This is a genomic window from Mycobacterium sp. SM1 (assembly GCF_018361265.1).
Lineage (GTDB): Bacteria > Actinomycetota > Actinomycetes > Mycobacteriales > Mycobacteriaceae > Mycobacterium.
The window spans coordinates 1,722,237-1,778,877 of the sequence record NZ_JAFLNH010000001.1 but is presented as its reverse complement, the minus strand read 5'-3'; the positions used below and the strand labels follow the sequence as shown (position 1 = coordinate 1,778,877).

The window sequence follows — 56,641 nt, the reverse complement described above, 5'->3', positions numbered from 1 at the left end:
TCTGAGCTGTGAAACCCGTACGCACGCTTGGTCAATGCCCGTAGATGAGTGTTCGTGGCCTCGGAGCGAGCATTCGACAAGCCATGATCGAGGGTATTTAGGATCAGGTGGCGGTAGCGGTCGATGGTGGCCGCGAGCTTGATGAACTCGGGGATGTGGGAGTGCTTGGCCCACGACAGCCACCCGGCGAGCAGCCCGCGTGCGTCGTCGCCTTTGACCCCAAACACCTCGCGAAGTTGCTCTTTGAGCAGATACGCCCGATACAGAGTCTTGTTGGTGGTTTGGATGGCCACCAGGCTGGTGCGCTGCTCGCTCGCCGAACAGGTCGGCGGGGTTCTTACGCACGGCCCACATGGCGTGGCGATCCCGGCTCCCACTCCGGGCCATGGTACGCACCCGGACCTTGTAGAGGGCCTTCATCGACCACATCACGACGTGGAACGGATCGAGGCAGATCACAGCCTGCGGGGCGCTATCGGCGATGACGGTGTGGATCGACTCGGCGCCATCACAGCTCACGTGGGTCAACGCCGCGGCCCGCTCGGCGCCCAGCTCCTCGCAGAACCGGGGCAGGGTGTCTTTGTTGCGGCCTTGGGCAGCCCACACCAATCGGCCTGTAGTATGGTCGATTACGCAGATCAAACACCGGTGGCCTTTACGGTAGGCGATCTCATCGATGCCGATCCTGGTAAGCCCGACCAGCAGGTCGTTGGTGTCGCGGCCATCAGCGACGACCCGGGCCACGATCGCATCGATAGTGCGCCAGGCCACCGGCAAAAACGCTGCCACCAGCTGATCGCGGCGTGCGTGGGCAGCCACGCGCGGGTGTCCCCGAACACCTAGGTGTGCTTGGCTCCCGGACGTGCCCACGGCACATGGGCGACCACCCCGTGCTCGGGGCATCGCACCCGCGGCGCTACGGCCTGCAGATAAGGCTTGGTGGCGCCCACGTCCAATGTTCGCCAACGCCGAGTGCCGTCCCAGCGTCATAGCCTGAGCAGCGCTTCAGGCACCGTGAACACCGACTCGCCTGTGCTGCCTTGGGCCGGACCGAACACACCAGCACCTCGCCAGTCACCGGCTGTTTTCCCCGCGACGTCTCAGTCACGATCGCCACGTCCTGGCCTTCGAGAGCCGTCGCGAATACCCTGAATTTGCGCAACGCCGTACCTCCATGCTCGTCTTGAACCTTTATGCAGTCGAAAACGTAAGCAGGACATGGCGTTGCGCCCCAAATCCCGGGTTATCGACCCACCGTAACGTCACAAGAGCCTCGCGATTGAGGCGCTCCTGGGGATTGTTCGACCAAATCTGGCGCCAGATCTGCGTGGGAAACGCGGTGAAGGCCAGCAAGTCCGCGCGGGCGGCGTCTAGATGCTCGGCTATGTTGGGCAGCTCGTCAGATAGTGCATCGACCACCCGATCATATTGAGCAACAACAGAGTGCGCGTCGGGTTGGTCGAAGACCGAGTGCAGCAAGGTGCGCACCCACTGCCACGAGGATTTCGGTGTGCGGGCCATCAGGTTATCCGCTAACCGGCACCGCTTCCATGAAGAGCCTGTTAATGGTTGAGCCACAGCTGATTTCATTCCCACGTAGGCGTCGGAGATGACCAGAGGCACTCCGGTCAGGCCGCGTGCCTTGAGCGAGGAAAAAAGCTCGCGCCAGAACTCGCTGGACTCGCTGTCGCCGACTGCGGTGCCCAACACCTCGCGGGTGCCGTCGATGGACAGCCCAGTGGCCACCACCAGGGCCCGGGAGACCACCCGCGCCCCAACACGGAGCGTGCCAAAGGTGGCTGTCGCAGAACACGTACGGAAACTGCGTGTGGACAAGGTTGCGGGTGCGAAACGCCTCGACCTCGCTATCCAGGCCGGCGCAGATCCGCATGCACGTGGGCCTCCATGATCACCGCGTGCAACGCCTTGCCGATGCGGCGGCCGCTGCAGCAGGGAGGGGGAGGACGACCTGGAGCGCGGCTTGGGGATCTGCACCTCGACATCGTCGCTCGTGGTCGACACCCTCTTGGGACGGTGCCTGTTACGGGGGCGCCGCGTCCGTCGGTGCGCTCGTAGCGGCCAGCGCCGATCACCCCAGTGGCCTCGGTCTCGATCGGCGCCTGCAGACCGGCGCGGATCAGCTCGGCGAACACCGCCCCGGAATCAGCGGACTTCAACGCGTCGAGCTGGGCGAGCACGGCAGAATGATCCTGGCTCTTCGCAGCACCAGAGCCGTTTACGCCAGCGCACCACGACCGGCCTGCCGCCAAGCGACAGGTCACGCACCCACACCGGGCGGCGATTCTTGGCGCGTGCCAGCGCGCCGCAGCCGAGGCGGGGCAGCACCCGGTCAATGATCCTCACTAGCAACTCCAACTAACCGCGGCATCGGCGGCAGCCAGCACGCGAAACCCGCCCGGCCCGAATAACGCCGCAACAACCGGACCACTACCATCTGCTGGCAACCTGGCAACCTGGGCTCCTAGACAATCCTTGTGATTGTGGTTGTGATCACGGAGTGTTCGAGTCCCAGGCCCACTATCAGCTCGTTTGCGAGTTCGCGGCGTGTCGCCTGGTCTCCCCGCCCCCCGGTTCGCGAAAAAGAGCCCGATATCCACCGGCGTGTTGGGCGTGGTGATCGTGGCCGCGCCTCCACGAACCATCCGTGCGCAGCCCGTAGCACCGCCGATTCCGTGCCATGAAATGCCCGCGCCGAGAGCGCCTCCTGCGCTGTTCAGCGTGTTAAGCGTTGCGGTGCTAGCTGCGCTCTCCCCCTTCCTCTGCCAGGCCGGGCTCCTCGTTCTGCCAGGTGTTAGGCAGCATCGGCATCCTCGGGCCGCCGCCGAACTCATCACCGGCCAGCGTCGCCAACCCGGCCGCCTCGGCGGCCGTCTGCTTGTGCACCGTGCCGGCAAACCCCAGCGGCCCGGCACCCTGATCGGAGGCCTCCGCCGCCGCAACGGGCTGCTCCCCCGGCTGGCCCCAGTCCGGGTCGACCTCGATATTCATGTCCATGAACTCATCCCCATACCCCCGTAGCTTCGCCCGCCGGCGCCGCCGTGCCCGCGCCTGCTCCCGTGTGGCAGCCGCGGCTGCGGCAGCGGTATCGGGTTGCGGTGCTTTCCTTTTCGCGCTGGAGCTGGCGCTTGCACTCATCCCTGAACCCAACCCGATTCCGGGAGGGCCGACCATGTAGGGAGGGGCAAAGCCCACTCCTCCCGCTGCCGGCGGAGGTGACGGCGGCGCAGAACTGGCGACAGTGCTCGCCGCGGGCGCGGTCGTGGGGATTGGGGCCGCCGCCGGTGCCGCGAGGGGCGCGGCGAGGGTCGGGGCCAGCGCGGCGGCCGGCAACACAGCGGGCGCCACGGCGTTGGGTGCCAGCTCCGGCACCACCGCGGGCATCGCGGCAGGCTGAATTGCGGCGGCCAGCCCCGCGAAGCCGCCCACGCCCCCGAAGGGGGCAACCCCCGCGGCGGCCAAGGTCTCCGGCACCTCCGGGGCAGTGATGATTACCTCCTCGATGTGAAGAGGAATGTCGAATAGCTCCCAGCTGAAGAAGTACTGAAAAGCCTCTACCGGATTGCGCACCAGATATGTGAAGAACTGCTGGACGTCCTCAAAAAGTTCGAGTGCTCGAACAACCCAGAACATCGGCGTGGAGGCGTTCCAGTAGGAGTCGTAGGTGAACCCGTTAACGGTGCCCGCGGCGGGGTTCCAATTGATCCCGAAGTTCTGCAGGAGACTCGCGAGCCAGTTGTCGAAGAAGTAGTCGAGCTTCGGGTCATGTGCAACTATGGAGTTTCCGATACCGAACTCGTTCAAGAAGCTCTGGAGCCACTGCGGGATCCCCAGCGGGTTGTCACCGGACAGTGGGAGGGGATTGGGCGAGGGGCCGGATGAGGGGTCGGCCCGGGTTTGCGGGTCGGATTTCTGGATCGTCGGCGCCGGATCGGTCTGCGGCGTCGCCGCCATCGCCGTGGTGGACACCGCTTGGTAGGTGCTCATCGTGGTGGCGGCCTGGATCCACATCCGCGCGTAGTCGGCCTCGTTGAGTGCGATCGGAATCGTGTTGATCCCAAAGAAATTCGTCGCCACCAACACCGCGTGAGTCGCGTGGTTGGCGGCAAGCTCGGCCAGCGTCGGCATGGCCGCCACTGCGCTCGTGTAGGCAGCGGCCGCGGTCTCAAGCTGGGCGGCCGTCGCGGCACTGTTGACGCTGGCCTGCGTCAGCCACGCCAGATACGGCACGTTCGCGGCCACATACGACTCCGCGGCCGGCCCCTCCCACGTCCCGGCCTGCACCGACGCCAACACTGCGCCGAGTTCTTCGGCCACCGACGTGTATTCGGCACTCAGCGAGTTCCATGCCCCCGCCGCCGCCAGCAGCGGCCCCGGTCCCGGGCCGCTGCTCAGCAGCGCCGAATGCACCTCGGGCGGAAAAGCCATCCAGATGGGAGCCGTCATAGCCCGGCGGGCAGTTGGGGCGACGCCGCGGCGGCATCGCGAGCGGCGTCGCTCGCGCGCCTGATCAACCGAACCGCTCCCGCATGCGCAGCTGCCAGGCGCGCGGTCAACGCTGCGACGGCCGCACCGGCACCGGCGGGGCTCGCGGGGACGACGTGCAACGTCATGGGTACAACTCCTCGGCACCGCATTAGCCCTGATCAAGATGAAAATGGTTTTCATTAATATGAATACCACACGGTTGCGGGCTCGCAAACCCCCACGGCCATATTTCTGGCGGGTAAGCTCACCTAGCTTTCAGTCCTGACGGCGACCACCGTGGCAGGGTCGAAACTCCTCGTAGCTACGGCCGCTACACCTTGGTGGCCTCTCCGTCAAATCGATTGCGGGCCAGGCCCACCGCGCTACGCCGGTGATGCGAGCGCACGATAGACCGACTCGGCGAAGCGCCGGGCGGCCTGCCGTATCGCGTCGGTCACCGGACGCCGACCCGGGTCATCGCCGGCAAAGACCCGCCCTGCGGGATCCTTGGCATAGAAGTGCATAGAAATGGGACTCCTCGATCATGCGCCGGATTGCCGCCGGATCGGTTTCGAGCCCGAGATGCGGGGCCACGCGCTGCCAAACCGCGGCGGGCAGAGACGCAGAGGCGCCCCGCGCCGCGAACGGTGAAAGATGATGCCCGCGGCTCGAGCGAGGACTCCATCACCAACCGGTCGCGCCCCGGGGGGCATAGCGCCGCGGCCGTATCAGTCATCGGGCAGCCGGACAAGGAATCCGCTCACGATCAGGGTTCGGGCCAGCTCTATCTGCTGCTCCACGCGCAGCCCCGGCAGCTCGCACACCCGAAACGGCTGGGTACTGTCCGAGAGGAACACCATTGCGGCGTGATGGTCGAGACCGGCGTTTATGGCCAATTGCGCAAAATGGAGGGCCACACCGCCAGCATCCGCCGTCACCCGCGAATACAGCGGCTGGTACTTCCTGACCAGGGTTTGTCCGTCGATGCCGGCCGCGTCGGAGATCTGCCCGATCGGTGGGCATCGGCCGCGGTGGACCAGGACATCCCCCAACTCGCCGAGACCTTCAGCGATGACGCTTGGCTCTTCAAGGGCTCTGACGATGTCGTGCACGAGGTCGCTCACGCTCGCGCGTACGTCCGCGTCATCGAGATGCCGCGGCGGCAGCTGGGTGTGGACGCGGTCATCTTGGAAGCTCAGCGAATAAAGCGCCCGGGTGACGAGCCTGAGCACGGTGGGCGCGTGGACGCCGACGGTCAAGTGGACGGATGGCTGCAAGGTTGTCTCGGCCGCATGAACTTTCCCGCGTGGCAGATAAAGCACGTCACCAGCCTCCAGGCACAGGTCGGTCGGCGGCGGGAGCCGGGCGTGATCAACCGGCACCTGGCGGCGCATCTCGTGCGGTGGTACCTCGGCGCCGTTGTACAAATGCCAGATCTTGGATCCCTGGATCTGCAGGATCAGCACGTCGTGCTCGTCGTAGTGGGGAACGAAGCCTTGTGATTGGGGTGGCGTGATGTAGGCATTGACCTTTGTCGGGAAATTCAGCTCAACCTCGATGGCGTGTGACAGGCAGGCTATGGCGCGTACGTACTGCTCGACACTGTCCAGGACGATTGTGTAGCCATCGGCGAAATCGTTGCGGACGCGGACAAGGTCGAGAGTGCCATCGGCAAGCCGGAAGGTGTCCGAGCCCTTTTTCTCGTTTCCTCTTACCAGGCCCACCGCCAACGGCTCGCGCCGATACAACTCCAAGAGCTGCTCAATCGCCGACGATCCGCGCAGGATACCGTCGAAGTAGCCCGCACGGCCTCGCTTGACGTGGCAGTGCGTCGCCCCCCAAATGTCGTCGAGGAAAGCCGCCACCGGCACAGGGTGAAGCAACCAAGCTAGCGAAAACTCCACACTGGCACCCGAGACGCGTTGCTGCATCAGCCGTGCTCTCCGCTTCTCCTGCCTCGTCGGCCTCGTCCGGATTGCAAGTGCCCGCACCATTGGCATCGTCGGGTCCCCGCAGGTCACAGTGGTGTGGGCCAGCAACCGCCGACACCCACCTTCACGTCGGAGCTTCAGCGCTCGAAGGAACCTGCCGTCTCGAAGATGCCGTCAAGAGCCGAGCCGTCTATAGAGCATCGCATGATCTGCTCCAGAAACTCGAGCTCCTCGGGTAGCAGTTCCGGATGCGGCAGATCCAGGATGAACACGACCCGGCGCCGGTCAGACTGCTGAAAGACCTCGTGCTCGTATGAGTCGTCGATTTTGATGCATCGGTCCTGCTTCCAGGCGATCAGCTGGTCGTGGATACGGAAGTGGACGTCGCGCTCGGGCACTTCGATGCCAAGGTGGTAACGCATGCGCGTATTTAATTGCGAGGTGTGTCGCGGCACATGCGTTTTCGGGTTCATGATCGAAAAGAACGCCATGCAGCCGATCCTGCCGGTGCCGGCGAGGCTGCCGAGGAACTCCGCGATCCTTGGACACCTGCGCGCGTTATCGACCTGCAGCTTCCCCAACCCATCGTAGAAAGGGAAAACCGTCCAGTTGCGGCCGTCTGTCAGGCCACTTCTTTTGTCCCGTGTGTCGACTTGGTACAGCTTCGGGTCGATACCGCCGAATTCGTCTCGAAACAGGGCGGCGTTCCGCTCAAGGAGTTCGCAGATCTCGTCAGAAGGCCACACCGCGTGACTCGTTAGGTGGGAGCAAAACAGGGCGGGAATCTCGTTGTCCCAGCGGTCACCGCGCGGGACCTCCTCGCGGCCGATAGGGCCGTGCGCGAGGCCGCCAGGCGTGATGTGAGAGCGAACACGCCGACGGGAGAGCCACAGGTTGTCCAAGAGGTGCTGTAGACGCGCATTGTCTCGGTGCCGCCACAGCAGCGCCAACAGCGCGACACTTCTCAGCTGGGCGGCCTGGTAACACTCCGAGGCGTCGCCGCGCCGCACTTCCGTGCGGGTGGCCAGTGAACGCTTCCAATCGTCCGGAATTCCCCGGCCGCTCTGGGTTGCCGCCTGGATCGTGGTTGCTCCGGATTCGGAGCTGGCGAAGCTCCATTGCTGTTCAGTCAAGGTTTTCCCCATGTCATCTGGCCGTGCCTAGCCGCACTACTTGTGTATACCAAACAGTTGCGCCACTCAAGGTTCTCATGCTGCGTGGCACTGCGGCAGAGTCCGGGGAAGAACCGCGACCTGGGGAACTGGCCGAGCGTTTAGGGAATCGGTGAGATACGTTGCACGACAAGCGTGGATAAGGTTCCTGCCCTGCGCAGGATAATGAAGAAACTTATCGACGGCCCACCATGCCGGCGGGGAGGCAGTTTCTAAGTGAAAAGTAGTGCAGTGGTTTACCGGGTGAAAGTGTCGGCGGACGGCCGGGGCGCCGTGGTGCACACCGGGGTGGGTATGTTGCGCGAGCCGGCCGACCTGACCGGACTGTCGACGCAAGGCGGCAAACGTGTTCGCGCCAGTGGGCTTGGCGACCACACTGTGGCGGCGGTTGATGAACACGTCGACGCCGCTCACCCGTGGGCGGTCCAGACGACGGCGCAGCGAGGCTCACGGCCTGCACGTGCACGTCGCCTTCCATGTGAGCATGAGAAAGCGGGCCTTTGGCGGCAGGCGTTGCAGGTGGTGGACACCAGCGGCATCGGAGCAGGCCCGCCTTCGTCGGCGGAGCCACTGGGGTAAGGAGATTCGATGCGCGTCAGTGGGGAATTTCAGTGGGGGCGATCAGGGTTGCGCAATTGGAAGGCTGGGCCATGCCTGAATAACCTGGGTGTCGTTGACTCGTGATGGGTTCACTGCGATGCTGACAACGCTAAGTCGCTGTGCGCAACCGGTGGCCCCCTGACGTCGTCACTGAATTTTGAGGAGGGATCATCGTCGGGCTCTCGTTAGCATGGCTGCTTCAACCTGTCACGGTGCAGACCTTTCTCGACGAGATATGGGGTGTGGCGCCCTATCATGTCAAGCGACGCTGCGCGGGCTACTTCGATGGCCTTCTGCGCTCGCCATCCGCGGCCGAAGAACTCTTGGGGAATGTTCAGTCAGACCCATCGACCATGCGGCTGGTGCGCGGACAGGAGAAAAAGGACGGTGACACCTACCGACGTGCTGATGGCAGTCTCGATCTTGTCCGCGTCCGTACCGACTTTGCCGCCGGTTACACGATCGTCCTGGATAGGGTCGAGCAGTACGTGCGCGCGATTGCCTTGTTGTCGCACGCCATCGAGGTTGAGCTGAACTTCCCGACACAGGTCAACGCATACGTCACGCCACCTGACTCACAAGGCTTCCTCCCCCACTACGATCAGCACGACGTGCTGGTGTTGCAGATCCAAGGATCCAAGATCTGGCATCTGTACGGCGATGTGGTAGCACCACATGTGGTGCGGCGCTACGACAAGGTGGTCACCGCCAACCTCCCGGCGCCGACCGACCTGCTGCTGGAAGCCGGCGACGTGCTCTACCTGCCACGCGGCCAGGTTCATTCGGCTGAAACGAGTTCAGAGCCGTCCGTACACCTGACTCTGGGAATTCGCGCGCCCACCGTGCTCACGCTGGTAACCCACATGCTCTACCTGTTGAGTGTGCGGGATGACCGCGTGCACACCCGCCTGCCACCGCGGCATCTCGAGGACGCCGACGCCAGGGCGAGCCTTGACGTTCTGGTGCACGGCATGGCCAAAATGCTCGAGGATCCGAACGTGATCGCGGAAGGCTGCGGCGCCATGGCGGAGATCCTGGCCCGGCGCGGCCGATGCCCACCGGTTGGACAGATCTCCAACGCCGCCGGAATCGATGAGCGCACCCTGGTGGTGAAGTACCAGCCGCTCTTTTCGCGGGTGGTGGCTCTACCCGGCGGTGTTGCCCTGCAGTTTGCCCAATTGTCGATAACCGCCAGTCCCGACCACCACGCCGCGATGCTGTTCGTATCCAGTGCTACCAAGCCCTTTCGGATTGGCGATCTACCCGGGCTAAGCGCAAAGCAGCAGACCGAGCTGGCCCGAAAACTGATCGCAAGCGGATTCCTGATTCGCCTGCCTGACGACTGACACCGACGGCCGGATGCGTAGCGCGAGACACTGGCTAAACGTCTCAAGCCAACGTCGGATGTGCTTCGTGCTATCAGCGGTTATCGCCGTGTTTCGGCCCGCCGTCGAGCTGCCAGGTGCCTGGCATCAACGGCATCGTCGGGCCGCCGCTGAACTCGTCGCCGGCCAGGGTGGCCAGACCGGCAGCCTGTCCGGCCGTCTCCGTTCCTGCCGTGCCAGCGAAGCCCAGCGGACCGGCGCCCTGGTCGGAGGCCGCCGTTGACGCCAGGTGCTGCTCGTCGAGCGGCGGTGTGCCCCACTCGGGGTCAACCACGACATCCATGTCCATATACCCATCACCGTGCCCGCGCACCCCCGCCCGCCGGTGCCGGCGAGTTCGCGCCTGCTTCCGCGCGGCCGCCGGGGCTGCCGCCGCGGCGACATCGGGCTCTAGCGCCTTCCTTTTAGCGCTGGCGCTGGCGCTCGCACTCGCAAAGTCGAACCCGATTCCAGGAGGGCCCACCGCGTAGGGGGGCACAAAACCCGCCCCGGTCGCGGCCGGCATCGGTGTCGGTGCGGTGCCCGCAAGGGCGCTAGCGGAAGCGGGCGCGGGTGTGGACACCGGGCCCGGGGCGGGCGCGAGCGTTGGCGCCGGGCCCGAGGCGGGGGCGGCGGCCACCGCCTGGAGAGTCGGGCCCGTCCCGGCGGCCGGCAGCACCTCGGGCGCGGCCGGCGCAGCGGGCAGGGGCGCCTCCACGGCGGTCGGGGCAGGATCACCCGCGGCCAGCGCCGCCACACCCGCGACGCTGGCTAAGGAACCGATGGGGGTGATCGCACCGGCGGAGGTCGGGAGAATGGCCTGGCCGAGTGGGAAGAACACCTCGTCGCCGTCGTAGAACAGATAAAGCGGGTTTTCCAGCAGCGACAACGGATCGGTCAAGAGTCGACGGATGGCGTGCGTCATGATGTAGCTGACCGGATGGTCCAGGAAGTTAAATATGTTGTCGATCCCGAACTCGTCGATGATTTGGTCCGACAGTCCTAGCTTGTGCAGTAGGTCAGACAGCAGGTCGCCCAGACCCGTTGACGGCCCGGTTTGGGTGGCCTGAGCCTGCGCCGCAGGGGGATCGGAGTTCTTCTGGATCTGCGGCGCCGGATCGGTTTGCGGTGTCGACGCCACCGCTGTGGTGGCGACCGCGTGATAGGTGCTCATCGTGGTGGCGGCCTGAACCCACATCCGCGCGTAGTCAGCCTCGTTGAGTGCAATCGGAATCGTGTTGATTCCGAAGAAATTCGTCGCCACTAGCACAGCGTGGGTGGCGTGGTTGGCGGCCAGCTCGGCCAGCGTCGGCATGCTCGCCAACGCGGCTGTGTAGGCGCCGGCCACGGTTTCATGCTGGGCGGCCGTAGCGGCGCTGTCGGCGCTGATCTGCATCAGCCACGCCAGGTACGGCACATTTGCGGCCACATACGACTCCGCGCTCGGTCCCTGCCACACGCCGGTCTGCACCGCCCCCAACAAAGCACTGAGTTCGTTTGCCGTGGATGCATATTCGGCACTAAGCGAGTTCCATGCTGCCGCCGCCTCCAGCAAGGAACCGGGTCCCGGACCGCTGCTCAACGACGCCGAATGAACCTCGGGCGGAAAGGCCATCCAGATCGGCATGGTCATCGTGAGCCCCCTGCGCTCATCAGTGACATCGGGTCCACCGCGAGCGGCACCATCGCTGTGATCAACGAGACCACCCCGGTGTCCTCGGTCGCTAACCGGGCAGTCACGGCTTGGAAACCCCCGCCGGTAGCGACCAGACCCTCGCAAGCGACCCGCAATGTCACCAGACACTCCTCCGGTGGGCAAAAAGGCCGTGCGCCAAGCATGAGGCTTAGCTCTTCGACCTCTCCTCCCCTTACTCCATCCCTCGACCCCACTAACATAGACTAGGCTATCCTAAGTTAGCAGGTGCGTACCTGATATTCGCGGGTTGGTTGGGTCAACCGACGTTCGAATACCTCACCGGTATCCCCATCCAACGCGCACCCGACCGCCGACCGCGCGCGCACATCCAAACCAACACTCGTGCGCTGAACCTTCACTGGGGCCTCCCACATCTTGTGGCTCTACCGGCCAGGACCCGTTTCTTGTCGGCAACCCACGTTCACATGTGAGTTCCCTATCCCTTCCGGGGGACGCCTTGCGGGCGTGAAAATGGGGTCGGGTCGCCTGCCGACGCCGATGTTTCCTTGGGCGTGTGAGCCCGCATGTGAGTTTGGTGCCGGGGCCCGACCTGGAAGGGTCACGCACTGTTGCTTCGAGCACGCCGGTCAGAATTTCGGTTCCCTTGACCGAGGCCCCAGGCGACCCACCCGATATGGATGGATTCGATGGGAGGGTAACAGAAGTGGCGGCACGACGCAGGAGCAAGCAGAAGCAGGTAGTGACAGCCACGCCGCAGGAGATTCCCGACGGCGACCATGAGGTGGTGATCAAGCGGGCCGCGGCGGTCGACGTGGCCAAGGTGACCGGCACAGTGTGTGTGCGGCTGCCCGGCAAGTCCGGGAGGCGGTTTTCTCGGGTGTGGGAGGTGTCTGCACGCACCGGCGCGATCGGAGAATTGGCCCAGCAGCTGAGGCAGCAGGGTATCGAGAAGGTGACTGTCGAATCGACTTCGGACTATTGGCGGATCTGGTATTACCTGCTCGAAGACCAGGGTTTGGATGTGCAGCTGGTCAACGCCCGCGATGTCAAGAACGTGCCCGGCCGGCCTAAAACCGACAAACTCGACGCTGTCTGGCTGGCTAAGCTGACCGAGAAAGGCCTGCTGCGGCCAAGTTTCGTGCCGCCGGCGCCGATCCGGCGGCTGCGGGACTACACCCGGCTACGCGAAGACCTGACCCGGGAACGCTCGCGCTACTGGCAGCGGCTGGAAAAGCTGCTCGAGGACGCCGCGATCAAGGTGTCGGCGGTGGCCTCCACGCTGGACACCCTGTCCACTCGGGACATGATCGAGGCGCTCATCGCCGGGCAGCGCGACCCGCGCCGGCTGGCCGACCTGGCGCGGGGGCGGATGAAAACCAAGCGATCGGAGCTGATCGCCGCGCTCGACGGCCGTTTTGATGACCATCACGCCGAACTGGCGCGGATGCTGCTGGGCCAAATCGATGCACTGTGCGCCCAGATCGACACCCTGACCGCGCGCATCGAGGAGCTGATCGCCGAGCTGCCCGACGATGCTGTGGCCATCGATTCCTCCGGCAGCGGCGATGGGCCCGGCACCAGCGCGGGTGCGGGCACCGACGCCGATCCTGACGCCGGCGGCAGCGATTCGGCCCCGCTCGATCCCGCCCCGGCGGCCGATGACCTGCCAGGTGTCATCGGCCGCCTTGATGAGATCCCGGGCATCGGCCAACGCGCCGCGCAGGCGATCATCGCCGAGATCGGACTGGATATGAGCAGATTTCCCACACCTGAGCATCTGGTGTCGTGGGCGCGGCTGTGCCCACGCACCATCCAGTCCGGGCCAATCACCCGCGGCGGCAAGACCGGCAAAGGCAACCCCTACCTCAAAGGCGCGCTCGGTGAGGCCGCGGTCGCGGCCGCCAAAACCGACACCTTCTTGGGCGAACGCTACCGGCGCATCGTTAAACGCCGCGGCAAGCTCAAAGCCCTGGTCGCGGTCGCCCGCTCCATCCTGGTCGTCATCTGGCATCTGCTTTCCAACCCGGCCGCCCGCTTCTGCGACCTCGGCTCCGACTACCACACCAACCGCGTCGCCGTCGAACGCCGGGTACGCAACCACATCGCACAACTGACCGCGATGGGCTACCGAGTCACCCTGCAGGCCGCCGCCTAACCTAAACCGAGACCCTCAATCACATACCGCAGCAGCCGATCTCGCCTCTTAACAGCGGCGTGTCGCCCAATACCGCACTCACCAACTTGTGGTCACCTTGAGTGTTTTCCGGTCAGCGAGGCCCCAGCCTCGTCATACCGTCTAGGCGTGCGACGCGAGCATGCGGTAGCCCGGTTCGGCGAAGCGCTGGGCAGCCTCCCGCATGGCATCGGTGATCGGGCGATGCTCCGGGTCATCATGGGCAAAGACCCGCGGTGTTAGGTCCTTGGCGTAGAAACGAGACTCTTCGATCATGCGTTCAATTGCCGAAAGATCGACCTCGAGTCCGAAATGCGGGGCGACGCGCTGCCAAATCGCGCCGGGCAGGTCGGCATGGTCTATGCAGAGGCGTCGCACCGGATCGCTCGCGGCTGCCTCCAGCATTGCGCCGAGCGCGCGGGCCGCGAACTCAGCGCGGGTCATGACCGGGACGGTGGCAGGATCAAGGCCGAAAAGCCGCGCGACTCCGGCGGGCGCGGCCTGCAGCCCCACCCACCGCGGCGGTGTGGCGAGGAGTGAGGCCAGGATGCGTACCGGGTCCCGCTGCACCCAGACCCAAGGCGTTTCGGGAAAGGCGGCGGCGATGACCGCGCGTCGACGGATGTTCCAGCTCGTGCACTTGAGCACCAGGTGATATTCGTCGTGGTGCCGACATCGGCCGAGCGCTCGGATCAGAAGCCGCACGAGCCGGACCAACTCACCTTCGTCGACCCGACCGGGATCAAGCCCGAGGAGGGAGTTGAGCGGCGACGGCTCGGCGAGGACAACGACGCCGGGAAGTGTGCCCAGGAGCCGGGATACGAGCGTGGATCCGCACCGCGAGAGGTGAAAGATCATGCCCGCCGGCTCGAGCGATGGCTCGTCGTCGAGTGCGACGAGTGCGTCCAGCCCCGTCCTGACGAGCGGCCGGGCGCGCGGGCTGCACGCCCAGAGGGCGACGGTCTGGTCGAAGAACGGTTCGGTGAAACGCTCCCCCGACAGATCAGCCCAGTCGACCGCCGGGGCGGCTCCGGAAAAATCCACCCTGACCGGCGTCCAGCGGGCGAGATTGGCGAAATCCATTAGACCCACCTAGGCCACTTGCACGCAATTGATCCTCGCACCGTCACTAAGGCTCTCACCCGTACTAAGGGTAGGCTCGATAAAATTAGTATTGCTTAACCTAACATGTCGAACTAGGTGCGAGAAGCGAGGCCTTTGATCGAGGTGTCCGGGCAGAATGCGCGGGTGCCCACCCTGGGTCGGGAGTCCGAGTGGGATCGTCAGGCCGCTCGGCATGGAAGCTGGCCCGCTAAGGCAGGCGGACGGTGGTGCGGGTGCGGAGTCGGCGCAGGCCACCAGCGGGCAGTTCTCATGACGCCCTCTGGGCAGTTCCCCACGTCCCTTGACAGCAGCGCGACATCGCGCTCAAGGCTGTGCGCACCGGGTAGATGAAGCTGATCTGGCGGCGCGGCTGCTCACGGGTCTCAGTCACGACAAGGACGCCTGGGGCGACCGGACACGGCACCTGACCGCCGGGCCGACTGCGCGTTGGGCGGGCGCCATCCCGCTGAAAGCCGGGCGTGATCAGTGGAAGCCGGCCCCACGTGCGCGGCATGCCCACGTTCCAATCCCTGCACGCCGTATCGCCACCACCCGCCACCGGCTTTGGCAGGAGCTAAGAGGATCGCAGGGCGCCGACGGTCCGGAATTCAGCGCGGCTGGGTGCCGTCCCTTTGCGAGCCGACCGGAGGTGTCAACGGCGATAGCGCTTCCAGATCGTTCGATTCCGGAGTAGCCAGGCTCGAGTGAGCAGGTGCGATGCGCGTAGTCGCCCGCGCGTGGGGCAGTGCGCCAGCTGTCTCCCGGCCGTCCGCGTTGGGTTCTTTGACCACCACCACCGGGCATGCGGCTCGGGCCGCGCATGCCTGGCTGACGGAGCCGAGTATGACACCTGCGAAGGGTGAGCGTCCGCGGCTGCCCACCACCAACAGCTGCGCGTCGCGTGACGCTTCCACTAAAACGTCGATCGGGTCGCCCAATACCGCGCAGCGGCCTACCGGCAAGCCCGGTGACGGCAGCGCTTCACTGACCGTTTCGGCCAACAACTTTTCGTAGGTACGTTGCAGCGCTTCGCGATCGAATGCTGCCGGGTTGGACACCAGCGGCATCTGCCAAGCAAGTACCGTGATAACCACGGCGTCCTGACGACCGGCGGCGTGCCGCACGGCCCAGCGGAGCGCCGCGGCGCTGTGGGTTGAAGCGTCGATGCCGACGACGATGCGGTAACTCATGCCACTGCCTCCCATATGACCTCGCGGGGTGCGAGCGCGTGCGCTTCGTCTTCCAACTCCTCCAGGCTCCTGCCCTTGGGTTCGGGCAGCAGCGCCACGGTGGCCGCCATGCCGATGATGGCCACGATGCCCGCGATCACGAGCGCCCCTGATACCCATCGGCGCTGCGATGAAGACCGGGAACAAGAACGCACCGATGAACGCACCGAGCTTGCCCGCCGCAGCCGAGATCCCGTGTCCGGTGGTGCGAACCTCGACGGGAAAGATCTCGGCCGGGTAGACAAAGGTCGTGGTGTTAGGTCCGAACTGAGTGAAGAAGTAGCTGACACCGAACAAGAGGACGAAAGGCACCACGGTCACCGTCACTGCCGGGACGAGGCCGATCAGCAGGAACATCAGTCCCATGACGCCAAATCCCAGCGTCTGGATGCTTCTGCGGCCAGTTCGGTCCATGAGCAGGATCGCCAGAATGTATCCGGGCAGCGCGCACACCGCGAAGATCGCCAGCTGGATCAGCACGTTATCCAGCTCGGTGCCGTGCCTGTTGATCAGAGACAGGATCTCCGGCGTGGAGATGCTGTTGCCGTAGTAACAGAAGTCCATCAGCGCCCACGCAGCCGAAGTCCCAATCAGCCACTTCAACAGTCGCGGATTACGAAACAGGATCGCGAATCCGTCCAATGCGCCATGAGGCAGGCGGATCACTGCGTCCCCGACCGCCGGCGTTGCCACCGCCTCACCGGTCGCCGCGGCGATTGCCGCCTTCGCCTCTTGGGTGGCCCCGCTGGCGAGCGCGAAGCGTGGTGTCTCGTGAATCTTGCGGCGCAGGTAGAACACCGCCAGCCCCGGGATCGCACCCAACGCGAGCAGGACGCGCCAGGTGATGCCGGCCGGGATGTGGGCGGCAAGCAGTGCCGCGGCGATCAGCGGGCCGACGATGAGACCGGCACCCTGCATCGCGAACACCAGCCCGATCATCCGCCCACGGTTCTGCTTGCCCGAGTACTCGCTCATGATGGTGGCCGACACCGGGTAGTCGCCGCCGATGCCGATACCTAGGATGGCGCGGAACGCCAGGAGCCAGGTGAAGGTCGGCGCAAGCGCCGAAGCGATGGCTCCGGCGGCCAGGATCAGCACCTCGTACCCGTAGATTCGTTTTCGTCCCAGGATGTCGGCAACGCGACCAAAGATGATCGCTCCCAGCGCCGATGCCAGCAATGTTGCGGAATTGAGCTACGCCACATGAGAAATGGAGAGGTGCCACTCCGGTTTGACCAGATACACCACGATTCCAATGACGAACAGGTCGTAGGCGTCGGTAAAAAAGCCCATACCCGATATGAACATGATCTTCCACTGAAACCGGGAGATGCCGGCGCGGTCGATTGCTTCGAGTCCGGTGTCCCGCTGCAACACCGCCAAATGTTTTGTTGGCATGAATAATTAGTCGCGACACGACCCGAAATCTGCGACCGCGTCACGGTGAACAGGAACAGAAGTTCTCATGTATCAAGGCCGAAGTCGATGCTGCGAAGAGCCGGTTAATAACTCACGAGTAGTGGTCTTTCGGCACTCATTGCGTACCCAGGCAGAAAACCGAAGCGACCGCTGGTATCGCACACTGTTGGGTGCACTCTGCGACGACGGACCAGGTGAGCCGCTACCCGAGCCCGTGTCGCGCGATCGCTATCCCGATCACACCAACGGTCGGCCGGTCCTGATTCGCCGTTCCAGGTCCCACAGCAGCGCGTTGAACGGAAACCGGCGAACAAGCCGGGGCATCAACACATTAACCGTGCGCAGCACTGTCATCAGCCGGTCGAAGCGCCGCTGCTTGGCGGCGTCCCAGGGCAGCCGCATCTCGTCCCGAAATCGCTGCGGCAAAAAGCCGGTGGTGATCAGCAGCGCGACGCTCTCCGACCAGCGTTGCAGCGGACCGGGCAGTGTCACCCCGCGCAGCCGGGCCGCGGCGATCGGATAGAGATAGTCACGCACCGCATCGTCGAGATGCACCTTTTCCAGCGACTCCCGCCAGTACCGGTCGAAGGCGGCCCGATCCGCCGGCCACAACTCCGGTGGCACCTGCAGGGTGGTGCCCAGCGCCATGCCCTCGCGGTAGTGCCGATCGGCGTCCCGGCCGTCCAGCTCACCGATGAGCATCCGGTGCACGTCGACCGCGCCCTTGTACAGGCACGCCGCCACCCACAGCTGCAGCTCGGGATCGAAGGCGTTGTACTCCACGGGGCTCTCCGGCGTGGAGTGCACCTGGGCGTGCACGCGGTTCACGGCCCGGCGGAAGGCCGCCTTCTGCGCGTCACTTCCGGCGATGGCCACCGCGAGGTAGGTGAAGGTGGTGCGCGCCCGCTTGAGCGGGTGCAGGTCCACCCGGCCGCTTTCGACGCGGCTTTCCAGCACGCCGTAGCCGACTGCGGGCCGCGCGAGCTGCATGATCACGTTGGCCGGTCCGGCCAGCAGCGCGAGACCTGTCAAGCCGTCGTCGATGCCAGACCGCCGCGACCTGGGCCGGCGTGCGCGCCGGGGGTCGGGCGGATCGGCAATCGCGCGTTCGACGTGCGGGATCGGCTCGCTGATCGTCATTGCTCTACTGATTCCCTTGATTCTGAGAACGTATGTTTCCCGATATTGTCCGCGACCTTTAGCCACTATCGTCAACCAACCGACCGGTTATTAGATTGAGGCAGGTGGCCGGAACACGAGGGCCGGGCAGCGAGGGCCTGGTACAAACCCGGCAACGGCAACGAAAGGCGAACAATGCCTATTGGGATTACCTCTGAGCACCAGCAGTTAGCCGATTCGGTGCGATCCCTGGTGGCGCGGGTCACACCGTCGGAGGTCCTGCACGCGGCTTTGGAAGCGACACCCGAGACCCCGTTCGACAATCCCCCACCGTACTGGCGGGCCGCCGCCGATCAAGGCCTGCAGGGTGTGCATTTGGCCGAGTCCGTCGGTGGCCAGGGCTTCGGCATCCTCGAGTTGGCCGTGGTGCTGGTCGAGTTCGGCTACGGCGCGGTGCCCGGCCCGTTCGTGCCGTCGGCGATCGCCAGTGCGCTGATCTCGGCGCACGACCCGGACACCAAGGTGCTCGGCGATCTGGCGTCCGGCGCGGTGATCGCCGCCTACGCTCGGGATTCGGGGCTCACCGCCACCTGCCACGGCGAGGCGCTGGTGATCCGCGGCGAAGCCCGAGCCGTCCCCGCGGCCGCACAGGCGTCGCTGCTGGTGCTGCCGGTCGCGATCGACAGGGGTGAAAAGTGGGTGATGTTGCCCTCCGAGCAGCTGGATATCGAACCGGTGAAGAGCATCGATCCGCTGCGGCCGATTGCGCATGTGCGAGCCAACGCGGTCCGGGTCGGCGATGACGCGGTCTTGAGCAATCTGGGCGGTCCCGTCGCGCGGGCACTGATGTCGACGCTGCTGGCCGCGGAGGCCGTGGGGGTGGCGCGGTGGGCGACCGACACCGCGGCGGCCTACGCCAAGATCCGCGAGCAATTCGGCCGGCCAATCGGCCAGTTCCAGGCCGTCAAGCATAAATGCGCGGAGATGATCGCCGACACCGAGCGGGCCACCGCGGCGGTCTGGGATGCCGCTCGCGCGATCGATGAAGCCCGCGAAAATAACTGGGACGCCACCACGGGGGTCGAGTTCGCCGCCTCGGTGGCCGCGACGCTCGCCCCGGCGGCGGCGCAGCGCTGCACCCAGGATTGCATCCAGGTGCATGGCGGCATCGGGTTCACCTGGGAACACGACGCAGGCGTCTACTACCGGCGTGCGCTGCTGCTGGCCGCGTCGTTCGGCCGCGGGGCCGAGCACGCACAGCGGGTGGTGCACACCGCCACCACCACGGGCATTCGTAAGGTCGACATCGGCTTGGACCCCGAAACCGAGAAACTGCGGGCCGAGATCCGCGCCGAGGTCGCCGCGCTCAAAGCGATGCCGCGTGAGCGGCGCACGGTTGCCATCGCCGAGGGCGGGTGGGTGCTGCCATACCTGCCTCGACCGTGGGGCCGCGCGGCCAGCCCCGTCGAGCAGGTCATCATCGCCCAGGAATTCACCACCGGGCGGGTCAGACGTCCGCAGATCGGTATCGCGTCGTGGATCGTTCCGTCTATCGTGGCATTCGGCACCGAGGAGCAAAAACAACGGTTCCTGCCGCCCACCTTCCGCGGCGAAATACTTTGGTGCCAGCTGTTTTCCGAGCCTGCAGCCGGATCCGACCTGGCTGGGCTGACCACCAAGGCCATTCGGGTCGACGGCGGTTGGCGCATCACCGGGCAGAAGATTTGGACGACGGCTGCGCAGTTCTCCCACTGGGGTGCCCTATTGGCGCGCACCGATCCATCAGCCCCGAAGCACAACGGCATCACCTACTTTTTGGTTGACATGAAAAGCGAAGGCGTGCAGGTGAAACCGCTGCGTGAGCTCACCGGGCGCGAGATGTTCAACACCGTTTTCCTCGACGACGTTTTCGTGCCCGACGACTGCGTGCTCGGCGAGGTTAACCGGGGCTGGGAGGTCAGTCGTAACACGCTGACCGCCGAACGGGTTTCGATAGGCAGCAGCGAAGCTCCATTCTTGGCCAACCTCGAGGAGTTCGTGGAGTTCATCCGCGGCGGCCAGTTCGACCCGGTCGCGCAACACCGGGCCGGATGGTTGATCGCCGAGGGCCACGCCGTCAGGCTGCTCAACCTGCGCTCCACGCTGCTGACGCTGTCCGGCGGAGACGCCATGCCCTCGGCGGCGATCTCCAAGCTGCTTTCGATGCGCACCGCTCAGGGTTACGCCGAGTTCGCTTTCTCCACATTTGGCACCGACGGCGCGATCGGCGACCCTGCGGAGCTGCCCGGTAAGTGGGGCGAATACCTGCTGGCCAGCCGGGCCACCACCATTTACGGCGGCACCTCGGAGATACAGCTCAACATCATCGCCGAGCGCCTCCTCGGCCTGCCCCGCGACCCGTAGCCCGGCGACGAAGCGCGCCGCGAAGCGGCGGGCACAGGAGCCGGGCAAGCCGACCCAGCCCGGCGACGAAGCGCGCCGCGAAGCGGCGGGCACAGGAGCCGGGCAAGCCGACCCCGCCGGCGACGAAGCGCGCCGACCCCGGTCCAGCCCTTCAGGTTGCGGCGCGAACGCTGTTAGCGCACATCGAGGGTGCGCAGCTCGCGTTTGAGAATCTTGCCGGTGGGGTTGCGCGGCAGTTCATCGAGAAATATCACGTCGCGGGGAACTTTGTAGCGGGCCAGGTGATCCCGCACGTAGGTTTTGACGTCGTCCTCGGTGAGAGCCGAACCCGGCTTCTTGACCACGAATGCGCGCAGCCGCGCGCCCCATTCCTTGTCCTCGACACCGATGGCGGTGGCCTCCACCACATCCGGGTGCCCGCTGATCAGATCCTCAACTTCGGCGGGGAAAACGTTTTCGCCGCCGGAGACGATCATCTCGTCGTCGCGACCGCTGACGTAAAGCAGACCGTGTTCGTCAAAGTAGCCGACATCACCCGAGGACAGCAGCCCGTCGATGATCTGCTTGCCGCCACCGCCGGTGTAGCCGGCGAACGGAAAAGTGGTGCCGACGAAGATCCGCCCGACCTGCCCTTGGGGTACCTCGTTGCCGTTGTCGTCGAAGATCTTGACCTTCACGCCCGCGACGACCGGCCCGGCGGTTGAGGGGTTGCGCTGCAGGTCTTTTGGTCCGGCAATGGTGGCGAACGAGACCTCGGTCGAGCCGTACATGTTATAGACGACCGGGCCGAGGTCCTGCAGCGCGCGGGTGGCCAGCTCGGCGCCTAACTGCGATCCGGACACGAACACGATCCGCAGGCTCGACAAATCCGGCTTAGTCTCCATCTTTTCCAGCGCGTCGAGCATCCGCGAGAGCATCACCGGCACGACGACCACAGCGGACGCCTTGTGCTTGTCGATGTCTTCCAGCACCGCGGCCGGTTTGAACCGCCGCCGAAGCACCAGCGTCGACCCTAAAAACATCGCGATGGTGGCGTGCAGATAGCCCAGCGCGTGAAACATCGGCGCCGGCAGTAACGTCACCTCGCCGGCCTTGAACGGGACGTGCGCCAAGATGCCGCCGATGGGCGCCAGTGTCGGTGGGGTGCTGCGGTTCGCGCCTTTGGGGGTGCCGGTGGTGCCGCTGGTCAAGATGATGATCGAGGCGTGCCTGGTCGCCTTGGGGGCCGGTTTTGTGCTGTTGCGGGCGATGAGCTCGGCCAGGGTCTCGTCGACGCTGCCCGACGGTTCGTCGCTGTCCGGGTTGACGCCCAGGGCGCGCAGCTTGCCCAACGGCGGGTCGGCCAGGCCGACGGCCTTGGTGTACTCGTCGTCATAGATGATCAGTTTGGCGCCTTCCCGTTCGGCGACCTCTTTGATCTGCGGGCCGGAGAACTCGCTGTTGAGCAGGATGATGCGGGCGCCGACGCGGGCGCAGCCGTAGTTCGCGATGAGAAACCAGCGGTGGTTGCGGGCCAGGATCGCTACGCCGTCACCGCCGCGCACACCCTTGGCGAGCAGGCCGTGAGCCACCGCGTTGGCGGCTTCGTCGAGCTCCTTGTAGGTGAAGGAACCCTCCTCGTCGATGACCGCCACCCGGCTCGGGGCGCGCCGGGCGTTGACCGCCGGCATCATGCCGATTTCACCCCAGCGCCGAATGTCCATGACCATCGCCGCGTAGTTCTGCGGCGGTTGCGGTGCGAACACCCCCGCCTCGATGATTTTGCGCAGGTAATGCAGTTCGGCCGCGCCGCGCTCGGCGTATCCGCGAAGCTTGGCCGTGACGCTGGCGAGCGCCTGTGAGGGCAAGTCGGTGAGATTGGGCATGGCCTCACAATATGTGACTCAGGTCGCGCCGCGGCGGCAATATTGCCCGCAATTACCATGAGGCCCGTGACCGGCCCGCTGTCACTGGAGGTGGACGGACGAAAGGTCAGGATCACGCACCCGGGCAAGGTGATTTTCCCTGGCGGCGACGGCCGGCCAAGCTACACCAAGCTCGACGTGATTCGCTACTACCTGACCGTCGCCGAGAGCGCGCTGCGCGGCGTGGCCGGACGCCCGATGATCCTCAAACGCTTCGTCAAGGGCATCGGGCAAGAGGCGATCTTTCAAAAGCGTGCGCCGGCGAAGCGGCCGGACTGGGTGGATGTGGCCGAACTGCGCTACGCCTCGGGAACCTCGGCCGACGAAGTGGTCATCCACGACGCCGCCGGGCTGGCGTGGGTTATCAATCTTGGCTGCATCGACCTCAATCCGCATCCGGTGCTCGCCGGGGATCTCGATCATCCCGACGAATTGCGGATCGACTTGGATCCGATGCCCGGGGTTGGGTGGCAGCAGGTCATCGATGTCGCGTTTTTGGCGCGCGAGGTCCTACAGGATCACGGTCTTACCGGGTGGCCGAAAACCTCGGGATCGCGGGGCTTCCATATATACGCTCGCATCGACCGCCGCTGGCTGTTTCCTCAGGTACGGCTGGCCGCCCAGGCCATCGCGCGTGAAGTCGAGCGGCGCGCACCTCAATTGGCCACCAGCCGCTGGTGGAAAGAGGAACGGCAGGGCGTGTTCGTCGACTTCAACCAAAACGCCTACGACCGCACCGTCGCCTCGGCGTATTCGGTGCGGGCCACCCCCGATGCCCGGGTGTCCACACCGCTGCAGTGGGACGAGGTCGCAAGCTGCCGCCCGGATGCGTTCACCATGGCCAGCGTGCCACCGCGGCTCGCCACCATCGGCGACCCCTGGGCGGGTATGGACGGCAGCGTTGGCGGTCTCGACGGTCTGCTGGCCCTGGCCGAAGAATTGGGTCCGGCGGAAAAGCCACCACGAGGAACAGGCAGAAATCCTTTGGGCAGGCGGATCCCCTCGAAGCCGCTCATCGAGATTGCCCGCACCAAGACCAGGGCCGAGGCGATGGCCGCGCTGGACGCCTGGCGGGAGCGCTACCCCGCCGCGGCCCGATGGCTGCAGCCCGCCGATGTCCTCGTCGACGCAATGCGGGGCCCAAGCTCCATTTGGTATCGGATCCGCATCAACCTGCAACACGTGCCGGCCGGCCAACGCCCCCCGCAGGAAAAGCTCATCGCCGACTACAGCCCGTGGCCCAAGCCCTGAGGAGCTTGCCCCACAACGCAAAGCCGCACGCCAGTCGGCTGGCCTAAAAAGGGCTTTAAAGATTCCGCCGGCTTAGCCCTGGGCTAACCCTGGGCTAGGCCGGCGGATCGCGGAAACGCAGCCGAGCGGACGTCGCTAATTACGAGCCGACTATCTCGACCTTAGGCACCATGTGAATAGCCTTGGCGAAGTTGGAGAAATTCGGTGACGTCCGCATGACCGCCTCGTGGATCTCTTGGACCTGCTCGGGGGTAGCGTCCGCGTCGATGCGAACCGTGTAGTGGACTTCGTCGTATCCGGGGTTGACGGCCTCATCTAGGCCCAGGAATCCCCGAAGATCGAGTTCGCCCGTCGTCTCAATTTCCAGCGATCGTACGGTAATCCCCTTGGTCGCGGCCACCGCGGCATATCCCACCGACATGCACGCGTTAAGACCAGCCATCAGCAATTCTTGCGGATTGGGCGCACTGCCATTGCCAAGCAATTCCACCGGCTCGTCCGCGGCTATTTCGAAATTACGCGGATAACGCTGACCGCCTAATGAATAGGACTCGATGCTGGTCACCGTCCGGGTCTGTCCCTGCCATTGAGTTTTCACATTGAACTGGACGCGCCCGTTGGCGGGATCCTGCTTCACGCTCTCGGCGAACTCTCCAAGAGCCGTAACATCAAGTCCGTTAACCGTAGTAGCCACTTGTCACCTACCGAGTCGAGTTGGGATGTTTGGCGGTCGACAGATCGCCGGTAACAATAGGAAGCTACCCACTCGCGGACGGCGTCGTCAACCAGTTTTGTGGCCAAATATTTGCCCCGGGGGCCAACGGTGCGGGTACCCGGCAGAACTCGTGGGGCATCGGGCACCGCAGGGCGAGGGCGAAGAGCTCCGGCCAAAGGCGCCGATGGCCGCTGTCGCGATCCGCGCGTTTTCGGGCACCGCCGAACGTGACCGAAGATTTCGTGTTCTGCTTTCTCGCAACTAATTTCGGGTTAGATGCTGTGGCTGACGCCGATCCGGCACAAGTGCGCAAGAGGGCGGACCCACCGGTTGTGCGGCGAGTCCGGCCGCGGACCGCGATGCCATGCAGGCGCGGGTGCGACCACGAGGGCCACCTCCATGGCGACGCCAATGGGATGCGGTAATGAGTTGGATTTTACTGTGATGCAATACTTTTACGATAACACAGGTTCACAACAGCACCGGGTGGCGAGGCTCTTCTGGGTCTTCTGCGCTGTCATGCTCGGCACCGTCGGAGCGCGGGATCATCCCAGCGGGTGAGCAACTCACCGGATCAGCTCTGTGCGAAGGCGGCCCGCCTTACGCTGGGCGCGCAGGGACCTAAGCAGCCACGCTCATCGGGCTCGTAAAAGACGTCACTAGGACCGTTCCGATAGAGTTGACGCCCGGTGAAAGGAAGTCCGGGTGACGGGTACGGGCTGGCAGTTTTGGGTCGACCGGGGCGGCACGTTCACCGACATTGTGGCGCGCCGCCCGGACGGGCGCCTGCTGACACACAAACTGCTCTCGGATAATCCGGCCCGCTACCACGACGCGGCGGTGGCCGGGATCCGGGCACTGCTTAGCACCGCAGATGGGTGTGCTCACATCGACGTGGTGCGGATGGGCACCACCGTGGCGACCAATGCGCTGCTGGAACGCAACGGGGAGCGCACGCTGCTGGTGATCACCCGGGGTTTCGGTGACGCGCTGCGCATCGCATACCAAGATCGGCCGCGGATTTTCGACCGCCACATCGTGCTGCCGGAGCTGCTGTATGAGCGCGTGATCGAGGTCGACGAGCGCGTCATGGCCGACGGCACGGTGCGGCAATCGCCCGACCTGCAGCGGCTGGCCGAGTCGCTGCGTGAGGCCCACGCCGAGGGCATCCGGGCGGTCGCGGTGGTGTGCCTGCACAGCTACCTGTATCCAGCACACGAGCGGCAGATCGGCAAACTAGCCGAACAGGTTGGCTTCACCCAGATCTCGCTGTCCTCTGAGGTCAGCCCGCTGGTGAAAATCGTCCCGCGCGGCGACACCACGGTCATCGACGCCTACTTGTCCCCGATATTGCGCCGCTACATCAATCACGTGGCCGGCCAAATGCGCGGCGTGCGGCTGATGTTCATGCAATCCAACGGGGGATTGGCAGATGCCGAGCATTTCCGCGGCAAAGATGCCGTCCTATCCGGGCCCGCCGGCGGCATCGTCGGCATGGTGCGCATGTCGGCGCTGGCCGGTTTCGATCACGTCATCGGCTTCGATATGGGCGGCACCTCCACCGACGTGTCGCACTACGCCGGCGAATACGAGCGCGTGCTTACCGCCCGGGTGGCCGGGGTGCGGCTGCGTGCCCCAATGTTGGACATCCACACCGTGGCCGCCGGCGGTGGATCGATCTTGCACTTCGACGGCGGCCGCTATCGGGTCGGCCCACACTCGGCCGGCGCCGACCCGGGCCCTGCCTGTTACCGCGGTGGTGGTCCGCTCACCGTCACCGACGCCAACGTGATGCTCGGCCGTATCCAGCCCGCGCATTTTCCGGCGGTGTTCGGTCCGGGGGGCGACCAGCCGCTGGACGACGAGATTGTGCGGCGCCGATTCGGCGAGCTGGCCGCCGAGATCCGTGACCAGACCGGCGACGAGCGCTCCCCCGAGCAGGTCGCCGAGGGATTCTTGCAGATCGCGGTCGCCAACATGGCCAACGCGGTCAAGAAGATCTCGGTCCAAAAAGGGCGCGATGTCACCAGGTACACGCTCACCACGTTCGGCGGCGCCGGCGGGCAGCATGCCTGCGCGGTCGCCGACGCCCTGGGGATTCGCACGGTGCTGGTCCCGCCGATGGCCGGAGTGCTTTCGGCGCTGGGCATCGGCCTGGCCGACACCACAGCGATGCGCGAGCAGGCCGTGCAGACGCCGCTGGAAACCGCCACCCTGGAGCGGTTGACCACCGTCGCCGACTCGCTGGCGCAGGCCGCCCGCGACGAACTGCTCGACGAAGGCGTGCCCGAAGACGCGATCCGGGTGGTTCGCCGGGTGCACCTGCGCTACGAGGGAACCGACACCGTTATCCCGGTCCCGTTGGCGGACGTCGAGGCGATGACGGCGGCGTTCGCGGCCAGCCACCGAGCCATGTACTCGTTTCTGATGGATCGCCCGCTGATCGCCGACGCGGTCGCCGTCGAGGCGATCGGGCTCACCGAGCAGCCGGACCTGTCACACCTCGCCGAGCGGCTGGCCGACGAGGCCGGCGCTCGTGCGGACGAGACCGTCCGGCTCTACTCGGGCGGACGCTGGCGCGACGCGCCGCTGCGACACCGCCACCGGATGCGGCCGGGCGACACCGTCACCGGCCCGGCAATCATTGTGGAGTCGAACGCCACCACCGTGGTCGACGACGGCTGGCGGGCCGCGATGACCACTGCCGGGCATCTGCTCATCGAGCGCACGGCCACGCCCCCGCCACCCGGCGCGGGCACCCATGCAGACCCGGTGCTGCTGGAAATCTTCAACAACCTGTTCATGTCGATCGCCGAGCAGATGGGCACCCGTCTGGAAGCCACCGCTCAGTCAGTGAATATCCGTGAGCGACTGGACTTTTCCTGTGCATTGTTCGATCCGGACGGCAACCTTGTCGCGAACGCACCCCACATTCCGGTGCATCTGGGCTCGATGGGAGCCAGCGTCAAGGAAGTGATCCGCCGGCGTGTCGGCGCTCTGAGACCCGGTGAGGTGTACGCGGTTAACGACCCCTACCACGGCGGCACCCATCTGCCGGACATCACGGTGATCACCCCGGTCTTCGATGCTCGCGGCGAGCGCCGGCTGTTCTTCGTCGCCTCGCGCGGGCATCATGCCGAGATCGGCGGAATCACACCGGGATCCATGCCGGCAAATAGCCACCAAATCCACGAGGAAGGCGTCCTTTTCGACAACTGGTTGCTGGTGGAAAACGGGCAGTTCCGGGAAACCGAAACCCGGCGTCTGCTCACCGAAGCCCCGTTCGGCTCGCGCTCGCCCGACACCAACCTCGCCGATCTTCGTGCGCAGGTCGCCGCGAACCAAAAGGGTGTCGACGAGGTTCGCAAGATGATCGACCATTTCGGCCTCGACGTCGTGACCGCCTACATGCGCCACGTCCAGGACAACGCCGAGGAGGCCGTGCGTCGCGTCGTCGACCGGCTCGGCGACGGCGAGTACCGCTACCAGATGGATTCCGGCGCGACAATCGCGGTCCGTGTCACCGTCGACCGTGCCGCCCGCAGCGCGACGATCGACTTCACCGGGACGTCACCCCAGCTGGACACGAACTTCAACGCGCCGTCCTCGGTGGCTAGGGCCGCGGTGCTGTACGTGTTCCGGACCCTGGTCGCTGACGACATCCCGCTGAACGACGGCTGCTTGCGCCCACTGCGCATCGTCATCCCCGAAAAAACAATGCTGGCGCCGACCTACCCGGCCGCCGTCGTCGCCGGCAATGTCGAAACCTCCCAGGCGATTACCGGAGCGTTGTTCGCCGCCCTGCGGGTGCAGGCCGAGGGGTCCGGGACGATGAACAACGTGACCTTCGGAAACGAGCGCTATCAGTACTACGAAACCGTGGGCTCCGGCTCTGGAGCCGGTGACGGGTTCGACGGGGCCTCGGTGGTGCAGACGCACATGACCAACTCCCGGCTGACCGATCCTGAGGTGCTCGAATCGCGGTACCCGGTGGTGCTGCGGGAGTTCGCCATCCGGCGCGGTAGCGGCGGAGCCGGACGATGGCGCGGCGGTGACGGCGCGGTGCGTCGCATCGAGTTCACCGAGCCGATGACGGTCAGCGTGCTCTCCGGCCATCGGCGGGTCGCGCCCTACGGCATGGCGGGTGGCTCGCCCGGGCAGCTGGGCCATAACCGGGTGGAACGCGCCGACGGCAGCACCGTCGAGTTGGCCGGGTGCGACTCGACCGACGTTGGGCCCGGCGACGTCTTGGTGATCCAAACCCCCGGCGGCGGCGGATACGGCACGCCTTGATCAGCGACTTCGAATTGCGCCCAACGACGAATGCGTCTCGCGCCGCACCAGGCGGCGTAACGAGCCAACATTCTGGTAGCCGACGGCCGCTGCGACCGAATTCACCGATCGGCTGGAGGTCTGCAACAAATAGGTCGCCTGATCCAGCCGAATTCGCTGAACAAATTTCAGCGGTGACATCCCCAGCACCCGCATGGTGGCGCGCTGCAACGTTCGCTCGCTGACACCAACCGCTTGAGCTATGTCGCTTACTCTCACGGCTTCATCCAGATGGTTTCGAACCCATCGCTCGAAAGCGGCGATCATCGGGTCCGACTCGGCGAGCAGGGTGGGCATCGCGCAGGCGAACTGCGATTGGCGCTCTCCCGCCATCAAAAAACGGCTCGTCAATTCGGACAAGGCGGGGCTGTGCTGCCGCACGATCGAAACGGCCAGATCAATATGGGCGAACGCAGCACCGGCGGTAGTGATCGTTCCGTCGACCACAACGGTGCTGGCATCATCGAGGCGAACCGCTGGGTACCGCCGCCGAAAGGCAGGGCCCAGCCACCAGCTCGTGGTGGCGGTGCTCCCGTCGAGGACCCCGGATTCGGCCAGCAAGAAGGTGCCGGTGCAGGCTGCCGCAACGCGGACCCCGGCGGCGCGCACCTGACGAAGCCAACCGAGCAGCGGATGCCCGCGGACCGCGGTGACGATCTGTTCCGCGGACTTCGCCGAGAGCGCCGGGAGGATAACCAGCTCAGGCCGAGCCGTTATTGCCGTTAACTGCACCGTTTCAACTCGCAGTCCATGCCCGGTTCGGGCCTGGGAGGACAGTCCCGCAATGGTGATGTCGAAGGCCGGTGGAGCCACCACCAGGTTCTCGCGCATCGAGTTCGCCGTGCTCAGGACGTCCAGCACGACGCTGAGCCCGGAGTCGAACACGCCGTCGACCGCCACCACCGCGACCCGCATGTCGTAAACGGTATCAAACGCGTCGGATTCGCCACTCCACTTCGACGAGTGCGCCGCGTATGTTGGTCGACGACCGACGACCGAAAAGGCCGACGACCGAAAAGGACAACGAGACCGTGAGCATGACCTGTGGAATCCTCGCCCTGTTAGAAGCCAAGCCCGGTAAAGGCGACAACCTCGGCGCATTCTTGAACGCCGGCCGCGCGATCGCGACCGCCGAACCGCAAACAATGAGCTGGTACGCATTTAAGTTGAGCGACACCACATATGGGATATTCGACACGTTCGCCGACGAGGACGGCCGCCAGGCGCACCTGAACGGTCAAATCCCCGTGGAGCTCGGCAAAATTGCCGACGAGTTGTTGGCGAAAGAACCCGACATCCGGCCAATCGATATTATCGCGGTCAAATAGTGGCCCACCGGCGCCCTGCGCGATTCGGAGTGCGCCGACGAGTGTGCGCGCTCCACCGTGTAGCAGTCGGCATTGTTGCCAATGGTGGCGTTGCGGGAGAATCGAGTGCATTGCGGCGCAAGGCTTCCCAACCGGCTGTTGGTGGCCCCGAGACGGTAAAGAGGGCAAGACGCACGGAGGGCGGCTGCGTGACACGGCGTTGCACCCTAAAATAGAATGCTAAAATAGAATGCGTGGTAAAGGCTGGAGTGGCGAAACGATCCTTTCGAGAACAGCGCATGATCTGCTTAGTATCAAGAGGTTAGTTTGGGATATTTGCCACTGACTTGCGCGGTCTTCGCCCTCGCTATCGGCATAAATTCTGGTAGCGTGCTCGCCCAACGGCGCTTCGGATTTTACAACCGCTGGCGCAACAGTAGCTGGCTACTGCACAGCTTGGCCATACTGCCGTTCTGGTCAAGCTCTATATACCTGCTGGTGAATTTGAACAGGCATTATCTACTCCGCTTTCAAGGCGTGCCCCTCATCGGGTATACATTTTTCAGCCTAGCGATATTGTTGTTTGTTCTGGCAATCCGCGAAATCGGCTGGCAATCTCTATTCAACGGTAATTGGTTTGGCCGAGGTAGGATTTCACATGCCGGTGTGTTCAAATTCGTCAAAAACCCAATATATGACAGCTACTTACTCGCCTTTATCGGCGCAGGCCTGGCAGGTGGCAACACGGCTTACTTCGTTATCGCCCTCGAGAGCTATGTCGGATTAAACATTATTGAGGCGAAAGTGGAGCACATAAAAGAGGGTTGACATCGGTAGGTAAGGCGACACCGGCGCGCGGCGTGCAGCCGCACTATAACGGTAAACCTGCGTGGACGGCGCCAAGGATGGCCGCGCGAGAGGCCGACAAGACGATGGCCCACCGCCGCAGTGTCGGGTTCGCTTCGCGCCAGCGTGTGAAACGCCGTCGCGGCCGCCCCGTCGAACGGTGCATGGGTTTTCCCGCGCACCGCGCCATAGTCGCCCCAGTAGCGCCCCGCGGTATGGGCCCCCGGGTCGCCAGTACGCTTCGGCCACCGGATCAGTCGTCGCCGCGTCGGTTATCATGCCGTCCTTGCTGTCCGTGCTACTCCATGCAGGCCAGGAGTCTTACAGCGTAGGCTCCGACGCAATCGGCGCAGCCGGTATCCATCCGGAGACCCCGGCATCGATGCGCTCTGAAACTTTGTCAGCAAGATGACAATTTGGCGAGGGCAAGACCTCGGACGGCAACTCGCTGAGGCTCACTGAGGCGTGAATCCTGAGGCGTGAATTGTCGCCTGCCCGACAGTCACGGAACTCATCGAGTCGGTCGCGCATTGCAGGGGGTGTTACTACCTGCAAATCGCCTTGAGAATAAGGGAGGCACAGCGATGTCTGTCCTGCTAGGCCGACGAGCCGGCACACCCGAGCACAAGGTGGATGTCGAATCGGTTTCGGTACTTATCGACGCTAAGGCCATGCCGGCTGAGGGTCTTCTTGCGGAACGCATGGCAGGTTCAAGCACCGCGGCCGTCACGGCGCCGCCACGCGCCTCATTGCCGACCGTGGTGATCGCCGCTGATGTGCAGCACGAAGCGCTGGCTGCACCGCTGGATTTTCGCTCTCCGCGATACTATCCACCCAGCCTGCTTTTCCTTGAGCCGTCTCGAATGAAAAGAGAAATGCGTCGGCTCTGAATGCGATCCGAGGTGAGCGGTCTGCTTACGAGCGGCATACGGTTGAACTTTTGGCCGTCCCGCCTCGGGCTCACTTGGCCCCTCTGCAGTTCGTGGCAGCCCTCTTCTGCCACGAATGCTGCTGGTGGTGCGCCGAGGCCCATGCCTGCAACCACGTTGGGCCACAAGCGCACGCCGCTTAAACTCCTGCTGCTCTCGGATCCTCTGGTCGCACCGTGGACGCTGCTGCCCGCCGCGACAACAGAAACGGGTGGTGCATAGCTGCCAGATTCGGTTGAACAACAGCTCACTTCTGCAAATGGTAGCCGCCCATCTAGGAGTGGCGCCTGGTCACGGCGCCATTGGTCACTCCTGCGGCTTCAGGTGGCTTTGGCTTTCAGACCGTACTGGTCGAGGATGTCGATTTTGGCGTAATGGATGACGATGAGTCGCTCCCGTTCAAAATCCTTCAAGATCTTGTTCAGTGAGGATCGTTGCACGCCAAGCATAGCGGCGAGAGTACGCTGCGCCAGCGGGATGCTTCCATCGACGGATTCGTCGAGCAGCAGCCGGGCCGTCTGCGCCGGCAACGGTTGACCCAGCAGTGCCAGGAGCCGCGCCTGACTTGCGGAAACTCGTTGCGCAACAGAGGAAAGCCAGCGTCGCGCGATATTCGGATGAGTAGCCAGCAGAGCATCGAAGGCGGCGCGGTCAAGGAACAAGCAGGTACAGTCGCCGAGCGCTCGAGCGGTGTAGGCCATCGGCATATCCAGCAGCAGCGGTATATCCCCATCGACGTCGCCTGCTCTTAACACATCGACGACAGCGCGGCGACGCCCTGAGCCGACCGCTAGCTCGACCTGGCCCCGACGCACAATCCAAACACCAGATGATTCTTGTCCGGCAGTGAAGAGAACTGCTCCGGAATCGAATTGCCGGTACTTCAGAGTCTTGGCCAGGGCGGTGACATCCTCCTGGCGTAGCGGCGCGGTGGCGCCGCGGCCAACACAGCGCGCCACCCACGCGGCGTGGCGGATAAGTGTGTCGGCCGGGCTCTCACCGCCGGTGAGCGCCAGCATCGCGTGCCGGATCGGTCCCGGGTGGTGATCGGGCATCGACTCCCCTACCCGGTCTGCTCGATGGTGTCATAGCACAGACACCCATCCCCCAGCACCGGCAGATCCGCCTTCGGCTCGACAACTCTTGGCATCAGCAGCCACCCGACCGCGCCGCCGGCCTCGGCGCTGTGATGTTGCCACATTAGTTGGCTAGTGGCCCTCCCGCGGTTCGGCGTCTCAGTCATGTCCGGAGCACGCGGGGTGTCTCGCCGCCATACGGCCGAGATGAGAGGCGCACACCGTATCTGGCGACGCTTTCGTTCATTTGTTCTCGACGCCGTTCTCGACGCCGGCCGTACGTGGGCTGGGTGCCGTGTGGTTGCCGGCGATCCGGTGCAGCACGCCGGGCTCCGGCCGGGAGGGCACAGGCTGGGGTGCTCACGCATACCCACAGGTAACGACCGTAGACCGCGCTCAGTCACGCAGCGGAAAACTGTCTGCTGGACGACACTATTCGCTTCGAAGTAACGGCAGCGGTGGTGACCTAGTCCCGGGGAAAGAAACGTATCAGGAGGTAACGCCATGGCTATCCCTACTGAGCCGATTGGCAGCATTCCCCGGCCTGCATGGCTCATCGAGGCTGGCCGGGATCTGGCCGCCGGGCGGATCGCTGCGGACGCCTATGCCCGGCTCGCAGAGGTTGCTGTGCAAGAGACCATCAGCCAACTCGAGGCCGCGGGTTCGCCGGTGGTCGTTGACGGGGAACAGGCCAAGCCAAGTTTTGCAACCTATCCGCTGGCCGGCCTGGATTCGCTCGCCGCAGATGGGGTCACAATCCCGTTCGCAGATGGGCACACCCGGCAGCTTCCCCGACTGACGGCTGGCCCATTCCGATACGCCCGGCACGCCGATGGGTACTTGGAGCTGGCGCTACGGTACGCACACGTCCCGGTCAAGCAGACGGTGATTGCCGCGTCCATGCTGAGCCTGCTGTATCCCCCCGACGGCATTGACGGCTACCCTCGGGAGGAGTTCCTGGCCGATCTGGTCCGTGAGGCGGTCACAGACATCCGCGGTGCCCTGGAGGCGGGTGCGCACAGCGTGCAGATCGACTTCACCGAGGGCAGACTCGCGCTGAAGCTCGACCCCTCCGGACAGCTGTTGCGGTCGTTCATCGACCTGAACAACCGGGTACTGGCCGACTTCCCGGCAGAGCAGCGAAAGCGGATCGGGGTGCACACCTGCCCGGGCGGTGACCAGAACTCCCCCCACAGCGCCGACGTCGACTACGCCGGCCTGCTGCCGGAGCTGTTCACCCTGAACGCGGGCGCGTTTTACATCCAGTTGGCCAGCGAGCCGGACCGGCCCCGGGTGTTGCGCCTGATCGCCGAGCACGCCAGGCCCGAGCAGCGGATTTTCGTCGGGGTTATCGACCCGATTACCTCGCGGGTCGAGACGGCGGAGGAGGTGCGCGACCGGGTGCTGGAGGCCGCGGCATTCATCGAGCCGGGTCGGCTGGGCACCTGCGATGACTGCGGGTTCGCGCCATTCGGCGACGACACGTCCACCACACGGGAGACCGCGTTCGCGAAGATCCGCGCCCGGGTGGCCGGCACCCGGCTGGCGTCCAGCGAACTCGGCCTGTGAACCTCTGCGAAGAGTCCGCGGGAAAGAATCGCATCTCAGAATCTCATCGCGCACGACGGACGCCGTAGCTCAGCTCTCAATCCTTTCGGTGTCACGGTCTGCCGGCATCACTCAATCACCAATGCCGTTCTCATAGAGCCAAATCAGCACGATATTGCACCACCCCTCGCAGATCGCGATCGACGGCAGGCGTGCTGCGAGCGTCGCCGCCTCAACGCCCTCCTCTGGGAGGGGTTGCGCCACACGCGCAGCTAACACGCGGCAAGCAAGCTAATCGATCTGTACTGCCGAACTGTGACGCGCCGTGTCCGCTCGATAGCTGGTCAGCCGGCTCCCAGAGGTCGCAATCAAGGAGCTTGGATCGCGACACCATTAACGTCGCCCCTTGGGCGGCCGATGGCGAGTGCGCTGTGGGCAATGTGTATGAGGCTTCCGCAGTGTGCGGCCACCGCGCCGCCGCGGGAAACTGTCGGCGCGGCGACACATTCAGTGCGGGCTTCTTGACCCAGTGGTGGACTCGACGAACCATCGGCTCTGCCAGGCACGGGCGGTCGGAGTCAACAGCCGCAGCTGGCGGGGTGTTGTCAAAGCAATGTTCCGGTCGATGGCGGCAGGTACGCCGTGGGTTGGGCGAAGCGACTTTTCGAAAGGAGCACGATGAACAGGAAAACGGTGCTGACGGGCGCGCTGGCCGGCATGATTGGCGGGATGGTGATGGCCATGTGGTCGATGGGCGTGTTGTGGATCACCCACTTGGGATTTTGGGAAGCGCTTAATCTCATCGGCCATACCTTCTGGCGGGGCGCGCCGCTGGGTCCGGAATTCAGTTTCGGTGCCGCCATGCTCGGCTTCATCGTGCACATGATGATGTCGATGGTTCTGGGTGTGGTCTTCGTCCTCGGGGTACACCGCTTCCAGGCCAACGTTGCGTCGCTTGCCGGGCTGGGTATGGCCTTCGGGCTCGTCTGCGCCTGGCTGCGGAAACCCGCAAACGCTCCCGATCGGCTTCGCGTTACTAACACTCCCTGTGACAAGAGCCAGGTCAGGCTTCCTCGATGAGTCTCAGAAACAAGTGGAGGTTCTGATGGGCCTAGCGAGGCAACGAGTAAATGACTGGCCGCCGGTTCGCGACTCCCGTGTGGTGCCGCCGCAACGGGCGCGGTATGCGACGAGGGTGGCTGCGGTTGCCGAGCGTGCAGAGTATCGGCGTGGGTATGCACGGTGCCACCACACTGCCGACATCGCTAGCCGGAAAAACCCGTGAACCGCAGGAGGTTTCTGGCTCTGATGGCGGCGACGGGTGCCGCGGGCGTGCTAGGCAACGCTTCGGTTCCGGCGCATGCCGGCGGCGAAGAGCTTCGGGATCTTCCCGAGATGGCCAGCGAGAACGGCGTCTTGGACACCGCGCTGGACATGGTGACCAAACCGGTAGAGCTCGGTGGTCGTCAGTTGACCTTGGAGACATACAACGGCCAGTTACCGGGACCGATCTTGCGGATACGGCCGGGTGACAACTTACGGATTCGGCTCACGAACCAGATGGTTCCGGTGGGAATCCCGACCAATAACGTGCTGATGATCCCGTATTGCGCCGCCAAGTCCAACGACGCGCGTTATGACACCCGGCGGGCCTGCGTCCACGATCTGTGGAACAAGTGGGAACGGGCGGGCACCATCCTGCAGCAGGATGTGATCACGAACCTCCACACTCACGGGCTGCAAGTGTCGCCCGAGGATCCAGGGGACAACGTTTTCCTTCGATTAGACCCACCATTTTCGCACCAGTACTCCTACGACATTCCCAAAGACCAGCCGGCCGGGCTGTACTGGTACCACCCGCATTACCACACATCGACCGCCCATCAGGGCTGGAACGGGCTGGCCGGCCCGATCATCGTCGAGGGCGACATCGACGCCGTGCCCGAGATCGCCGAAATGCGGGAGCGAACCATCGTGATCAACGAGCTATTGATCGCCGACGACAGCGGCGAGTCCCCGTACACCCCGATCATCCCCATCGTGGGGCCGGTGCCGTTCGATACCATCCCCGCGGTGCCGGCGGCCATGTACTACCCGCTCAACGGCCAGTTGATCCCCGACATCACGGTCCAACCGGGCGAGGCGCAGCGCTGGCGGGTTCTCAACGCGTGCCCGCACCGATCGATCTGGCTGCACATTGAGGGCCACACCCTGCAGCAGATCGGCACGGACGGAATTCCTTACCGCGCACCGAGAACCCGCCAGCACATCATGCTGTCATCAGCCAACCGGGCCGAGTTCATCGTCAAAGCAGGCGAGCCGGGCCGATACCGGGTCTACGCCAAAGCCTACGACCAGGGCCACCCCGGCGGCCCGCGCCCCTATCTGCCGCTGGCCACTTTGGTGGTGCGCGGCAAACGGGTCGACAGCCGGCTGCCCTCGACGCTGGTGCAGCCGCCGCGGATGCCGGACTTGCCGGTGGCCCGACGCCGGAATCTGGTGTTCTCCGGCGACATCACCGGGCGTACCGGCTTTGGGGTGCAGTTCCTCATCGATGGCAAGGAGTTCAACGCGGAGCGCATTGACCAGGAGGTCGAGGCCGGCACGGTCGAGGAGTGGACGATCATCAACGAGGACATCTTTCAGCACCCCATCCATATCCATGTCAACCCGTTCCAGGTCTTCGACGTCCAAGGCATCCCGCCCGGCGACAGTAGTTGGAACACCGAACCGGATATCTGGTGGGATACGTTCCGGATACCCCCGTTCGGCCGGTACACGTTGCGCACCTATTTCCGCCCGGATGTGACCGGCAAGACCGTCTACCACTGCCACATCCTGCCCCACGAAGACCGGTCGATGATGGGCACCCTGCTTATCGATCCCCCCGGGGGCTATCCGCGGGGGGAGTCGTGACGATGCGCCGCCCACTGTTGATCACGGCGGCGGTGCTCAGCGTGTTCGCCGTCGGCCCGGCTACCGCTGACCCGTCTGAGCTGCCGTTGCATAACCAGGGCCGCTACGTTTTCAACCAGCAGCACCGGGACAACCTGAGTTGGTGGAACCGCACCTGGCTTCCGCAGCTGGTCCCCAAAGGGGCCCTGCTGGAAGTGCAGCTGCCCAGTGACCCGATCCGCTGGATTCCCTACGGCGAACCAGATTGTCAGCCCAGCCCGGGCTGGGATTGGGCCGAGATCAGCGGCTCGTGGTACCCGGGCGGGCCCCCGAGGCACCGGCGTGTGACGGTGGAACTGGAAGGCCAGCACACCGTGCCCAACCCGGATCGTTACCGGGAGTCAGCCAACCCTTACGAACTGCCAGGGGTGTATATCCCTGTCGAGAAACGGGTGCTGGGCAGTTCGGCCATCACGGTGTTCGACTATCGACTCGACCCAGGCCCAGCCGATGATTATTGGGCTGGCAGGGGCTTGGCGACTATTTGCCTGCGCCCCGACCCGATCCCCGAGGACGTGCGAGTGCTGGGGTTTCCGCCTGACACGCCGCCCACGTATGTGCTGACCCTCGTCGTCGGCGTGCGACAGGCCTCATACGGGGGCGGGCTGCCGCCGACCCCGCTTCCCCCACCACCGGAAGTGCGTCCCGAGCCGGATGCGCCGCCGGAACCTAATGCACCCGCCACAGGCCGACCCGGCGGGGTATGAGCCAAAGCCGATCACGGGGATGTCCGTGATCCCGGAGAAGGCTTGGTATTTCAGGGGATTCGCGGGTGGAAGGTAGACAAGCCGACGGCGGCCTTGCTAAACAACACTGTCCGGGCGGTGGTGTTCCCCGTTGGGGCAAATTAAGTCCGCGTCAGGTCGTCCCGGCGTCAAAGGGCCGGGTAATTGGGCGAGGCGGTCGGCGGGCTGGCGGCAGGGTCGGAGTCCCGCGTCACGTCGGCGCGGGCATCGCCACGGGCATTCGATGGAAAGGAGGTGTCGGTACACCACCACGCATCGCAGAGTTTCGCCCACCATTGAGGTAGCGGTAGCGGTGCGGCGCCGCAGGCCACCACGCCGTAGGTGTTCGGGTCACCTTGCTCGCCCGGACTCGACGCGACGAATTGATCGACCAGAGCGGCGATATGGTCGTCCACGTCGATCTCACAGTGCACGTTTCCCGAATACGGCCATGGGATGCTCACCCGCATGCCCGCCTTATTCGGCTCGGCCATCATGGTGTTGGCGATGAATTCGCGGCCGGTTGCGCTCAACGGGGCGGTCGCCGCATACGTGTCGTTGACCATGTAGATCGCCCGGGCGCTGGAGATGGGCGAGTCGACGCGCGCAATGTAGGTGATGGTGTGCGGGTTGTGCGGGTCGGCCAGGGCGTTCGCCGACGTTAACTGCGAGCCGACCATGGCGCACGCCACCGCGGCGACCGCGATCCCTCTGTGCGCGATCGCGCTCATGAACGCCAACATTACGCTCCGCCTCCCTTTCTGTTTGCCTTTCTGTTTGCGCCACCGCGATAGCACGCGGTGATCAACGCCGGACGCTGATTTTTTCGTCGTCGTCGGGACGCTCATCGCCGGTGTCGAACTGCTCGGGGGGCTGGCCTTTGCGCAGTGTGTCCAGCAGTTCCCGATAGGGGCCGACGAGGTAAGCGGTGTCGCCGGCTTTAAGCACGGCGTCGGGGCCTGGGTGTAGCTTGACCGGTGCATCCGGGCAGGTGATCGCGATGACGCGGCTATGGGTGGACAGTTCGAACATCCGCAGCCCATCGAGTTCGCTGCCCTCGGCCACATGTATTGCGCCGACCACGAAGCAGCGCTGCCCGACCGAGAAGGTCTCGAGCACCTGTAGGCCCATCGCGGCGCCGATGAACCACGGCGCTGCCAGTTCGACGGTCGAGCGGACATTTTCGAAACCGAACCGATGCGCCACCGCCAGGCCGAGCGCGCGGTCGAAGATGCGCAGCACTATCGGGACGTCACGAAACCGGCTGACCTCGGCTATCCGCCTGGGGCCCAACATCTCGCGCAGCACAATCCCGATCTCAGTGCTGGTCATGTCATCGCGGGTGGTCACCGCCACCGCGCGGGCGCGGTCGAGACGGGCCGCTTCCAGCGTCGCAGCCAGTGTCGCGTCCCCGAAGATCACCGGCACGTCGAGTTCGGCCGCCGACTCCAGGAAGCGGTTGTTCTCGTCGCGCTCGATCACCGCGACGTCGTATCCCGCGGTAGTCAACTCGGTGACGACGCGGATGCCGAGCGGACTCAGCCCGACCACGATGATGTGGTTATGCAGGTGGTGCACGCGGCGGCGTCCGGCCGAACGCACGAAGCGGCGCGACAGCAACAGGTCGGCGACGAATGCGACCAGAAGAGCGGTGGTGGTCACACCGGCGAACATCATCATGGCGGCATAGAGCCGCAGCCAGGTGGGTTGGTGCAGGAAGCTGTAGTCGCCGTAGCCGGTTGTCGTGATCGTTTCGGTGCTGAAGTACAACGCGTCCACCCATGTCATCCCCGGATGACGCTCGTAGGTGAAGCGCAACAGGACTGTTGAGCCGACCAGTAGGATAAGCACGGCAGTCATCGTCGGAAAAAACAGCGGATTCATGTCGTCGCGCAGGATGCGCGCGGCCTCGAGCACTCGCCGCAGCCGAGACCGGGGTGCCCGCGTTCCGGTCGGCCTCGGGACTTCGATGCCGCGGGCGGCCAGCTCGTCGGCGGTGCCGATCATCGCCGTCCAGTCACCGGCGTGTACCTGCAGATCCCGCCCTGGGCAGACCACCACCTCGCCGGGGGTGGAGGATTTATCACCCCGGATGACCGCCACTGGGGCTAGGTTGCCGTGGATCTCGCGCAGTGTTGCGTCACGCGGCGCTGCCGCGCCCCAGACAACGAAATCGATGCCGGCCGCCTCGAACGGGTGCGTGGTGCGCGCCAGACATGCCTCGATGATCGCCGGCGCACCGAGCTCGGGAACATCAAGTATCGCGCCCGGGCCGTTGTCAACCGCCACCGCTGTGCGCAGCACGTCATTGCCCAGTCGCGCCACCACGCGCACATCGGGGTTGGCTTGCCTTGCCAGTAGTGCGTGCCGCGCGGCGATGCGCAGCCGATCCTGGGCGCTAAAAGCATTGGCCTGCCGCCACTCCCACGGCATCGCGACCTGGCAGCGATGCAGCATGACACCGAGATCGGGCGCGGCGGATTTCTGGAGGTCCACGCTGACCGGGCGCGCGCCCACCGCGGCAGCCCAGTCGATCACCTGCGCCAACGGCGCTGAGCCGGCGATGGCCAACACCCGCTCCCCCCGCGCGGCAATCTGACGCGCTTCAGCGTGGCGCACCACTACCTCGAGCGGATTGGCGCCGCCAGCGGCCGCGGTCTTCTCCCAGAGTTCACGTCCCACCACCGGATCAGTGACCGCAAGCCGCACATCCTGTGGGATACGCACACCCAGCGGGATATATGAGGCGCCTTCGCTGGTGGCTAACCACGCGGTCACTGCGCCGGTTCGTTCCCAGATCAGCGACACCGCAAAATGAATTGGGATGTAGCCCCTGATTTGAGCGAGCATCGCCGCGATCACGTCACGGCCAGCATCCATCGCTTGCTCAAAGAGCTCGTCACCGGTGGCGCCGTCCGCCCCGATTGAAGCAAGTCGGTTTTGGGGCATCGCATAGGGGGCCGCCGCCGCACCCGGCGACGAGCCCGCCACCGGCCCGGAGCCACCGACGGGTTGTGCGGCGGCCGGTGTTATCGGCGCCAGGCCCGCGGTCGGCGTACCACCTAGCGGCGCCGCGCCGCCGCCCGCCCCTCCAGGCAGGGGCATCATCGCCATCGGGGCACCACCCGCAGCAGCCGGGCCCGCGGCGGCTGGGGTGGTCATGGCAGCAGGATTCGGCGCAGCCGACGCTGCTGCTTGTGCCGCCGTCGCTTGCGCCGCCCCGGCAGCAACGTTTTGCGCAACCTGGTTACCCGCGTTCGCAACCGCGCCAAGCCCATTCGCCGCGCCGCTGATCGCGCCGGAAGCCATCCGCGCCGACGTCTCCGCAATACCACTACCCAAGCTCGCCAAACCGGGGGCCTGACCGGCCCCACTGGCAGCAGCGCCAGCACCGGGAGCAGCACCGACACCAGGCGCGTCGGCCGCGTTGGGACTAGCCAACGGACTCCCCTGCGCAGCAGCAGGAGTCGCCCCAGGATTACCGAAATTACCCAAACCGCCCGCACCCGAAGACAAAGGCGACCCCGCCGCCGGCGACGAGCCCCCACCCGACGAGATCGGCCGCATCATGTGACCCACCAGCGAACCCGGACTACCCGCCGCCGGCCCAACCGTGGACGGCTCAGACGCTCCCGGCCCCGACTGCGACGAGGGCGCGGGGCGGTCAGCGCTGGGCGGCGCGGACGCCGCAGGGTGCAGCTTCTTCGAGTCAGGTCCTTCGTCAGCTTTGACTGTGCTGTTGTCGGGTGCAAGCTTTTCTGATGCTCGTGTTGTGCCGTCGTTCTGGACAGTGTTGTAGTCGTAGTCGACGGGTTGGATTCCGGGAGGTGCCGCGGGCACAGTGCTGGATGATCCCGTCCCGGTGGACAGGGGGCGGCTGATGCCGGCGTCAGCGGCGGCAGGCCGCGCATCAGGGTCGTGACCTCGCCGGCCGCGCGCGCATCGGTCGCGGCCGCCTCAGCTCTGGCGTCGGCGACAATGATCCGCTCGGTCTCGGCCAGCTCGGCCCTGATCGCGGCGATCTCGGCGGCCGCGGCAGGCCTGGTCGCCGCGTCGGCTTCACGGACGGCGGCCGCGGCGCGGGCTTTGGCGATCTTGCTCTCGGCGTCCATCACGAATGTCCAGCAGAAGATTTTTCGCCGCCATGAGTTGATCGGCCGCGCGTTGGGCCCGATCCGCAATGGCCTGGTACACGTTGTAGCGGTCCCACAAGGCGTCTTCGCGTGAGCGGATCACATGCATAACCGATTCGATGTAGTCGCCTGACGTCGGCGCGACCATTTCCTTAATGTCGGCTGATTTCCCGCCAACTCGGCTCCGAGTTGGCGTGCAGCCGCCTTGAAGGAGGCGGCATACGTCGTCCATGCCGCCTCAGAGGCCGATGGCCAGTGGCCTTCCAAAATGGCCTCGGCGTGCTCAGTTCTGGGCATCTCCAACCAGCCGGCGGCGCTCATCGCGGAGCCAACCGATCACAGAGCACGTCCATGGTGTCCGAGGACTCTTTCATCACGTGGTAGTTATTGCCGTTCGCGGGGTCGAACGTTTTGTAGCCCGTTGCCAGGGCGCGCAAGGCCGCGGCCGCGGCCGCCGCCGACTCAGCGAGAATCGGGGTGGCGCCTGGTGCGATGCCCGCCGCAAGCGTCTCACCGGCCTGGCCGTACAGCTCGGCGGCCCGCTGCACGCCCGCTTTCCACGCCGGATTGGCCTGCACCGCAGGGTCCAAAATTGTGAAGCCCTCCGGGATTATGGCCTGCGCCGCCGACGCCGCCTTGATCTGGTTTCCGGCCGCAACCCAAGCCTGGCAGGTTTGGCGATCGGCCTGGGCGGCGGGCAATGCAGACATGACCGGCGTGGATGGCTGTGCGGTTATGCTGACCGTGGAACCTGTTGTGACGCGGGCTGGGTCGCGGGTCGTGATCGCGGTCGCGGTGACGATGCTGGCGATCGTGGCCGCCAGAGCTGCGCTCACCGTTGCGGCTCCAAGCGTGAGCGGCCATCGCCGCCGCGGCGGCGACGCCAGGGGCGGCGTAGGTGGCCAGCCGGGATGCGCGGGCGGATTAGTGCTCATGCCTTGATCCTTTCTCGCCGCGCTGGCACCGCGTAAAGCCGTTCACCTGGTTGGAGATACGCGCGCTGGCCGCCAGTACTCCGGTAAATGCTCGTGAATGAGGATCATCGGCGCGCCCGTGATAACCGGCTATGCGCTGGCGATCGCCGCAAGCATGCGGGGTGCCGAGTAAAACAGCTTGTATCTCGAATCGTCGTGGGCAGAACCAGGTTTCGGTGATGCGGCTGCGGTACCAACCGCGCCAATCCTCGGCGTCGCCCCCGGCGGCCAACCCGGCCCGGTACGACGCCTCGATGGCGTCGAGGGCGCGGGCTTCCAGCACAGCGTCCAGCCGGGCGGCGTTGGGCCGATCAGCGGCGGGAATTGCCATATCGCTCAGCCACCGTTTGACGCGGAATTGGTGTCGCTGTAGGTCGTTGGCCGCCAGCTGCCAGGCGGTGAGCCAGCGCCGCCAGTTACCGCCCGCTGCGCCCGGCTCCCACGGCGAACGTGGTGCGGTGGCGACCTCGTAGATCGCCAGGGCGTCCGCGTCGAGCAAGGCCGGGTCGGTTGGGCGCGGGAAACCCGCGGCGTAGTGCGCATCAGGGCTCAACGTGTCGCGCCAGGCGGGGTCAAGCAGCCCGGAACGGGCGTTCATCAGCACAAGTCCCCACGCCGAGCCCGTGGTCTGGTAGTGCTGCAAGGACGCTCGCCACTGGCGCTGATTGGCTTTCAGTTCGGCGACCTGCGCGTGGTAACGCCGCCAAAGGTCGTCGAACGTGGCGCGCAACTCGCTGCCGGGATCGTTGTCGCCGAACTCCTCGGGCTGCCCCATAACTGGCACTGGGGGGCCGGTGGCGCTTCGGCGGCCGCCGGCGGGGCGGCCGCCATAGCGGCCAGCGAGGCGACTACGGCGAGCAGCGCCGCGGCTCGTGGTGCGTTCGTCATCATTGGATTGTCTCTCCGGTCTGGGACATCTGCGCTAATCGCGCTTGGGTCTGGGTAAATCTGCTCGGTCGGCTCGTCGTAGAGGTCTTGGCAGGCGGCGCGCAGTATTTTGGACTCATGTGCCGCCGCGAGGCTGCTTTAGCAGCCGTGTTCGCGCAGCCACGTATCGATTGCGGCGTCGGTGATTGAAGCGATGCTGATGGATCGGTCGCCGGTTTCGTAGCGCAGTTTGTCGACGGCTCGGCTGAGCCGGTCCTTAACGGAGGGGCGGATCCGCACGTTGTGCTGTTCGGTGAGCCGTTCTTGTGTCGTCGGCGTGGCCGGCGTGGCTGGGGGGCCTGCCTGCTGCAGGCTGGTGTGGGGGCGGTCTGGGATGGCATCGGCCGGGTGAGTGCGGGTGATGGCGGGTTTGCGGGTGGTGGTCATGCGGGTGGTCCGATGGTGATGCCGAACTCGCCGATCAGGTCGTCGTAGGCGACTTGCAAGCTGAGGGATTTTCCGCCGCGGTATTTGTGGATCGGCACTTCGGCGCTGTGGGCGTCCTGGCGGGCCCCGAGGTCGGGGATGGCGGTTTTGGCTTCCAGATCGCCGTAGGCCGCGCGCAGTTCGCGTTCGCGGTCGATGGGCTCGCCTTTGTTCTGCCGGCGAGAAATGATGATCTTGGCCAGCTCTAAGCGGGGGTTGGGCCGCAGTTTGACTTTCTGCACGGTGGTTTCGAGCCGCGTAACACCCTTGACGGAGTCTTTGGTTGGTTCGGTGATCGCGTAGACGTCATCGACGGTCAGCAGGACCGCAAAGAGCAGTTTTCCCAGGCTTGGCGGGCAGTCGAAAAGGACGGCGTCGTAGGCGGATAAGTCCAGGCCCTCGAAGGCAACGTCGAGGCGGAAAACCAGGTCGGAAGCACCGCTGGATTCGGCATGAGACAGATCAAGGTGTGCGGGGATCAGGTCGATGCCATCCCAGTCTGTCACCACGACAGCCTCGATGGCCGATCCCGGTTGAGTCCGGTCCATGAGATCCGCGGTGGTCAGCTGATCATCGGTGGTGTACACACCGAGGCCTTCGGTGGCGTTGGCTTGCGGGTCCATGTCGACGACGAGCGCTTTGCCGCCCCGATTGCTGATCGCGCTGGCCAAACCCAGCGTTGTCGCGGTCTTGCCGACACCACCCTTCTGGTTCGCGAGCGCATGCCGATTCCGCTGCATCCAACTCCCTCGCCGCCGCTAGGCTAGCGATCCTCAGGCGATGTCGCCCCGCGGCGCCGGTGCGATAGCGGCCGGTCGGATTTAACCGAGCGCGCCGCAAGGGTGCGACTGTTACGCTTCCGGCGTGAGTGCTGGTGTCCGGGTGGTTCCCGCCCAGTTGCGGGTAGTTAGCACCGGCTGGGATGCGCAGCTGGGCGAGCTGTATGCCGCGCCGCCGGGGTTGGCGGCGCCGGTGGTTGCCTGGCCGTCGATGCTGTCCTGCGCGGGGCTTAGCGGCGCCGCGCAGGCCGTCACCGCCAGGCTGCACACCCGCATCACCGCCACCGCCGCCGGCACACGGGCCGCAGCCGGCGGCTATGAAAGCATGGATAGCCAGGCGGCGGGCGAGGTGAAAACCGCGATCACCACGATCAGCGGCACCGACCGGAGAACCACGTGATTCCCTCCCAGTCGGCGCTGCGCGCCTATGGCGTGTCGCATCTGATCGAGCACGCCGCGTATTGGCGGGAGCTGGCCACCCGCCGCCGCGATGTGGTGGGCGCGATCACGGCCCAAGCCGACGCCCTGGATTGGCAAGGCCAGGCCGATGAGGCGATGCGTGCGGCGATGGCCGGGCACCTGCGCGACGCCGAGCGGCAGGCCGGGCAGCTCGATGCCGCCGCCCAGCGCGCCGAAAACGGCGCCAGCGTGCGCCACCAGCAGCAGCAAGCCATCCTCTCGGGGATCGAGCAAGCCCGCCAGCAAGGCTTCGCAGTCGGTGAGGACTGGTCGGTCACCGACGCCATGTATGCGCCCGGCTCCATCGCCTGGTATGCCCGCCAGCCCACCGCGCAGGCCATCGCCACCCAGCTGCGCACCCAGGCCGGTGGTTTCGCCACCCGCGAGTATCAAACCGCCACCGACATCATCACCGCCGCCGGGGACTTCGGCGGCGAAGGCACCATTCACCGGCACATCCAAGCCATCGACAACCACTTCAAAACCGATGGGCCACCGCCCGCGCCACCACCACCGAACCCGCCGCAAACCGGCGAACCAATCAAACGCCAGCTCGTGCACACCCCGCCACAAGTGATCACCATGCCGGCGCCGAATGTGTCGAAGAATACCGACCCGCTCCCCAATTGCAGTGTCGGCGACGAGGCTGCGATTCTCGGCGAAGCAGTCGCTGGAGCTGTCGGAATAGGGATTGGCGTGACTGCCACACCGTTCACCCTGGGGGCCGGCGTCTTACCAATCCTTGCCGGTCTGGCTGGAGTCGCTGACGCAGCAAACGATATTGGCAAATGTGGGGGATGAAGATAATAGTGATGATCGTTGTTCTAGCAGCTGTTGTTGCGCTCGGTCTTATTGGCGGGCTGGCGCTGGCTAAGACTGTCAAGAACCACGCCGGGGCCAATACTGCTGAAGCATCGCGACGTTCACACTTACTGAGTGCCTACGCAATGTTGTTGATGGCGGTCACTTTCGTTATCAAATCGGCTATCGTAAACGATAGTTTTCGATATTTGTTAACCCCACTCGCCGTAATATTGGTCGTCGTCTCACTGGCGATGCTACGCAAGAACAGAGTGAAAAGTAATCCACATGACTAAACAGCGGTTTATAGGCCCCCGCTAGCTAATTTCGGTGCTCCCACATGACCTACGCGCCCAATGGTGAGGCCGGCTCGGCGCTGCCGGAGCTGCCGGAGGGCATGCGCTGGATGGTGTTGGTGGATGGGCGCCAGATCGCGGTGCTGCTGCTGGAGAACGAGATGCCGGTGGCTTCCGCGACGGAGGTCCTGGAGCGAGACACCGAACTCGACTATGCCCACCAACACCTGGACGCGGTGGAGCAGGTGTGTCGCCGCTTGGCGGCCGAGGCGCTGCACCAGTGGGGTTTTCTTCATGGTTTGAAAAACAAGCTCGGGCCCGGTGTCGACGTGCGAATGAGAATCGTCGACTGGAACCGCTAACCACACCCGCGAATCGGGAGCACCCGGTGTGTCGAAAACGGTTGTTTTTGCGACACTTTCGGCTGGGGTGCCCCGACCTGCGCTGCTGCGCTGCCAGCGGTGTGCCGCAATCGTGTACCGGAACTGTCCCAGCCGGTGAAGGGTTTTGGCATCTTGCCCCTCCCCGCGCCTGTGGGCGTCAGCGCACCCGCGTTATACGCCCCTGGCCAGTGTGCGGTAGACGCTGGAGCGGGAGATACCGAGTGCGCGGGCGATGTGCGCGCGGGGCGCGCCGGCGTGGTCGAGCTTGCGGACCGCCTCGAGGATGGCTGTGTCGAGCCGGGGCCTGCCGGGGGTGCGCCCGGCAGCGCGGGCGGCGGCCACCCCGGCCGCCGACCGCTCGGCGGCCAGTGCGCGCTCGAAGTGGGCGACCGCGGCGAACACGTGAAACAGCAGCCGCCCGCCGGCGCTGCTGGTGTCGATGGCCTCGGTCAGCGAGCGCAGCTCGATTCCGCGGGCCTCCAGCTCGCCGACAATTTTCAGCAGGTGCGACAAGGAGCGGCCCAGCCGGTCCAGCCGCCACACCAACACCACATCACCGGGGCGCGCGTAGCCCAGCAGCGCGCCCAACCGCGGGCGGTCGTCTCGGCCGCCCGACATGGTTTCAGTCCAGATACACTCCGCCCCAGCCGCTTTCAACGCCTGAATCTGCATATCGGGGTTTTGGTGCGCGGTGGAGACCCGCGCATAGCCCAAAACGCTCACCGCAGCGCGGCGCTGTGGTCGAAAACCTCCGCCAGGGCCGCCAGGTTGGCTTTAAAGTCGCGGTAGGCGGCCTTGCGCTCGGCGTCAGTCGCGTAATTCGCGCCGTAACGCGCCAGCCACCCCGCATCCGCGCCCACCAGTGTCTCACCGCGGTATGACACCGGACCCAACCGGCCCACCAGGGCCGGGCGGGAGGCGAAAGACCGTAGGTACTGCGCTGCTGCCACCAGGGATGCAATGTGATGAGTTCCCAGCCGCGGGTCGACCAGTGCAGGCCGCGGCCGGGCGGGACGCCGGTGATGTCGGCGACGGACAGCACGGCTTCACGCGACGTGTGATACGTGAGGCCCGCGTCGTGGTTGGCGGTGGTGATGGGGCCCAGCCAGCAGGTTGGGCTGACGCTGCGGCCGGGTTGGCCGACCGACACCGACATCCGGTCGTACTCGCCCGACATTCGGGACAGCATTTCGGCGGTGGCGCGGTCGGCCATCCCGGGCAAAGCCAGCTTCTCGGGAAACAACGTCAAAACCCGTCCGCGGCGTCGCCCCAGCGGGCCCGGGCCTGGGAAAGGTCTTGAAAGGCCACCACGCAGTGCAAGCCTTGCCCACCGGCTTCGCTGATGACATTGGGCAGCGGGATCGGGGCGGTGTTGGCGGCCTCATCCAACACGAAGGTGACTGGCGTGGTTTGGGTTTCGCGGACGAGGTCCACGGCTTGGCGGCGGTGATACTGCGCCAACCGGATCGATTCAAGGAAGCCTGCGATCAGTGGGGCGTAGTCGCGTTGCCGATCAACGGCGGCGGTGATGTACACCGCGTCGGTGCTGCGCACGAAAGCGTACACGTCGAAATTCGGGTCGATCCCGGCGCGCAGCGCCGCCGAGGACGTGTAGATGTTCATGATCCGGCCCAGGGTGGAGGCGATCGATTCGCGTTCTTTGTCGGGCACGCTCAGCAAGCAGTCAAGCAGGCTCGCCGCGATGTCGGCGCCGTCGAGGCCGTCCTGCTGGGCGACGATCAGCACGGCCTCGACCTCCGGGCCGCGGCGGTGGGCGACACGCACCAGCGTGCCAGGGCCGGCAGGTTCCCGCCCAGGTGTGACAGCTTGGCGGCGAACAGCAGCACCGAAAGCCAGGTTTCAGCGCGATCGACCCAATGGTCGCTGGCGTGCGATGCCCCGGCACCACCGCGGGCCGGGCCGGTCAAGCGGGCCGCGACGCTGCGCGCATCGTCTCAACAATGCATGTCGCACAACGGATTCCAGCGCAACCCGATCAGACCGGCCGGCGGTGTGCCCCCAGGGTCGAACAGCCAGCATTTGCCGCGCAGGCTGCGCGTGACATGGGTGGCGGCCAGCACTTCGGCTTTGATGCTCGTTGAGACCACCGCCGCCGGCGCGAACGCCACCGACGGCATGATCACGCCTTGGGTCTTGCCTGATCCCGGCGGCCCGATCACCAGCGCCGCGCCGCGGGGATCGGCGGCGACGATCCCCGCGGGCATTGTGGCCGAAAAACCCGCCCGGCAACGAAGGAAGGTTGCTGGCCACCGAACCGTTACGACGACCGGGTTGGGCGCCCTGGCCGGCGGCGGCCGCGGCGGATTTGCGGCGCTGACGGTGCGCGGCGTGCCACCCGTAGAAGCCGAGCAGGTAGGCCTCCGCAATGCCGGTGATGAGGTAGGAGACGAGCCAGGTTTCTTCGAGGGCGATACGGTCGCCCATTGCGGTCCAACGCTGAAGGGCGAGTTCGCCCGCACCCTGAATCTCACCGATGTGCATATCGGATGGGTGTTCACCCGCACTGTGCGCAACAACGCCAACACCCACATCCTGGGCGCTCTGAAGGCTGGAGCCAGCTGACCCCGATTTCGCGGGCATTCCTACGTGAGACAAGGACCAGATTTCGCCGGCATATTTACATGAGGTATTACGATCTTTCTTGGCATACGGCTCACGCTATCTTCCCCAGTGACCTACGCGACGAGCAGTTGATCATGGGCGGACTGGTCATGACCGGGTGGTGCGTCAAACCAGTTGCATTCAGAGAACCCGGCGTAACGGGAGCGGCGAGAAGTAGCAGTGTGTTGTTGATGGCGAGCTCCTCGACGGCTCCGAAGCTACACCGCCGAGCATCCGACACCGTGGCGTCTAGAAGTGCTGTCGCGCCATCTGTGGCCTCAACAGGTTCCCAGCTGACCCGTCGTCTGATCTGAAACCGATCATCGGAGGCAGCTATTTCCATAGTCGTCCATCATTATGGGTACGAAAAGCATTCGGCCCGTGGTGTTCTTCGACGGCCAGCTAAGTCTGACGATGCCCGAATAGACACTGCCTGCAAGAGTCGTTCACTGAGGCGAATCCCAGATTCCCGCCGGTACCTGCACCAGATGACGGTTGTAGGCAAGCACGTCGGCACAAGCTCTCACCAAGCAGACGTCAAAGCGTCAACCGTCACAATGCCACAACGACAGCGCCGACAACCACTATTCTACCAAGCCGGTTTGGTATCGGCCTCCGGCGAGACCAGACTGCCCCTTGAATTTGTGGAATTTATGCGCCTAACGTCACTGTAGTTTTAATATCTGTTGTTCCGGATCTCTCGTACTGATGGCCTGTGAGTGAGGTGACCGTAGGTGAGCCGACGTAGCGACTCCAGCGTGATGCTTTTGCCCGAGACCGACAGCGGAGTGGAGATGGTAGCCAAGTTCTTCCGGGCCCTGGGCGAGCCAGCGCGGCTTCGGCTACTGGAGTTCCTGCTACGCGACGAGCACACGGTCAGCGAATGCGTGGCGCACCTGGGGATGTCGCAGGGCCGGGTGTCGTCGCACCTGGCATGTTTGGCCGACTGCGGGTATGTGCAGGTCCGCCGCGCCGGGCGGTTCGCGCATTACACGGTGGCCGACCCACGGGTGGCCGAGTTGGTGTTGTTGGCGCGGGCGTTGGCCGCCGACAACGCGGCCGCGTTGGCTGAGTGTGTGCGCATCGGCCTGCCGCCTAGACGTCCATCTGCGCGGCAGCGGTGACCAGCGATAGGTACGGCTCCCTAGGCGCCGGTGGTGTGGTGGCGGTCCTGCGGCCGGTGCTGGCAGCCATCGCGTGTTGCGTGGTATCGGCGTTGCTGGCTGCGGAGGCGCCGGGGGTGCTCGACGCACAGCCGCTCAGCGGCTAGCTGATCGCGGCCGGCGCGCTCGGATTGCTGGCCGAGCTGGGCTAGCGCCACGCCAAGTCAGCCGCGTTGGCGAGCGAGCTGATCCGCCCTGCTGCTTCCAGGTCGTGTCGCAGCGTCCGGCGCAACCGGCAGCCGAAGACCGTGGCTTGCGCGCGAGGGTTTGATCCGACAGCGCGGATCGACCGCCGATACAGGGTGATTCTCAATGATTTTGGTAAGCCGCTGCGGCCTGAGGCCCAGCGGGTTGATGTGCGGTGTGGTCGCGCAGCATGACCTACCGGACGTTGAGGCAGGCCAGGTGGCTTGGGCGTGGATTTTGCGTTGGATGCGTTGCGGTTGTAGCAGCGGGCGATACAGCGTTGGATCGGATGCTGGTTCGTGCCCAGACATCAGGCGCGCAGGCGTCGGTTGTAGCGGCGCGGGATTTAAGATTGTCGCTAATGCGCCGGGAGTCCGCGCACCGGAGCAGATCAGCGACGTTGGCGAGGCTATCGGCGTCGTTGTCGCCAATTTCGGTGTCAAGGGCCAGCACCTGCTGGCTAGCCGGACCACCATGGCGGCAGCTCAAAGCGCCGTTGCCCAAGACGCGAAGGCCGGTGGCCGAAAGCCAATGGGAAACCCGCGGCAGTTGTGATCGACACCTCCGTCGATCGTCGCGGCATAACCGACCGGACACCGACCTGATGTGGCCGGGCCTGTGAGGTTGTTGACGTGGGCAGGCGAGCCGTTGAACAAACTGGGGACCGGTGGTCTTGCAAACCATAGGGGCGAGTTGGACATCGTCGAGGTGAACGGACCCGAGCATGTCAGCGTCGTGGATTGGTTCGCCGTTGACTGGCGCCGGCACGAGGAGAACGTAGCGAGGTTGCGGCGCAGGATTTTCAAGGCGACGCGGGAGGATGACTCGACCTCGGTCCGGTCGCTGCAAAAGTTGATGCTGTGGCCATGGTCGAACACTTTGGTGAGTGTTCGACAGGCGAGCCAGCGCAATGCTGGGCGTCGAACGGCCGGGATCGACGGGAAACCGCCCTGTCGAGCGAGGCCCCCGCGGATGTGGCGGTGCGCGTGCGTCGTTTGCGTTCGTCGTGGGAGCCGGTGCCGGTTCGGCGCGTGTATATTGCGAAGGCCAATGGAGAACAGCGCCCACTTGGTATCCCCGCTTGGATGGATCGGTGCCACCAGGCGCGGGTCGGTAATGCGTTGGAACCCAAGCGGTAATCCTTATTCGAAACCCGTCCTGCGGGTTTCGTCCCGGGCGCGGCTGTGCCGACGCGATCGGCGCCCGTATCCTACGCTCGCCACGAGCCAAACGGGTGTGGATTTTGGATGCCGATCTGTCGGCCGCGTTCGATCGGATCGATCACTCTTGGTTACTCGAGGCGCTCGGCGGGCCCCCCGCGCGAGGGCTGCCAACTGTTGGGGGTTGAGTGGTCGGTAGTTGTCAGCGGTGTGACGTGTGTCTGACTTAATGAGGCATTCGCGGTTCGAAATACCCAGCCAAGAGTGGTCCGTGATCATGGTTGGGTTTCCTTCAGGTGTCGACGGTAGTCGATGCGATCGGCGCGTGCCCGGGCGAGCCCGTCGCGGCGGGCTTGGCGAATGGCGTCACCGCGTCCTTCGTGTTCGTCGCATGGGGTGACGTAGCCGATGGCGGCCGAGAGTCGCACCGTGTTGTAGTGGATCTGGACGCGGGCGAGTTCGGCGTCGAGTTCGGCACCGTCGCGGATCTTCTCCAGGTGTGGCCATTCGCCCTTGAGGTGTCCGAACAGGGTCTCGATCCAGGCTTGGTCTTGGGGCGCTCCGGGTCTTCCGAACTGGCGGGCGATCGCTACGCCGGCCAGGAACTCGCGGGTGGTGTGTGAGCGCATTTGCGGGCCGTTGTCACTGATCGCCAGTAGCAGTGGCCGGTCGCCGTCGGCGATGGCCCGGTCGATGACCTCGGCGTCGCCGTCGACGAGTGCCTTGACGAGCGTGTCAGTGGCGGCCAGGTCGGCGGCGTGCCACAGGTCCTTTTGTTGCAGGGCGCGAAAGAAGGCGATCTCGACTTGGGTGGAGGATTCCTCGGCCGAGCACACCGTGGTGATCCACTTGCGGGAAACGACGTCGATGATCGCGATTGCGGCGCGTTTAGCACGCGGGAAGTGCGTGAAGTCATAGCCCCAGATCCGGTTCGGTTTCCATTCGAGCCAGTCCGGCCACGGCTTGCGCGGCGTGGGTTCGCGAGGCGGATTTCCTGGCAGCACAAGCTGTTTAGCCAGCAACACGCGTTGCAGCGTCGACGGCGACACATGGACCACACCGATCCGTGACCCGCGGTGCGCGAGCTTACGGTGCGACCGGTCGGTCTCAGCCCACTGCTCGAACAGCTCCACGATCGCCTCGGCCTCCCACTCGAGCAGGCCGTGCAGGGGGTTGCCGCTGGCGGGAGGTCGTCCAGCGGTTCGCCGGCGGCGCGGCGCGCGGCCCAGCGGGCCACCCGCGTGTCATCCACGTCCAGCACCCGACACGCCACCCGGGCCGACCAGCCGTGCACCACCGCGTGCTCGACCAGATCACAGATGCCGGCCTTGACGGATGCGTCCACACGGGCCGGGGCTGGGCCGACGGTCAGTCCCAACGCGATTTTCCCCGGTACAGATGAAGCTCCACCGCCTGCTCCGTGATCGTGGCCCGCAACTGCTCCAGCTCCGCTCTGGCCTCCTCCAACTCGACCTGCTCGGCGCTCTTGCCCGGGCGTCCCGGCGTCGTGACAGCGCCGCCAGAGCGCCCTCCTTCGCCGACCGGCAGATCGTCGTCACCGTGGTGCGGTCGATCCGCCACTTCGCAGCAGCCTCCCGCTGGGTGAACTGCCCCGTCAACACCGAGGTGAACAACTCCCACTTCTCGCTCGGCGGCAGCACCCGCCGCGGTTTGCGTCCCTTTCCCATCGGGCCAGCAGACGACATGACAATCCTCCAGACGTGTCCGACACGCCCACATCTGGCTGGGATTTTTTGCCGTTCCTGCCGCATTAACTCAGACGCAAAACAGGACTTGCAAGCTGAGGGATTTTCCGCCGCGGTATTTGTGGATCGGCACTTCGGCGCTGTGGACGTCCTGGCGGGCCCCGAGGTCGGGGATGACGGTTTTGGCTTCCAGATCGCCGTAGGCCGCGCGCAGTTCGCGTTCGCGGTCGATGGGCTCGCCTTTGTTCTGCCGGCGAGAAATGATGATCTTGGCCAGCTCTAAGCGGGGGTTGGGCCGCAGTTTGACTTTCTGCACGGTGGTTTCGAGCCGCGTAACACCCTTGACGGAGTCTTTGGTTGGTTCGGTGATCGCGTAGACGTCATCGACGGTCAGCAGGACCGCAAAGAGCAGTTTTCCCAGGCTTGGCGGGCAGTCGAAAAGGACGGCGTCGTAGGCGGATAAGTCCAGGCCCTCGAAGGCAACGTCGAGGCGGAAAACCAGGTCGGAAGCACCGCTGGATTCGGCATGAGACAGATCAAGGTGTGCGGGGATCAGGTCGATGCCATCCCAGTCTGTCACCACGACAGCCTCGATGGCCGATCCCGGTTGAGTCCGGTCCATGAGATCCGCGGTGGTCAGCTGATCATCGGTGGTGTACACACCGAGGCCTTCGGTGGCGTTGGCTTGCGGGTCCATGTCGACGACGAGCGCTTTGCCGCCCCGATTGCTGATCGCGCTGGCCAAACCCAGCGTTGTCGCGGTCTTGCCGACACCACCCTTCTGGTTCGCGAGCGCATGCCGATTCCGCTGCATCCAACTCCCTCGCCGCCGCTAGGCTAGCGATCCTCAGGCGATGTCGCCCCGCGGCGCCGGTGCGACAGCGGCCGGTCGGATTTAACCGAGCGCGCCGCAAGGGTGCGACTGTTACGCTTCCGGCATGAGTGCTGGTGTCCGGGTGGCTCCCGCCCAGTTGCGGGTAGTTAGCACCGGCTGGGATGCGCAGCTGGGCGAGCTGTATGCCGCGCCGCCGGGGTTGGCGGCGCCGGTGGTTGCCTGGCCGTCGATGCTGTCCTGCGCGGGGCTTAGCGGCGCCGCGCAGGCCGTCACCGCCAGGCTGCACACCCGCATCACCGCCACCGCCGCCGGCACACGGGCCGCAGCCGGCGGCTATGAAAGCATGGATAGCCAGGCGGCGGGCGAGGTGAAAACCGCGATCACCACGATCAGCGGCACCGACCGGAGAACCACGTGATTCCCTCCCAGTCGGCGCTGCGCGCCTATGACGTGTCGCATCTGATCGAGCACGCCGCGTATTGGCGGGAGCTGGCCACCCGCCGCCGCGATGTGGTGGGCGCGATCACGGCCCAAGCCGACGCCCTGGATTGGCAAGGCCAGGCCGATGAGGCGATGCGTGCGGCGATGGCCGGGCACCTGCGCGACGCCGAGCGGCAGGCCGGGCAGCTCGATGCCGCCGCCCAGCGCGCCGAAAACGGCGCCAGCGTGCTCCACCAGCAGCAGCAAGCCATCCTCTCGGGGATCGAGCAAGCCCGCCAGCAAGGCTTCGCAGTCGGTGAGGACTGGTCGGTCACCGACGCCATGTATGCGCCCGGCTCCATCGCCTGGTATGCCCGCCAGCCCACCGCGCAGGCCATCGCCACCCAGCTGCGCACCCAGGCCGGTGGTTTCGCCACCCGCGAGTATCAAACCGCCACCGACATCATCACCGCCGCCGGGGACTTCGGCGGCGAAGGCACCATTCACCGGCACATCCAAGCCATCGACAACCACTTCAAAACCGATGGGCCACCGCCCGCGCCACCACCACCGAACCCGCCGCAAACCGGCGAACCAATCAAACGCCAGCTCGTGCACACCCCGCCACAAGTGATCACCATGCCGGACGCCCCGTCAAGCCACACACAAAAGCCTCCGGGGTTCCCCGGATGCAGCGGCGAGGAACAGTTCAAGGACTTCCTGGAAATCCTCGGCGGCTTAGCGACCATCGGACTCTCTGTACCCGGCGAAACCGTGACCGGCGGCGCCGCCACCATCGGAATCATCAGCGGCGGTGGGATGGTAACGAACGGTATGGTTGGACTGGACCAATGCAGCAAATGATGCCGTTGGTGTTGTCGGCGGCGGCGCTGGGACTGCTGCTCGCGTTCGTGTTGCGGCGGCTTGTTCGGCGTGGCTCCCCGAGCGATGTCCAGCTCAACCGCAGGATGCAAATGCTCTACGCCGGCGCGATGCTCATCTGCGCTGGCTTCCTGACGCTTGACGCGATCACCACCGAGCGGCTGCGCTATGTGAACATCGCGGTTGCGACGATGTCGGTCGTTGCCGCAGTCGTTCAATTGCGCAAACGGCACCAGCAGCGCACA

The 56,641-nt window shown here is 65.2% G+C and carries 55 protein-coding genes and 5 pseudogenes (2 of these 60 only partly in view); 26 read left to right on the top strand and 34 right to left on the bottom strand.

The genetic code is table 11. The features are described from left to right. Together MSM1_RS08150 and MSM1_RS22910 are read right to left on the bottom strand one after the other, a co-directional pair. Positions 1–377 carry the 5' portion of a transposase gene (locus MSM1_RS08150; RefSeq protein ID WP_213440984.1) on the bottom strand. It extends 70 nt beyond the left edge of the window, so only the first 377 of its 447 coding nucleotides appear in the window; it begins with the start codon at positions 375–377; its stop codon lies off the left edge, out of view. Between the two features lie 4 nt (positions 378–381). After that, positions 382–642: pseudogene (locus MSM1_RS22910) on the bottom strand (transposase); the annotation flags it as partial. Positions 643–648: 6 nt separating this feature from the next. Between MSM1_RS22910 and MSM1_RS08145 the strand changes: the two are divergent. Then, positions 649–843, top strand: coding sequence for a hypothetical protein (locus tag MSM1_RS08145; RefSeq protein ID WP_213440983.1), 195 nt, complete (start codon positions 649–651; stop codon positions 841–843). On the opposite strand, the pseudogene MSM1_RS22905 reads toward MSM1_RS08145, so the two are convergent. The 7 genes and pseudogenes from MSM1_RS22905 to MSM1_RS08110 all read right to left on the bottom strand — a co-directional run. Continuing rightward, a pseudogene (locus MSM1_RS22905) lies at positions 840–962 on the bottom strand (hypothetical protein); the annotation flags it as partial. The gene MSM1_RS08145 and the pseudogene MSM1_RS22905 overlap by 4 nt on opposite strands. A gap of 310 nt (positions 963–1,272) precedes the next feature. After that, positions 1,273–2,270: pseudogene (locus tag MSM1_RS08135) on the bottom strand (transposase); the annotation flags it as partial. A gap of 487 nt (positions 2,271–2,757) precedes the next feature. Then, entirely contained in the window at positions 2,758–4,464 is a 1,707-nt protein-coding gene (locus MSM1_RS08130) for a PPE family protein (protein ID WP_213440980.1), read from the bottom strand. Further along, a complete protein-coding gene (locus MSM1_RS22900; protein ID WP_213440979.1) occupies positions 4,461–4,631 on the bottom strand; it encodes a hypothetical protein in 171 nt (56 codons plus the stop codon). Before MSM1_RS22900 ends, MSM1_RS08130 begins: the two co-directional genes overlap by 4 nt. Before the next feature lie 237 nt (positions 4,632–4,868). Beyond that, positions 4,869–5,009, bottom strand: a complete 141-nt coding sequence (locus tag MSM1_RS08120) for a hypothetical protein (protein ID WP_213440978.1) — start codon at positions 5,007–5,009, stop codon at positions 4,869–4,871. A 204-nt stretch (positions 5,010–5,213) separates the two neighbouring features. Beyond that, complete coding sequence (locus MSM1_RS08115; RefSeq protein WP_213440977.1) at positions 5,214–6,416, bottom strand: cupin domain-containing protein; 1,203 nt, start codon at positions 6,414–6,416, stop codon at positions 5,214–5,216. 137 nt (positions 6,417–6,553) lie between these two features. Then, positions 6,554–7,549, bottom strand: a complete 996-nt coding sequence (locus MSM1_RS08110) for an aspartyl/asparaginyl beta-hydroxylase domain-containing protein (protein ID WP_213440976.1) — start codon at positions 7,547–7,549, stop codon at positions 6,554–6,556. Between the two features lie 806 nt (positions 7,550–8,355). Between MSM1_RS08110 and MSM1_RS08105 the strand changes: the two genes are divergently transcribed. After that, complete coding sequence (locus MSM1_RS08105; RefSeq protein ID WP_213441584.1) at positions 8,356–9,534, top strand: JmjC domain-containing protein; 1,179 nt, start codon at positions 8,356–8,358, stop codon at positions 9,532–9,534. 73 nt (positions 9,535–9,607) lie between these two features. Here the strand turns inward: MSM1_RS08105 and MSM1_RS08100 are convergent, their stop codons facing one another. The 3 genes and pseudogenes from MSM1_RS08100 to MSM1_RS21660 all read right to left on the bottom strand — a co-directional run. Next, the gene (locus tag MSM1_RS08100; RefSeq protein WP_213440975.1) at positions 9,608–11,185 is read right to left on the bottom strand and encodes a PPE family protein; all 1,578 of its coding nucleotides are present in this window, start codon (positions 11,183–11,185) and stop codon (positions 9,608–9,610) included. After that, entirely contained in the window at positions 11,182–11,349 is a 168-nt protein-coding gene (locus MSM1_RS08095) for a hypothetical protein (protein ID WP_213440974.1), read from the bottom strand. Before MSM1_RS08095 ends, MSM1_RS08100 begins: the two co-directional genes overlap by 4 nt. Before the next feature lie 153 nt (positions 11,350–11,502). Continuing rightward, positions 11,503–11,622, bottom strand: a pseudogene (locus tag MSM1_RS21660) (IS110 family transposase); the annotation flags it as partial. A gap of 326 nt (positions 11,623–11,948) precedes the next feature. Here MSM1_RS21660 and MSM1_RS08090 point away from each other — a divergent pair. Next, positions 11,949–13,364 carry an IS110 family transposase gene (locus MSM1_RS08090; RefSeq protein ID WP_213440973.1) on the top strand — a complete coding sequence of 472 codons (1,416 nt, stop codon included), beginning with the start codon at positions 11,949–11,951 and terminating at the stop codon, positions 13,362–13,364. A 141-nt stretch (positions 13,365–13,505) separates the two neighbouring features. Here MSM1_RS08090 and MSM1_RS08085 read toward each other — a convergent pair whose 3' ends face one another. From MSM1_RS08085 to MSM1_RS08070, 4 genes are all read right to left on the bottom strand, one after another. Further along, a complete protein-coding gene (locus tag MSM1_RS08085; RefSeq protein WP_213440972.1) occupies positions 13,506–14,465 on the bottom strand; it encodes a hypothetical protein in 960 nt (319 codons plus the stop codon). A 629-nt stretch (positions 14,466–15,094) separates the two neighbouring features. After that, positions 15,095–16,894: an MFS transporter gene (locus MSM1_RS08080; RefSeq protein WP_213440971.1), complete on the bottom strand. Its 1,800-nt coding sequence runs from the start codon at positions 16,892–16,894 to the stop codon at positions 15,095–15,097. Positions 16,895–16,909: 15 nt separating this feature from the next. Further along, positions 16,910–17,113 (bottom strand): hypothetical protein, encoded by a 204-nt coding sequence (locus tag MSM1_RS08075; protein ID WP_213440970.1) that lies wholly within the window; start codon positions 17,111–17,113, stop codon positions 16,910–16,912. A gap of 258 nt (positions 17,114–17,371) precedes the next feature. Then, the gene (locus tag MSM1_RS08070; protein WP_236054799.1) at positions 17,372–18,274 is read right to left on the bottom strand and encodes an oxygenase MpaB family protein; all 903 of its coding nucleotides are present in this window, start codon (positions 18,272–18,274) and stop codon (positions 17,372–17,374) included. A gap of 174 nt (positions 18,275–18,448) precedes the next feature. Between MSM1_RS08070 and MSM1_RS08065 the strand changes: the two genes are divergently transcribed. Continuing rightward, positions 18,449–20,656, top strand: a complete 2,208-nt coding sequence (locus MSM1_RS08065) for an acyl-CoA dehydrogenase (protein WP_213440969.1) — start codon at positions 18,449–18,451, stop codon at positions 20,654–20,656. Positions 20,657–20,829: 173 nt separating this feature from the next. On the opposite strand, the gene fadD2 is transcribed toward MSM1_RS08065, so the two are convergent. After that, positions 20,830–22,521, bottom strand: coding sequence for a long-chain-fatty-acid--CoA ligase FadD2 (gene fadD2 / locus MSM1_RS08060; protein WP_213440968.1), 1,692 nt, complete (start codon positions 22,519–22,521; stop codon positions 20,830–20,832). A 57-nt stretch (positions 22,522–22,578) separates the two neighbouring features. Between fadD2 and MSM1_RS08055 the strand changes: the two genes are divergently transcribed. Further along, positions 22,579–23,811 carry a DNA polymerase domain-containing protein gene (locus MSM1_RS08055; protein WP_213440967.1) on the top strand — a complete coding sequence of 411 codons (1,233 nt, stop codon included), beginning with the start codon at positions 22,579–22,581 and terminating at the stop codon, positions 23,809–23,811. Positions 23,812–23,950: 139 nt separating this feature from the next. Here MSM1_RS08055 and MSM1_RS22670 read toward each other — a convergent pair whose 3' ends face one another. Beyond that, positions 23,951–24,505: an OsmC family protein gene (locus tag MSM1_RS22670; protein ID WP_213440966.1), complete on the bottom strand. Its 555-nt coding sequence runs from the start codon at positions 24,503–24,505 to the stop codon at positions 23,951–23,953. Positions 24,506–25,231: 726 nt separating this feature from the next. Here MSM1_RS22670 and MSM1_RS08045 point away from each other — a divergent pair. Continuing rightward, positions 25,232–28,819 (top strand): hydantoinase B/oxoprolinase family protein, encoded by a 3,588-nt coding sequence (locus tag MSM1_RS08045; protein WP_213440965.1) that lies wholly within the window; start codon positions 25,232–25,234, stop codon positions 28,817–28,819. Here the strand turns inward: MSM1_RS08045 and MSM1_RS08040 are convergent, their stop codons facing one another. After that, a complete protein-coding gene (locus MSM1_RS08040; RefSeq protein WP_213440964.1) occupies positions 28,820–29,773 on the bottom strand; it encodes a GlxA family transcriptional regulator in 954 nt (317 codons plus the stop codon). Between the two features lie 122 nt (positions 29,774–29,895). Here MSM1_RS08040 and MSM1_RS08035 point away from each other — a divergent pair, with 122 nt between their 5' ends. The 3 genes from MSM1_RS08035 (at position 29,896) to MSM1_RS08025 (ending at position 31,901) form a co-directional block, all read left to right on the top strand. Continuing rightward, entirely contained in the window at positions 29,896–30,186 is a 291-nt protein-coding gene (locus MSM1_RS08035; RefSeq protein WP_236055756.1) for a putative quinol monooxygenase, read from the top strand. 369 nt (positions 30,187–30,555) lie between these two features. Next, positions 30,556–30,993, top strand: a complete 438-nt coding sequence (locus MSM1_RS21650; protein ID WP_213440962.1) for a methyltransferase — start codon at positions 30,556–30,558, stop codon at positions 30,991–30,993. A 647-nt stretch (positions 30,994–31,640) separates the two neighbouring features. Beyond that, positions 31,641–31,901 carry a hypothetical protein gene (locus MSM1_RS08025; RefSeq protein ID WP_213440961.1) on the top strand — a complete coding sequence of 87 codons (261 nt, stop codon included), beginning with the start codon at positions 31,641–31,643 and terminating at the stop codon, positions 31,899–31,901. A 359-nt stretch (positions 31,902–32,260) separates the two neighbouring features. On the opposite strand, the gene MSM1_RS08020 is transcribed toward MSM1_RS08025, so the two are convergent. Together MSM1_RS08020 and MSM1_RS08015 are read right to left on the bottom strand one after the other, a co-directional pair. Then, positions 32,261–32,995, bottom strand: a complete 735-nt coding sequence (locus tag MSM1_RS08020) for a Crp/Fnr family transcriptional regulator (protein WP_213440960.1) — start codon at positions 32,993–32,995, stop codon at positions 32,261–32,263. 8 nt (positions 32,996–33,003) lie between these two features. Further along, complete coding sequence (locus tag MSM1_RS08015) at positions 33,004–33,183, bottom strand: hypothetical protein (RefSeq protein WP_213440959.1); 180 nt, start codon at positions 33,181–33,183, stop codon at positions 33,004–33,006. Between the two features lie 337 nt (positions 33,184–33,520). On the opposite strand from MSM1_RS08015, the gene MSM1_RS08010 reads away from it, so the two are divergent. The 4 genes from MSM1_RS08010 to MSM1_RS07995 all read left to right on the top strand — a co-directional run bounded on the left by MSM1_RS08010 (position 33,521) and on the right by MSM1_RS07995 (position 38,226). Continuing rightward, the gene (locus MSM1_RS08010; protein WP_213440958.1) at positions 33,521–34,585 is read left to right on the top strand and encodes a cobalamin-independent methionine synthase II family protein; all 1,065 of its coding nucleotides are present in this window, start codon (positions 33,521–33,523) and stop codon (positions 34,583–34,585) included. Positions 34,586–35,257: 672 nt separating this feature from the next. Then, entirely contained in the window at positions 35,258–35,644 is a 387-nt protein-coding gene (locus MSM1_RS08005) for a hypothetical protein (protein WP_213440957.1), read from the top strand. Between the two features lie 228 nt (positions 35,645–35,872). Next, entirely contained in the window at positions 35,873–37,480 is a 1,608-nt protein-coding gene (locus MSM1_RS08000) for a multicopper oxidase family protein (protein ID WP_213440956.1), read from the top strand. A gap of 2 nt (positions 37,481–37,482) precedes the next feature. Next, the gene (locus tag MSM1_RS07995; protein WP_213440955.1) at positions 37,483–38,226 is read left to right on the top strand and encodes a hypothetical protein; all 744 of its coding nucleotides are present in this window, start codon (positions 37,483–37,485) and stop codon (positions 38,224–38,226) included. A 167-nt stretch (positions 38,227–38,393) separates the two neighbouring features. Here the strand turns inward: MSM1_RS07995 and MSM1_RS07990 are convergent, their stop codons facing one another. Then, positions 38,394–38,975: a hypothetical protein gene (locus tag MSM1_RS07990; protein WP_213440954.1), complete on the bottom strand. Its 582-nt coding sequence runs from the start codon at positions 38,973–38,975 to the stop codon at positions 38,394–38,396. Between the two features lie 73 nt (positions 38,976–39,048). Next, positions 39,049–41,406: a TrkA family potassium uptake protein gene (locus tag MSM1_RS07985; protein WP_374101666.1), complete on the bottom strand. Its 2,358-nt coding sequence runs from the start codon at positions 41,404–41,406 to the stop codon at positions 39,049–39,051. A 756-nt stretch (positions 41,407–42,162) separates the two neighbouring features. Between MSM1_RS07985 and MSM1_RS07980 the strand changes: the two genes are divergently transcribed. Next, entirely contained in the window at positions 42,163–42,471 is a 309-nt protein-coding gene (locus tag MSM1_RS07980; RefSeq protein WP_213440953.1) for a hypothetical protein, read from the top strand. Between the two features lie 223 nt (positions 42,472–42,694). On the opposite strand, the gene MSM1_RS07975 is transcribed toward MSM1_RS07980, so the two are convergent. The 4 genes from MSM1_RS07975 to MSM1_RS07960 form a co-directional block, all read right to left on the bottom strand. After that, positions 42,695–43,213, bottom strand: a complete 519-nt coding sequence (locus MSM1_RS07975) for a hypothetical protein (RefSeq protein WP_213440952.1) — start codon at positions 43,211–43,213, stop codon at positions 42,695–42,697. A gap of 88 nt (positions 43,214–43,301) precedes the next feature. Next, positions 43,302–44,126 carry a hypothetical protein gene (locus MSM1_RS07970; protein ID WP_213440951.1) on the bottom strand — a complete coding sequence of 275 codons (825 nt, stop codon included), beginning with the start codon at positions 44,124–44,126 and terminating at the stop codon, positions 43,302–43,304. A gap of 251 nt (positions 44,127–44,377) precedes the next feature. Continuing rightward, positions 44,378–44,665: a hypothetical protein gene (locus tag MSM1_RS07965; RefSeq protein WP_213440950.1), complete on the bottom strand. Its 288-nt coding sequence runs from the start codon at positions 44,663–44,665 to the stop codon at positions 44,378–44,380. Continuing rightward, positions 44,662–45,444, bottom strand: a complete 783-nt coding sequence (locus tag MSM1_RS07960; RefSeq protein WP_213440949.1) for a ParA family protein — start codon at positions 45,442–45,444, stop codon at positions 44,662–44,664. Before MSM1_RS07960 ends, MSM1_RS07965 begins: the two co-directional genes overlap by 4 nt. A gap of 124 nt (positions 45,445–45,568) precedes the next feature. On the opposite strand from MSM1_RS07960, the gene MSM1_RS07955 reads away from it, so the two are divergent. From MSM1_RS07955 to MSM1_RS07940, 4 genes are read left to right on the top strand one after another with little or no spacing between them, the layout of a single operon-like run. Continuing rightward, positions 45,569–45,883 (top strand): hypothetical protein, encoded by a 315-nt coding sequence (locus MSM1_RS07955; RefSeq protein WP_213440948.1) that lies wholly within the window; start codon positions 45,569–45,571, stop codon positions 45,881–45,883. Continuing rightward, complete coding sequence (locus MSM1_RS07950) at positions 45,880–46,743, top strand: hypothetical protein (protein WP_213440947.1); 864 nt, start codon at positions 45,880–45,882, stop codon at positions 46,741–46,743. The genes MSM1_RS07955 and MSM1_RS07950 overlap by 4 nt, the downstream gene beginning before the upstream one ends. 8 nt (positions 46,744–46,751) lie before the next feature. Next, positions 46,752–47,039, top strand: coding sequence for a hypothetical protein (locus tag MSM1_RS07945; RefSeq protein WP_213440946.1), 288 nt, complete (start codon positions 46,752–46,754; stop codon positions 47,037–47,039). Between the two features lie 44 nt (positions 47,040–47,083). After that, the gene (locus MSM1_RS07940) at positions 47,084–47,401 is read left to right on the top strand and encodes a hypothetical protein (protein ID WP_213440945.1); all 318 of its coding nucleotides are present in this window, start codon (positions 47,084–47,086) and stop codon (positions 47,399–47,401) included. A gap of 192 nt (positions 47,402–47,593) precedes the next feature. On the opposite strand, the gene MSM1_RS07935 is transcribed toward MSM1_RS07940, so the two are convergent. The 4 genes from MSM1_RS07935 to MSM1_RS07920 all read right to left on the bottom strand — a co-directional run bounded on the left by MSM1_RS07935 (position 47,594) and on the right by MSM1_RS07920 (position 49,647). Continuing rightward, positions 47,594–48,145, bottom strand: a complete 552-nt coding sequence (locus tag MSM1_RS07935) for a recombinase family protein (protein ID WP_307857306.1) — start codon at positions 48,143–48,145, stop codon at positions 47,594–47,596. Further along, positions 48,142–48,372 (bottom strand): hypothetical protein, encoded by a 231-nt coding sequence (locus MSM1_RS07930; RefSeq protein ID WP_213441685.1) that lies wholly within the window; start codon positions 48,370–48,372, stop codon positions 48,142–48,144. The genes MSM1_RS07935 and MSM1_RS07930 overlap by 4 nt, the downstream gene beginning before the upstream one ends. Positions 48,373–48,667: 295 nt before the next feature. Beyond that, a complete protein-coding gene (locus tag MSM1_RS07925; protein ID WP_213440944.1) occupies positions 48,668–49,207 on the bottom strand; it encodes a TraM recognition domain-containing protein in 540 nt (179 codons plus the stop codon). Positions 49,208–49,377: 170 nt separating this feature from the next. Then, entirely contained in the window at positions 49,378–49,647 is a 270-nt protein-coding gene (locus tag MSM1_RS07920) for a type IV secretory system conjugative DNA transfer family protein (protein WP_213440943.1), read from the bottom strand. Positions 49,648–49,714: 67 nt separating this feature from the next. Here MSM1_RS07920 and MSM1_RS07915 point away from each other — a divergent pair, with 67 nt between their 5' ends. The 5 genes and pseudogenes from MSM1_RS07915 to MSM1_RS21640 all read left to right on the top strand — a co-directional run bounded on the left by MSM1_RS07915 (position 49,715) and on the right by MSM1_RS21640 (position 52,741). After that, positions 49,715–50,005, top strand: a complete 291-nt coding sequence (locus tag MSM1_RS07915; protein WP_236054797.1) for a hypothetical protein — start codon at positions 49,715–49,717, stop codon at positions 50,003–50,005. A gap of 800 nt (positions 50,006–50,805) precedes the next feature. Next, a complete protein-coding gene (locus MSM1_RS07910; RefSeq protein WP_213441574.1) occupies positions 50,806–51,168 on the top strand; it encodes a helix-turn-helix transcriptional regulator in 363 nt (120 codons plus the stop codon). Beyond that, positions 51,165–51,314: a hypothetical protein gene (locus tag MSM1_RS07905; protein WP_213440924.1), complete on the top strand. Its 150-nt coding sequence runs from the start codon at positions 51,165–51,167 to the stop codon at positions 51,312–51,314. The genes MSM1_RS07910 and MSM1_RS07905 overlap by 4 nt, the downstream gene beginning before the upstream one ends. A gap of 685 nt (positions 51,315–51,999) precedes the next feature. After that, positions 52,000–52,278 (top strand): annotated as a pseudogene (locus tag MSM1_RS22665) (reverse transcriptase N-terminal domain-containing protein); the annotation flags it as partial. Between the two features lie 253 nt (positions 52,279–52,531). Then, the gene (locus MSM1_RS21640; protein ID WP_307857345.1) at positions 52,532–52,741 is read left to right on the top strand and encodes a reverse transcriptase domain-containing protein; all 210 of its coding nucleotides are present in this window, start codon (positions 52,532–52,534) and stop codon (positions 52,739–52,741) included. A gap of 87 nt (positions 52,742–52,828) precedes the next feature. Here MSM1_RS21640 and MSM1_RS07895 read toward each other — a convergent pair whose 3' ends face one another. The 3 genes from MSM1_RS07895 to MSM1_RS07885 all read right to left on the bottom strand — a co-directional run bounded on the left by MSM1_RS07895 (position 52,829) and on the right by MSM1_RS07885 (position 55,073). Further along, positions 52,829–53,686, bottom strand: a complete 858-nt coding sequence (locus tag MSM1_RS07895) for an integrase core domain-containing protein (protein ID WP_307857305.1) — start codon at positions 53,684–53,686, stop codon at positions 52,829–52,831. 235 nt (positions 53,687–53,921) lie between these two features. Then, on the bottom strand, positions 53,922–54,134 hold the full coding sequence (locus MSM1_RS07890) for a hypothetical protein (RefSeq protein WP_213440942.1): 213 nt from the start codon (positions 54,132–54,134) through the stop codon (positions 53,922–53,924). Between the two features lie 195 nt (positions 54,135–54,329). Then, entirely contained in the window at positions 54,330–55,073 is a 744-nt protein-coding gene (locus MSM1_RS07885) for a ParA family protein (protein WP_213440941.1), read from the bottom strand. A 124-nt stretch (positions 55,074–55,197) separates the two neighbouring features. Here MSM1_RS07885 and MSM1_RS07880 point away from each other — a divergent pair, with 124 nt between their 5' ends. The 3 genes in view from MSM1_RS07880 to MSM1_RS07870 are tightly spaced (each overlapping or abutting the next) and all read left to right on the top strand, a layout consistent with a single transcriptional unit that may run on beyond the window. Continuing rightward, positions 55,198–55,512 (top strand): hypothetical protein, encoded by a 315-nt coding sequence (locus tag MSM1_RS07880; RefSeq protein WP_213440940.1) that lies wholly within the window; start codon positions 55,198–55,200, stop codon positions 55,510–55,512. Then, on the top strand, positions 55,509–56,378 hold the full coding sequence (locus MSM1_RS07875; RefSeq protein ID WP_213440939.1) for a hypothetical protein: 870 nt from the start codon (positions 55,509–55,511) through the stop codon (positions 56,376–56,378). The genes MSM1_RS07880 and MSM1_RS07875 overlap by 4 nt, the downstream gene beginning before the upstream one ends. Next, a protein-coding gene (locus MSM1_RS07870; RefSeq protein ID WP_213440938.1) for a hypothetical protein crosses the window boundary here: on the top strand, positions 56,366–56,641 show its 5' portion. It continues 3 nt past the right edge of the window; the window shows 276 of its 279 coding nt (coding positions 1–276); the start codon lies at positions 56,366–56,368; its stop codon lies off the right edge, out of view. Before MSM1_RS07875 ends, MSM1_RS07870 begins: the two co-directional genes overlap by 13 nt.

Excerpts from the sequence above, each read along its gene's own strand:
- MSM1_RS08070 (WP_236054799.1), bottom strand. The coding sequence starts at position 18,274 with ATGACGATCAGCGAGCCGATCCCGCACGTCGAACGCGCGATTGCCGAT.
- MSM1_RS08010 (WP_213440958.1), top strand. The coding sequence starts at position 33,521 with ATGGCTATCCCTACTGAGCCGATTGGCAGCATTCCCCGGCCTGCATGG.
- MSM1_RS08130 (WP_213440980.1), bottom strand. The coding sequence starts at position 4,464 with ATGACGGCTCCCATCTGGATGGCTTTTCCGCCCGAGGTGCATTCGGCG.
- MSM1_RS08055 (WP_213440967.1), top strand. The coding sequence starts at position 22,579 with ATGAGGCCCGTGACCGGCCCGCTGTCACTGGAGGTGGACGGACGAAAG.
- MSM1_RS07920 (WP_213440943.1), bottom strand. The coding sequence starts at position 49,647 with ATGCCCGCGGGGATCGTCGCCGCCGATCCCCGCGGCGCGGCGCTGGTG.
- MSM1_RS08075 (WP_213440970.1), bottom strand. The coding sequence starts at position 17,113 with ATGCCAACAAAACATTTGGCGGTGTTGCAGCGGGACACCGGACTCGAA.
- MSM1_RS08100 (WP_213440975.1), bottom strand. The coding sequence starts at position 11,185 with ATGACCATGCCGATCTGGATGGCCTTTCCGCCCGAGGTTCATTCGGCG.
- fadD2 (WP_213440968.1), bottom strand. The coding sequence starts at position 22,521 with ATGCCCAATCTCACCGACTTGCCCTCACAGGCGCTCGCCAGCGTCACG.
- MSM1_RS08115 (WP_213440977.1), bottom strand. The coding sequence starts at position 6,416 with ATGCAGCAACGCGTCTCGGGTGCCAGTGTGGAGTTTTCGCTAGCTTGG.
- MSM1_RS08120 (WP_213440978.1), bottom strand. The coding sequence starts at position 5,009 with ATGCACTTCTATGCCAAGGATCCCGCAGGGCGGGTCTTTGCCGGCGAT.
- MSM1_RS07995 (WP_213440955.1), top strand. The coding sequence starts at position 37,483 with ATGCGCCGCCCACTGTTGATCACGGCGGCGGTGCTCAGCGTGTTCGCC.
- MSM1_RS07985 (WP_374101666.1), bottom strand. The coding sequence starts at position 41,406 with ATGACCACCCCAGCCGCCGCGGGCCCGGCTGCTGCGGGTGGTGCCCCG.
- MSM1_RS07965 (WP_213440950.1), bottom strand. The coding sequence starts at position 44,665 with ATGACCACCACCCGCAAACCCGCCATCACCCGCACTCACCCGGCCGAT.
- MSM1_RS08085 (WP_213440972.1), bottom strand. The coding sequence starts at position 14,465 with ATGGATTTCGCCAATCTCGCCCGCTGGACGCCGGTCAGGGTGGATTTT.
- MSM1_RS07990 (WP_213440954.1), bottom strand. The coding sequence starts at position 38,975 with ATGAGCGCGATCGCGCACAGAGGGATCGCGGTCGCCGCGGTGGCGTGC.
- MSM1_RS08065 (WP_213440969.1), top strand. The coding sequence starts at position 18,449 with ATGCCTATTGGGATTACCTCTGAGCACCAGCAGTTAGCCGATTCGGTG.
- MSM1_RS22900 (WP_213440979.1), bottom strand. The coding sequence starts at position 4,631 with ATGACGTTGCACGTCGTCCCCGCGAGCCCCGCCGGTGCCGGTGCGGCC.
- MSM1_RS08035 (WP_236055756.1), top strand. The coding sequence starts at position 29,896 with ATGACCTGTGGAATCCTCGCCCTGTTAGAAGCCAAGCCCGGTAAAGGC.
- MSM1_RS07940 (WP_213440945.1), top strand. The coding sequence starts at position 47,084 with ATGACCTACGCGCCCAATGGTGAGGCCGGCTCGGCGCTGCCGGAGCTG.
- MSM1_RS08000 (WP_213440956.1), top strand. The coding sequence starts at position 35,873 with ATGGCGGCGACGGGTGCCGCGGGCGTGCTAGGCAACGCTTCGGTTCCG.
- MSM1_RS08020 (WP_213440960.1), bottom strand. The coding sequence starts at position 32,995 with ATGCCCGATCACCACCCGGGACCGATCCGGCACGCGATGCTGGCGCTC.
- MSM1_RS07970 (WP_213440951.1), bottom strand. The coding sequence starts at position 44,126 with ATGGGGCAGCCCGAGGAGTTCGGCGACAACGATCCCGGCAGCGAGTTG.
- MSM1_RS07960 (WP_213440949.1), bottom strand. The coding sequence starts at position 45,444 with ATGCAGCGGAATCGGCATGCGCTCGCGAACCAGAAGGGTGGTGTCGGC.
- MSM1_RS07910 (WP_213441574.1), top strand. The coding sequence starts at position 50,806 with ATGCTTTTGCCCGAGACCGACAGCGGAGTGGAGATGGTAGCCAAGTTC.
- MSM1_RS08040 (WP_213440964.1), bottom strand. The coding sequence starts at position 29,773 with ATGCGGGTCGCGGTGGTGGCGGTCGACGGCGTGTTCGACTCCGGGCTC.
- MSM1_RS07880 (WP_213440940.1), top strand. The coding sequence starts at position 55,198 with ATGAGTGCTGGTGTCCGGGTGGCTCCCGCCCAGTTGCGGGTAGTTAGC.
- MSM1_RS07885 (WP_213440941.1), bottom strand. The coding sequence starts at position 55,073 with ATGCAGCGGAATCGGCATGCGCTCGCGAACCAGAAGGGTGGTGTCGGC.
- MSM1_RS08015 (WP_213440959.1), bottom strand. The coding sequence starts at position 33,183 with ATGACTGAGACGCCGAACCGCGGGAGGGCCACTAGCCAACTAATGTGG.